The following is a 57,177-nucleotide window of genomic DNA, read 5'->3' on the forward strand; positions in this document are numbered from 1 at the left end:
GGGCCCGGATGACCGGGCCCCGCGCGGCAGGGTGGCACTCGGCCCGCATCGCGGCGCATCGGCTCGCATCGGCCGTTGTCCCGGAGACGGCAAAAAACCCGCCCACCGTGAGGTGGACGGGTTCAGTGCAAGCGAACCAGCAGTGGCCGCGCGCTAGCGGTTGTCAGCGCGTGACCTTGCCGGCCTTGATGCACGAGGTGCAAGCGTTCACGCGCTTCGGCGTCCCGCTCACCACGGTACGAACGCGCTGGATGTTGGGGTTCCAGCGGCGCGGCGTACGGCGGTGCGAGTGCGAGATGTTGTTGCCGAAGCCCGGCCCCTTGCCGCAGACATCGCAGTTGGCAGCCACGGGTCACTCCAAAGACTTCAGATGCATTTACGGTTGATCCCGGCATGCCGAGGATCAAGATCTAGGATCTGAGGGGCGGTGCCAGGGGGATGGCCCGATCGGATCGGGCAACTGGAGCAGCATACAACGACTGCGTCCGGAGAACGAAACTACCACGGCCCGCCGGTTGCCACCGCGCCCGAGGCCGGGACCCTCTACCGGCAGTAACCCCTTCTGGGACTACGCTGCCTCCCACGTCCAGCAGCTCAAGGAGGCGCGGGTGCCGCAGGTGCCGCAGACATTCGATGCTCTCGCGGTGCGCACCTGGTGCGGGCTCGCGCTGGAGGCCCTGGGCCGCGCGCGCGAGGAGATCGACGCGATCAATGTCTACCCGGTCGCAGACGGGGACACCGGGACGAACCTGTACCTGACGGTGGAGTCGGCCGCGGCGGCGGTCGAGGCGGTGTTCGCGGGCCATGAGGCGGTGGCCGCTCCGGCGCCCGGGACCGCCGAAGGCACCGGGGCGGGCGAAGAGCGTGAGGTCTCCCTCGCCGACGCCATCAGGGCCATGGCGCACGGGGCCCTGATCGGGGCCCGGGGCAACTCCGGAACCATCCTCGCGCAGCTCCTGCGGGGCATGGCCCAGGTGCTCGCGGCCGACGGTGAGACCGCTCACACCGACGGCCGGGGCCTGTGCCTCGCCCTGCGCAACGCCGCCGACTCCGCCCGTGGGGCCGTCGCGCACCCCGTCGAGGGCACAGTTCTCAGCGTCGCCTCGGCCGCCGCCGACGCCGCCTCCGGCGTCGCGGGGGACTGCGGCGAGGTCGCGGTCGCGGCCTACGCGGGCGCCGGCACCGCGCTCTCCGCGACCACCGGACAGCTCGCCGTCCTGGAGCACGCCGGTGTCGTCGACGCGGGCGGGCGAGGACTGGTGGCGGTCCTCGCGGCACTGGTGCAGACGTTCACGGGCGAGGCGCCGCGACCGTTCGCGGCCTCCGCCGCCCCGCACGAGCCGGGAGAGGGGACCGCCCCCGGCACCACGGGCGCCCCCGGCGGGGAGGAAGGTCCCGGGGCCGCGACGCGACGGCCGGACGGCCTCGGTGCCGACGCGGCGGCCGCCTGCGGGGAAGGGGGCGCGGAGATCGGTCATCCCGCCTTCGAGGTGATCTACCTCCTGGACGCGGAGGACGCCGCCGTGGACCGACTGCGGGATCGGCTCGACGGCCTCGGCGACTCCCTCGTCGTGGTCGGCGGCGACGGCCTGTGGAACGTCCATGTGCACGTGGACGACGCGGGCGCGGCCGTCGAGGCGGGCGTCGAGGCGGGGCGTCCGCACCGCATCCGGATCACCCACTTCGCGCTCGGCGACGCCCACACCGGAGCCGGGGCGGGGCGACCGCCCCGGGAGCGGACGCAGCGAGCCGTCGTGGCCGTCGTGCCCGGCGAGGGTCTCGCCGGGCTCTACACGGAGGCCGGGGCGACCACCGTGCTCGCGCGGCCGGGGGAGCCGCCCGCCAGCGGGGAGCTCGTGGAGGCCGTACGACGGGCCCACGCGCGCGAGGTGGTGCTGCTGCCCAACGACGCCGACCTGCGGCACACCGCGGCGGCGGCCGCCGAACAGGCCCGCGCCGAGGGCGTCCGGGTCGCTCTGATCCCGACCCGCTCCGCGGTCCAGGGCATCGCCGCGCTGGCCGTGCACGAACCGGAGCGCCGCTTCGACGAGGACGTCGTCGCCATGACGTCGGCCGCGGGCGCCACCCGCTACGCCGAAGTCGCCGTCGCCGAGCGGCAGTCCTGGACCATGGCCGGCATCTGCCAGGCCGGAGACGTCCTCGGTCTCATCGACGGTGACGTCGCCGTCATCGGCGCCGACGTCACCGCCACGGCGGAGACCGTCCTCGACCGCATGCTCGCAGCGGGCGGCGAGATGGTCACCCTCGTCCTCGGCGACGAGGCCCCCGAGACCATCGCCGCGCACCTGGAGTCACGGGTACGGGAGTCCTACCTCGCGGTGGACACCGTGGTGTACCGGGGCGGGCGCCAGGGCGCGCTGCTGCTGATCGGGGTCGAGTAGCGGACCCGGTGCCCGCGGTCAGGCGCTCGAGGGCACCTCGGACCGCCGGGGGACCTCCAGGGTCCCGGCCGTCCGGTGGGCGCGTTCGACGGCCTGCCCCCAGTAGGTCCCGGCGACCATGAGCAGGGCGCCGAGGGCGGTGAGGGCCGTCAGATGTTCGCCGCCCAGGACGATGCCGACCGCGACGGCCCAGACCGGCTCGGTGCCCAACAGCAGACTGACCCGGCTGGCGGAAGTGCGCTGCACCGCCCAGGTCTGGGCGAGGAAGGCGAACAGGCCGCAGAACAGGGCGAGATAGAAGAGCCGCGCCCAGCCGCCGGCGTCGACCCCGCCGAGCGTCGTCAGGGTGCCCGCGACGGGCACCGCGAACAGGACGGCGCCGACGAGCGTCTGGACGGCCGTGACGTGCAGCGGCCGCACCGGGTGACGGGCGGTGAGCCGCCCCACCAGGGCCACATGGGCCCCGCGGACCAGCGCGGCGGCGAGGATCAGCAGGTCGCCGCCACGAGGCGAGTGGAAGCCGCTGCCGGACACCAGGAGAACGACGGCCGCCAGACACAGGCCGGTCGCGGCGAAATAGCGGGGCGGCAGCCCCGCCGCGCCGGACGTACGGTCCAGCAGCGGGGTGAGCACGATGGTGAGGCTGATCAGCAGGCCCGCGTTGGCGGCGCTGGTGTGGGCGACCCCGTACGTCTCCAGGACCAGGACGGCGGCCTGGGTGACCCCCAGCACCGCCCCGGCGCGCAGCTCGTCGCGTGTGCAGCGCCTCGTCCGGCGCCGGACGCCGACGAGCGCGACACAGGCGGCGGCCGAGATGCCGTACCGCGCGAACAGGACGAGCAGGACGGGGAGCGCCGACGTGGCGGTCTTGGCGGCCAGATAACTGGAACCCCAGACGGCGGCGACAAGGAGAAGCACCGCGTCGGTGCTGCGGACTCGGGACACGCCCACACGCTGCCCCACCCCGACCCTGAAGCCCAGAGCGAAGTTCTTCAAGGTCTTTTAAGCATCACTACAATGGACGGGTGAACGAGCGGCAGTTGCGGATCCTGCGTGAACTGGGCGAGCTGGGGAGTGTCACCGCCGTGGCGGAGGCGCTGCTGATGACCCCCTCGGCGATCTCGCAGCACCTGCGCCTGCTGCAGCGCTCGATTCCGGTCCCGCTCACCGAACGCGACGGACGGCGGCTGGTGCTGACTGACGCCGGGCGGGTGCTCGCCGGTGCGGCGATCGAGGTGGAGAGCGCCCTCGCCCGGGCACGGCACTGCGTGGACGAGTTCGTGGACGAGCCGGCCGGAGTCGTGTCCGTGGCCGCCTTCCACAGCGCGGCCGCCACGTTCTACCCGGTCCTGCTGCGCGACCGGGCCGCGGCGGCGCCGAGGCTCTCGCTCGCCGACGAGGACGTGGCGCAGGACCACTTCCCCCGGCTGACCCGGGACTACGACCTCGTCGTCGCCCACCATCTCGCGCACACGCCGCCCTGGCCGCGCACCGTCACCGCGACCACGCTGCTGAGCGAACCCCTCGACGTCGCCCTGCCGGCCGACCACCCGCTGGCCCGCGAGGCGAGCCTGACGCCGGAGGATGTCGCGGGTCTGCCCTGGATCACCGTGCACGACGGTTTCCCGCTGATGGCCACCGTCGACGCCATCGCGACCGCCGCGAACCGGCGCCTCGACATCGTCCACCGCATCAACGAGTTCGCGGTGGTCGCGGAGACCGTCGCCGCGGGAGGCGGCCTCGCCCTGATGCCCCGCTGGACCACGCGCCCGCATCCCGCCCTGGTCCTCAGACCCCTGACCGGGGTCCACGCCGTACGCCGCATCGACGTGCTCCACCGTCCCGAGCGCGCGGCCCGCAAGGCCGTACGGACGGTCCTCGGCGAACTGCGCCGCGCGGCCGAGTCGATCCGCACCGGCGGCGACACGAATCCCGGCGCCGCCGGTCCTTAAGGCCTGTCCGGCACTTCCCGTCCGCCCGGCGACCCTTCGGGCGACGACGCGAGCTGTCGGACGGGCCCTAGCCGGCTCTCTCCATCAGCGTGACCAGCTTCTCGGCCTCGGCGCGCCGGGCCTCGGCGATCTCTCCGTCCAGCCGGCCGCACACGGCGAGGACCGTGTGCGCGCGGGCGGAGGCGGCCTCGTGCCGCCCCAGTTCGGCCTCCAGCCGGCCGGCCGCCAGTTCGGCACCCGTGCGGGCACCGAGCAGGGGGTCGCCGAGGGAGGCGAACACGGTGATCGCCCGGACCACGTGCCCGAGTGCCTCCTCGAACACCTCCCGCACGACGGCCTCTTCCGCGTCGTCCGCCACGGAGCGGGCCAGCAGGTCGCCGAACTGACGGTGGGTGTGCCCGAGTTCGGCGACGACACGACGCCCCGCGTCCGCCCCCTCGTCCGCGGGACCGGCACCGGGACCAGCACCCGGACCAGCACCGGCACCGGCGTCGACACCGGTTCCGGTATCGGTTCCGGCTCCCGGCTCCGCGGCCGACTCGCACTCCTGGATCGCCTGCGCCATCAGCTCCCGCGCCTCGCCGAGCCCGCCGTCCCGCCGGGCCGCGCCCCACGCGCGGGCCCGGAGCGTGCGGACGAGTCCGTCGACGTCGCCCAGCTCACGCCACAGGTCGCACGCGCGGACGTACGCCTGATCGGCCCGCGCGGTCATCCCGGCGTGCGCGAGGGCCTCGGCCGCGAGGTTCGCGAGGATCGCGTGGTCGCGCTGCTCGGGCCAGTGCCGGGCGATGTCGGCGGCACGCAGCCAGTGCTCGGCGGCCTCGCGGTGTTCGCCGAGCTCGGTGAGACAGTCGCCGAGCCACCAGCGCGTCTGCACGATCGCGCCCTCACCGTGCATCTCGGCGGTCAGATCCGGCAGCGCCGACTCCAGGATCTCGGCGGCCTCCGCCCACCGCCCGAGCCGCAGCAGGAAACCACCGAGGTGGTGGCGCGCCCAGGCCCCGAACGTGGCGGCCTCGCCCGCCTCGTCGGCCCAGTGCGCGGCCTCCAGGGCATGCTCCGAGGCGGGGCCGGGCCGCCCGGTGGCGGCGAGTGTCTCGGCGAGCCGGAGGTGAAGCTGGGCATGGCCCACCGGCTCCAGATGGGACCCTCCGTGATCCAGCGCGTCGCGCGTCGCCCGTTCCGCCGCCTCCAGGTCGCCGAGATGCGTCGCGATCCCGGCGAGCCGGGAGTCGTACTCGACGGCGAACCACGGCAGCCCCGCCGCCACGAACCCGTCGACGGCGCGCCGGAGGAATCCGGCGGCCCCTTCGGCGTCGTCGGCGCGGGCCGCGAGCTCCCCGAGCATCGCGTACGCCTCGGCGGCCCGCGACGCGAGTCCCACGTCGTCCCCGGCGTGCGGCTCCGCGAGGTCCAGCAGCTCCCGCGCGGCCTCCTCGGCGGCGACCATGACATCGGCCTCGGAGCCGGAGCCGTTGTCGGTGTCGTCGCCGGGGAGCGGCTGCCCGTTCACCGCGGCGCTCTCCAGCTCGTCCACCCGGTGCATCAGCGTCCGGGCCCGGCTCATCAGCACGGACGCCGTCTGCGGCACCTGCGTCCCGCCCTCGGCGAACAGGGCGAGCACCTGTGTGCGCAGCTCCGTGACCGCCTCCAGGGCCTGCGCCGACCCGCCCGACAGCGCCTGGACGTACGCGGCACGGGAGCGGGCCGCCAGCGCCTCACCGGGGTCGCCCGCCTCGGCGTACAGCCCGGCGGCCCGCTGGAAGAGCACGGCGCCCTGCGGCCCGAGGCCCATCGCCGCGTGATCGGCGATCTCCGCGCGGTCGCGGACCTCCAGCTCGTGGCCGTCGGCCGCGCGCGAGACCGCCGCCCACGCCTCGACCGCATCGGGGTTCCGCAGCGCCGAGAGCCGCCGGGCCTCGGCGAGCAGCGCGTCCATGCCCGGTTCGGCGGCGGCCTCCGTCACCGCCTGCCCCGAGGGCACGGGCACCGGCACCGGCGGCCGGGATCCCGCGCGTGCCGGGGCCGCGGAGCGGACGCCCAGCGGCAGCCGGCCGACGAGCACCGGCTGGTCCATGCGGGCGCGGGCCCGCTCGCCGACGTACGACGTGCCGTTGCGGTCGTCGAACCGCGCGGCCAGCGCGAGCGCCTCCCCGCGCGCGTGCACGGCGAGTTCCGCGGCCGTCCACGCCCGCCCCGCGGGCCCGGGTACCGGCTGCCCGCCGAGCCCTAGCGCGGTCAGCCGGTCCATCGTGAGCGCCACGACCGCCATGAAGTCCAGTTTGCTGCGCGGATCCCCGGAGTCCGTGAAGTAGGCCGGGCGTTCCGCGAGCAGTTCCAGGGCGCGTGCCTCGTTGCCGGTCAGCGCACAGAACTCCACATGGTCCGCGTACGCGCCGCGCATGCTCTCCATGGCCCGCACCAGCCGGAAACCCCGCAGATGATGGGCGCGTGCCTCCTCGACGCGTCCCAGGCGCAGCAGCGGCAGCAGAGAGGACGCGAGGACGGTGTGCGGCTCGTGGGCGCAGGTGTACTCGCCCTGGAGCACCGGCGCCCACAGCTCCAGCGCCTCCTCGTCCGCGCCGCGCACCGCGCGCCACCAGCCCTGCCCGTGCAGTTCGCAGGCGTGGCAGTCGGCCATCGCGTCGCGGTCCGCCGCCAGCCAGGCGCCGTACGCCCCGTCGGCGCGCCCCAGGTCGCCCAGATGGGCGGCGACACTGAACTCGGCGCTGCGCACGGCCCGTTCGGAGTGGCCGGCGAGACGGTAGCGCCGCTCCATCTCGCCGAGCCACTTCTCTATGGAGGCGAGCGGGACGTGCGGCTGGTCGAGCATGCCCGCCGACATCCACTTGAAGACCCAGTGCAGGGAGTGGATCTCGAACTCGTCGAAGTCCTCGGGGTGTTCGTCCCACATGCGCAGCAGGCGCGCGAAGGGGACGAACATCTTTCCCTTCTCGGAGCTGTAGTTGTAGACCTTGAGCTGGTGTCCGAGCGCCTCGATCACGGCGAGCGGGACGTCCAGCCCCTCGGCCTCCACGAGCAGTTGTTCCGCGCGCGCGTTGCGGCCGGGCCCCTCGGGCTGCTCGTAGTTGTCCGCCATCGCCCGGCGCAGCGTGTCGAAGTCCATGGCCGGGGTCATCGGCGGTCGTCCTTTCCGGGGTCGGTGTGGGTGGCCCATTCCAGGAGGCCGATGAAGGCGCGGTTCAGGAGCGCCGAGTCCGCGGGCCGCAGCGGGCGCTGGGCCATCAGCAGGGCCTGTCCGTACAGGGACTCCGTGGCGGTGCCGACCAGGTCCGGATCTCCGAGCGAACTGATCCTGCGGATCAGCGGGTTGAGATGGTTGAGGACCAGACGTGCGCGGGGGGCGCTGCCGCGCAGCGAGCCGAGGATGCCCGACCACAGGTCGTCGGCCTGTTCCTCGGCCTCCGCCCGGGCCTGTTCGTGGCGGGCGGCCCGGTCGTCCAGATGCAGGGCGGGCACCGACAGCGGGTGGAAGGCGCGCAGCACGACGTCGCAGTTCAGCGGGTCGAGCCGGGCCCGCGCGGCGGCGAGGAAGCCGGCCAGCGCCAGCTCCTCGGCCGGGTCGACCGTGTCCAGGTGGGCCGTCACGATGTCCGCGTCCAGCTCCGAGACGGCCGTACCCGGACGGACGGCGGGCAGGGCCTCGATCAGCTCGCTGTCGTACGTGTAGCCGCCGTTGACGACGCCGACCCCCTGCGCGGAGGCGATCGGCGCCACCTGCCGGTACTCCTCCACGGTCCGCGTGAAGTGCACCACCGGGTGCCGCTGGGCGAACTCCTCCAGGGACAGGCGTCCGTCGGTCGTCTCGAAGGGCAGCCACGGCAGCATCGTGCGCAGCATCCCGGCGTCGTGCCGCGCCAGCGACTTCACTCCCAGGTGGTGCACGGACAGGAAGGCGGCCAGCCGTTCCGGATCACCCGCCGCGAGTCCGGTCAGCCAGGACCGGATGCGCTCGCCGAGCGCCTCCCGCACGGCGGCGAGGGTCTCGTCCTCGTACAGCGACTCGCGGGACGCGGTGGGCCGCAGGCTGTCCGTGTCGAGGACGCAGCGCACGAAGAACGCCCAGTCCGGCAGGAGCTGTTCGGCCCGCTCGGTGAGCAGCATGCCCTTCAGGTGCACGCGGTGGCTCGCGCGCTGGGCGGGACTGACCGCCGTCGGCAGCACATAGGCCACACCGCGGATCCCGGCGAGCGGCACGTCCAGGTCGATCGAGTCCAGCGGAGTGAACCCGAACAGCTCCCGGCAGTGCCGGGCCAGGGCGACCCGCCGGGCGGAGGGGCTCGGGTGGGGCCGGTCCCAGGGCGCGGGCAGGTCCGCGATCGCCTCGTCGCCGACCCGTACGTCGTACGGCAGCAGTGCGCCGAAGTCGCGCGCCAGCGAATGGACCCGCTCCGGGCTCAGCCACTCGCCGGCCCCGGCCCGCGCCACCAGGTGCACGGTGGTGCCCGGCTCGGTGCGCGCCTCCTGCGGCAAAGTGCGCACGGTGTACGAGCCGTCGTCGGCCGCCGTCCACTCGACCGGCGCCGCGTCGGGTGTCCGGGCGCTGCGGCTGACCACCCGGATCCGCTCGGCCACGACGAAACACGCCAGCAGCCCGATGCCGAACTGCCCGAGGAAGTCCGAACGCGCCGACTCCAGGCCGTCGTTCCGTTTGGAGCTGCGGCCGATGGTCGCCAGCAGACTGTGCACGTCGGACTCGGTGAGCCCGACACCGGAGTCCTCGACCCGAAGGGTCCCGTCCGCGGCGTACAGCCGCACCGTGGCCGGGGCGTCCGGATCCTCGGCGCGCCGCGCGGTGATCGCGTCGACGGCGTTCTGCAGCAGCTCGCGCAGATAGACCTTGGGGCTGGAGTAGAGGTGATGGGAGAGGAGGTCGACCAGACCGCGCAGGTCGACCTGGAACGTATGAGGTGACGGGGAGGCCTGGGACGGCTGTGAGGTCTGGGAGTCCATCGTCGCTGCGCCGGTCGGTGGGGGGACGGGCGACGGCGCGGGGTCGGGCGGTCCCGGGGGAGGTGACCGCGAAGAGGGCCGGAGCGCGTCATCCTAGGCCCGGAACGAGCCGTCTGACCAGCGGATTTCCCGGACGTATACGGCAATGTCAGTGCCGTGGTGTGCAATGGATCTCGTGTCCGTGCTCGAAGAACCACTGAAGAAGGCGCTCGGTCCCGCCACCGCGAAGGTGATGGCCGAGCACCTCGGCCTGCACACCGTCGGCGATCTGCTGCACCACTACCCCCGCAGATACGAGGAGCGCGGACAGCTCACCCACCTCGCCGACCTGCCCCTGGACGAGCACGTGACGGTGGTCGCCCAGGTGGCCGACGCGCGCCTGCACACCTTCGCCTCCTCCAAGGCGCCCCGCGGCAAGGGCCAGCGACTCGAAGTCACGATCACGGACGGCAGCGGTCGCCTCCAACTGGTCTTCTTCGGACACGGCGTGCACAAACCGCACAAGGACCTCCTGCCCGGCACCCGCGCGATGTTCTCCGGCAAGGTCTCCGTCTTCAACCGCCGTCTCCAGCTCGCCCACCCGGCCTACGAACTGCTGCGCGGCGAGGGCGACGAGGCCGTGGAGAGCGTCGACAGCTGGGCGGGCGCCCTCATCCCGATCTACCCCGCCACCGCCAAGCTGGAGTCCTGGAAGATCGCCAAGTCCGTGCAGACGGTGCTGCCCAGCGCCCAGCAGGCGGTCGATCCCCTCACGGACTCGCTGCGGGACGGCCGCGGTCTGGTCACCCTCCCCGAGGCCCTCCTCAAGATCCACCGCCCGCACACGAAGGCGGACATCCACGACGCCCGCGCCCGCCTCAAGTGGGACGAGGCCTTCGTCCTCCAGGTCGCCCTGGCCCGCCGCCGGCACGCCGACGCCCAGCTTCCGGCCGTGGCCCGCGTCCCCGCGCCCGACGGCCTGCTGACCACGTTCGACGCCAGACTGCCCTTCACCCTCACCGAGGGCCAGCGGAAGGTCTCCAAGGAGATCTTCGACGGCCTGGCCACCGAACACCCGATGCACCGCCTGCTCCAGGGGGAGGTGGGCAGTGGGAAGACGATGGTCGCGCTGCGCGCCATGCTCGCCGTCGTCGACGCGGGTGGGCAGGCCGCGATGCTCGCGCCCACCGAGGTGCTCGCCCAGCAGCATCACCGGTCGGTCACCGAGATGATGGGCGAGCTGGCCGAGGGCGGCATGCTCGGCGGGGCCGAGCACGCGACGAAGGTCGTGGTCCTCACCGGCTCCATGGGGGCGGCCGGCCGTCGCCAGGCGCTGCTCGACCTGGTCACCGGCGAGGCCGGGATCGTGATCGGCACCCACGCGCTGATCGAGGACAAGGTCCAGTTCCACGATCTGGGCCTGGTCGTGGTCGACGAACAGCACCGCTTCGGTGTCGAGCAGCGCGACGCCCTGCGCGGCAAGGGCAAGCAGCCCCCGCACCTCCTGGTGATGACCGCCACGCCCATCCCGCGCACGGTCGCGATGACGGTCTTCGGCGACCTGGAGACCTCCGTGCTCGACCAGCTCCCCGCCGGGCGGTCCCCGATCGCCAGCCATGTCGTCCCGGCCGCGGACAAGCCGCACTTCCTCACCCGCGCGTGGGAGCGCGTGCGCGAGGAGGTGGAGAAGGGCCATCAGGCGTACGTCGTCTGCCCCCGCATCGGTGACGAGGAGGACGACCCCAAGAAGGGCGCCCGGAAGAAGTCCCCGGAGGACGAGGCGGAGAAGCGTCCGCCGCTGGCCGTCCTGGACGTCGCCGACCAGCTCGCCAAGGGACCCCTTCAGGGCCTGAGGGTCGAGGTCCTGCACGGCAGGATGCACCCGGACGACAAGGACGCCGTCATGCGCCGCTTCGCCGCGGGAGAGACGCACGTCCTGGTCGCCACGACCGTGATCGAGGTCGGGGTGAACGTACCGAACGCCACCGCCATGGTGATCATGGACGCCGACCGCTTCGGCGTCTCCCAGCTCCACCAGCTCCGCGGCCGGGTCGGCCGCGGCTCGGCGGCGGGGCTCTGCCTGCTGGTCTCCGAGATGCCAGAGGCGAGCCCGGCCCGCCAGCGGCTGAACGCGGTGGCCTCGACCCTGGACGGCTTCGAGCTCTCCCGCATCGACCTCGAACAGCGCCGCGAGGGCGACGTCCTCGGCCAGGCGCAGTCCGGTGCCCGCTCCTCGCTGCGCATGCTGGCCGTCATCGACGACGAGGAGATCATCGCGGAGGCCCGCGAGGAGGCCACCGCCGTGGTCGCCGCCGACCCGGACCTCACGGGCCTCCCCGGCCTGCGCGTCGCCCTGGACGCCCTGTTGGACGAGGAACGGGAGCAGTACCTGGACAAGGGCTGAGCGCTGGTGACGAGTCGGACCCGGGCCAGGGCTGAGCGGTGGCGACGGGCCGCACCTGGACAAGGGCTGAGCGGTGGCGACCCGCCGACGGCTGAGAGACTGGGAGGAACCGTCCACCCCCAGCGAAAAGGACCCTCATGACCCGCGTGATCGCCGGCCGGGCCGGCGGACGCCGTCTGGCCGTCCCGCCGGGCACCGGCACCCGCCCCACCTCCGACCGGGCGCGCGAGGGCCTCTTCTCCACCTGGCAGTCCCTGCTCGGCGGCCCGCTGGAGGGCGAGCGCGTGCTCGACCTGTACGCGGGCTCGGGCGCCGTCGGCCTGGAGGCGCTCAGCCGTGGCGCCGGCCACACCCTGCTCGTGGAGGCGGACGCCCGCGCGGCCAAGGTCATCCGCGACAACGTGAAGACGCTGGGCCTCCCCGGCGCCGAGGTCAGAGCGGGCAAAGCGGAACAGATCGTCCGGACGGCGGCGCCGCAGGAGCCGTACGACCTGGTCTTCATCGACCCTCCGTACGCCGTCGCGGACGACGATCTTCGGGAGATTCTGCTCACACTCCGCACCGGGGGCTGGCTCACGGACGATGTGCTCGTCACCGTGGAGCGCAGCACAAGGGGCGGTGAATTCGGCTGGCCCGAGGGTTTCGAGGCCGTCAGGGCCCGTCGTTACGGCGAGGGGACCTTTTGGTACGGTCGCGCCGCCTCTACGTGCGAAGACGCACGATGACCGGACCGGAGAGCGAGGGACCACTGTTGCGCCGCGCCGTCTGTCCGGGGTCATTCGACCCCATCACCAACGGACATCTCGACATCATCGCCCGCGCCTCCGCGCTGTACGACGTCGTCCACGTCGTGGTGATGATCAATCAGTCGAAGAGGGGCCTGTTCACGGTCGACGAGCGGATCGAGCTGATCCGCGAGGTCACGGCCGAGTTCGGCAACGTCCAGGTCGAGGCCTACCACGGCCTCCTCGTCGACTACTGCAAGCAGCGGGACATCCCGGCCATCGTCAAGGGCCTGCGCGCGGTCAGCGACTTCGACTACGAACTCCAGATGGCCCAGATGAACAACGGCCTCTCGGGCGTCGAGACCCTGTTCATCCCGACCAGCCCCACCTACAGCTTCCTCTCCTCGTCGCTGGTGAAGGAAGTCGCGAACTGGGGCGGCGACATCTCCCACCTGGTGCCGTCGGTGGTCCTGGAGGCGCTCACGGAGCGTCTCGGCAAGGACTGAGCGACTGACTGTCCGTCACCCGGTGTCGGGCGGTACGGGAGTGGTCGTACAGTCGTCCCGTCCGTCTCCATCACGGCTGTAGAGAGTGGCGAGCACACGGTGGACGTACAGAAGAAGCTCGATGAGATCGTCTCGGCGGTCGGCAGCGCCCGTTCCATGCCCATGTCGGCATCGTGCGTGGTCAACCGCGCCGAACTGCTCTCGATGCTGGAAGAGGTGCGCCAGGCGCTGCCCGGCTCCCTCGCCCAGGCGCAGGAGTTGATCGGCGGCCGCGAGGAGATGGTCGAGCGGGCCCGTCAGGAGGCCGAGCGGATCATCGAGACCGCGCACGCCGAGCGCGGTTCGCTGATCTCCGACACCGAGGTCGCCCGCCGCTCGCAGAACGAGGCGGACCGGATCCTGAACGAGTCGCGCAAGGAGGCCGAGGAGGTCCGCGCGGAGGCCGACGACTACGTCGACTCCCAGCTCGCCAACTTCGAGGTCGTCCTCACCAAGACCCTCGGCTCCGTCGGCCGCGGCCGCGAGAAGCTCCTCGGCACCGGCCCGGGCCTCGACGAGCAGGGGTACGAGGACGAGGACGCCCCCGAGCGCAGCTACGACCCGGAGACCCTGCGGCGCAACGCCGACGACTACGTCGACGCCAAGCTCGGCGCCTTCGAGGCCGTCCTCGCCAAGACCCTGGAGGCCGTCGGCCGCGGCCGCGAGAAGCTCCAGGGCCGGATCGCCAGCGACGACCTCGGTGAACTCGGCACCTTCGGGGACGACGGGACGCCGGGCGCGCACACCAGCGACGCCGACTACCTGGCCGGCCTCGCGGACCTGGCCGACGACCCCGAGCAGAGCGCCCGGACGCCGGAGCCGGCCGCACAGCCGTCCTACGGGCAGCAGGACGCGTACGCCTACCAGCAGCAGGCCGACCCGTACGGCTATCAGCAGCAGTACGCCCAGCAGCAGCAGGACGCCTACGGCTACCAGCAGGCCGACCCGTACGCCGCCTACCAGCAGCAGGGCTACGACCAGCAGGGCTACGACCAGAGCGGGCAGGTCTACGGCCAGCAGGCCCACGCCATGGACCAGCAGAACCACGCCCTCGACGAGGCCAGCCTCTTCGACACCAGCATGATCAGCGCGGACCAGCTCAGGGCGTACGAGCAGGGGCGTGGCGGCCACTGACCGCCCGGTCAGGAGGGGTGCGCGCCCCCGGCCCGGGGGCCGGCGCGCACCGGATTGGGCCGAGAGCGAAAGGTCCAGTATCCTGGCTCTTCGGTCGCGTGTACGTCCGCGATCAGCGCTGCCCGAGGGACACCTGGGGCGGCGTCCCCCGAGTTCGTAGATCGAAAGCAGGAATGGTTCTGAACGCCCGCCTCGACCACCGCAATCCTCTCGTGTTCGACACACGCGAGCTGGGGCGGCGTCCTGGCGCGATGCAGCGCCTGACCCGCACGATCGACGCTCCCGTGGATCTCGGGATCCAGGGTGTCATCGGAGTGCCGGAAGGCGCGCCGCTGGAGCTCGAACTCCGTCTGGAGTCGGTCATGGAAGGGGTGCTTGTCACAGGCACCGCCCGTGCATCGGTGAAGGGGGAGTGCGTAAGGTGTCTGGAGCCGCTTGAGCAGGTGCTCGAAGCGGACTTCCAGGAGATGTTCTCGTACCCTGACGCCGATGACCGGGGCCGCCCCAAGGCGGAACCGGTCGACGACGCCGAGGACGACGAGGACACTCTCTTTCTCGAGGACGGCCTGTTCGACCTCGAACCCGTGCTGCGGGATGCGGTGGTGCTCGCACTGCCGATGCAGCCGGTGTGCCAGGACGACTGCCTGGGCCTGTGCTCCGCATGCGGAGCCCGGCTGGCGGACGACCCGGACCACCACCACGATGCCGTCGACATCCGTTGGGCGGCACTGCAGGGACTCGCCGGTTCACTCGAAGATGGCGAGAAGGACGAGTTGAGCGGCGCCGAACCTGGCGTCGACGAGAAGCAGGAGAAGTAGCCGTGGCTGTTCCGAAGCGGAAGATGTCGCGCAGCAACACGCGCCACCGCCGGTCGCAGTGGAAGGCTGCGGTCCCCACCCTGGTTGCGTGCGAGCGCTGCCACGAGCCCAAGCTGCAGCACATCGCGTGCCCGGCTTGCGGCACCTACAACAAGCGCCAGGTCCTCGAGGTCTGAGCGGCTGGTGAGAGGTCTGATGTCTGACGCCAAGGCGGATTCAAACGCCAAGAAAAAGGCGGACAACACAGCCTCGTCCCACACGCTTCTGGAAGGGCGGCTCGGCTACAAGCTCGAGTCCGCCCTTCTGGTGCGTGCGCTGACCCACCGTTCCTACGCGTACGAGAACGGCGGTCTGCCGACCAACGAGCGCCTGGAGTTCCTCGGGGACTCCGTGCTGGGCCTCGTGGTCACGGACACGCTGTACCGCACCCACCCCGACCTGCCCGAGGGCCAGTTGGCCAAGCTGCGGGCCGCGGTGGTCAATTCTCGTGCACTGGCGGAGGTGGGCCGCGGCCTCGAACTCGGCTCCTTCATCCGGCTCGGCCGGGGCGAGGAAGGCACGGGAGGCCGGGACAAGGCGTCCATTCTCGCCGACACCCTTGAAGCGGTGATCGGCGCTGTCTATCTCGACCAGGGGCTGGAAGCGGCGGGCGAACTCGTTCACCGTCTCTTCGACCCGCTGATCGAGAAGTCCTCGAATCTCGGTGCCGGCCTGGACTGGAAGACCAGTCTCCAGGAGCTCACCGCGACCGAGGGGCTCGGAGTTCCCGAGTACCTGGTCACGGAGACCGGCCCGGACCACGAGAAGGTCTTCACTGCTGCCGCCCGCGTCGGAGGCGTCTCGTACGGCACCGGCACCGGCCGCAGCAAGAAGGAGGCGGAGCAGCAGGCCGCGGAATCCGCGTGGCTTGCCATCAACTCCGCCGCGGACGAACGCGCGAAGTCGGCGCAGGCCGCCGAACAGGCGGCTCGTGCCGCCCAGCAGGCGGCGCAGGACATCGAGGAGACCGCCGACACCTCCTCGACGCCCAGCACCGACACGGCCACGGCCTGAATCCTTCACCCGGGCGGGTACGCGGTGATCCGCGTCCCTGCCCGGGAACCCGCACCGCCGGACCCCGCCCCGACGCACTCGCGCCGAGGCGGGGTCCGTGCGTTACCGCTACCGCGGAGGGGACCGGGGAGACGAGCGGGGCCGACCGAGTCCTGGGCGGCGGGAGGCGGCTCGGAGTCCCCTGCGGCCGGGTGCCTGCCCCGGGGTCCTCGGCCCTGCCCGGGGTCCTCGGCCCTGCCCCGGGGTCCTCGGCCCTGCCTCGGGTCCTTGGTTCGGCCTCGGATCCTCGGTTCCGCCCGGGCCATCGGCGGCGAGGGGCCGGCTTCGAACCCGGGCGGACGCGTGCCGCAGGCCGGGTGGTGAACCGCTCCCCGGCAGTCGCCGCCCGGTGCGATGTACCCTTCCGGCATTACCGGCCCAGCCCGCCCCTCAGGAGGAGTCCCGTGCCCGAGCTGCCCGAAGTCGAAGTCGTGCGGCGGGGGTTGGAGCGCTGGGTCACCGGGCGGGTGGTGCGATCGGTGGAGGTCCGTCATCCGCGGGCCGTGCGGCGGCACCTGGCGGGCCCCGACGGCTTCGCGAAGGCGCTCGCCGGGCACCGGGTGGGCGGGGCGATGCGCCGCGGCAAGTACCTGTGGCTGCCCCTCGACGACTCGCCGTACTCCGTGCTCGCCCACCTCGGCATGAGCGGTCAGCTCCTCGTGCAGCCGGAGGACGCCGCGGAGGAGAAGCACCTCCGCATCCGCGTCCGCTTCGAGGACGAGCAGGGCACCGAGCTGCGCTTCGTCGACCAGCGCACTTTCGGCGGGCTGTCGCTGCACGAGAACACCCCGGACGGCCTCCCCGACGTCATCGCGCACATCGCCCGCGACCCGCTCGACCCCCTCTTCGACGACGCCGCGTTCCACACCGCGCTGCGCGCCCGCCGTACGACCCTCAAGCGCGCCCTGCTCGACCAGTCACTGATCAGCGGTGTCGGGAACATCTACGCCGACGAGGCGTTGTGGCGCTCCAAGCTTCACTACGAACGCCCCACGGGAACCATGACCCGGCCGCGCACCGCCGAACTCCTCGGCCACGTCCGCGAGGTCATGAACGACGCCCTCGCCGCCGGAGGCACGAGCTTCGACAGCCTGTACGTCAACGTCAACGGCGAGTCGGGCTACTTCGACCGCTCGCTCGACGCGTACGGGCGCGAAGGCGAGCCCTGCCGCCGCTGCGGGACCCCGATCCGCCGACGCGCCTGGATGAACCGCTCCAGCTACTTCTGCCCACGCTGCCAACGAGCCCCGCGCCCCACCGCCTGACGCCTGGGGGCCCCGGCCCCCTACGCTTCCTGCGCCGCCCGCAAGGTCGCGGGGGCCTCGCGGGTCTCGTCGTAACGCGCGCGGGCCTCCAGGACATCGTCCATGCGTCCTTCGACGAAGGCGATGAGGGCCAGCAGACGCTCGGCGACCTCGCGGCCCAGCGGCGTGAGGGTGTAGTCGACGCGCGGCGGGTTCGTGGGCCGCGCGTCACGGTGCACCAGACCGTCGCGCTCCAGCGCGTGCAGGGTCTGCGAGAGCATCTTCTCGCTGACGCCGTCGACCCTGCGGCGCAGCTCGTTGAACCGGAACGTGCCGTCGTACAGCGCCCCGAGCGTGAGCGAGCCCCAGCGGCCGGTGACGTGCTCCAGCGTGCCCCGGGACGGACAGCCGCGGGCGAACACGTTGTACGCGAGGTCCTTGCCGTCGGCGCACACGCCGCCCTCGCCGCTCCCGGCGCGCTCCGTGATCTCCGCGGACGATTCCATGCAGCCAGCATACTCAGCCACAGCGCCACCCAACAGGTTGCACTAACTCCTGGTTAGCTCCACGCCCACCCGGTCCGACCCCCGGAAACGCCACATGGCCGACCCCCCGAGCGGGTCGGCCATGCGTTGTGCGATCAGCTTGAGCACCCTCGGACGGCCCGGAGACGGCCCGGCGGGTGCTCAACACAATGGCGGGTGAAGACCCTCGGCACCAGAGTCCCCGTCAGAGGGATAGGTCACTCTTGTCACGCTTCTTCATTGCTCGGGCGGCCGAGGGCTGCCACCGCGCTCGCATTCGGTGTTGCAGCCGGGAAACCTGGCGGCTGAGCCGGGCCGCTGTCTTTGCCGCTGCTGCATCCTGTCGTTGCGACGGCAAGGGCTGACAGCGCCGCACAGGCGGTTCGTCGGGTGTGCATGGTCCCCCAGGGCTGGACGCTTGGCCGGCAGGTCCCCGCTGCTCCCCATGGGTGCTCGCGGCTTCGGGCACGTGGGGGATATGCCTGGAGGCTGCCGTACCTTCGGGTCTTGCTGATCGTTTCACCGGGCATGCGAAAGATCATCATGACTGCCGCGCTGACTTTGGCCGCTGCGGCGATGGCGGCTCCTGCCCATGCCGACAACCTTGGTGACGGCGTCAAGGCCGTCACGAACTGGAACTTCTCGGCGGCAGCCGTCTGCCTCCAGGAAGTAGCCGTGGTGCCCGTCCTGGGCGACTACATCGCCGATCACGTCAACAACTGCTCGAACGGCAACGTGATCGACCACTCCGCCGGCTAGCCGAACAGCTCCTCAGCCTTGAGAGAAGATTCCCTTCACGACGGCCCGGGCACGGCCCAGGAGGGCGCTCAGCCCTCCGACCTGCGGTTGGTTCAGTAGCCGAAGTCCTGCGTCCACCAAGGGCCGCCCTCGCCGAAGTGGACTCCGACGCCGAGGGTCTTGAAGTCGCAGTTCAGGATGTTGGCCTTGTGGCCGGGGCTGTTCATCCAGGCTTCCATGACGGCTGCCGCGTCGGCCTGGCCGCGGGCTATGTTCTCGCCGCCGAGGCTGGTGATCCCGGCGTTCGCCGCGCGGTCCCAGGGGCTGAGCCCACTCGGGTCGGTGTGGTCGAAGAAGGCCCGGGCCGCCATGTCCTCGCTGAAGGTCGCGGCCAGGTCCGTCAGGGCGCTGTTCGCGGCCACCGGGCTGCAACCGATCTTGGCGCGCTCGTCGTTGACGAGCTTGAGCACCTCGGTCTCGGCGGCGGACTCCGCGGACACGTTCACCGGGGTCTTGGCGACCGGCGCCTTGGTCTCCTTCTTGGAGGGCTTGGTCGTCTCGGGAGCCTTGGGCTCCTTCGTCTTCTCCTCCTTGGAGGCCCCGTTGCCCTGCTTCTTCGGCGGCTCGGTCGTGGTCGGAGCGGCCGACGGCGACGTGGAGGTCGACGGGGCGACGGTCGAAGGGGTCGACGCGCGACCGGAGCCACGGCTCGTCGACGTGCCCTCGCGGGCGTCCGCGCTGCCCGAGGTACCGCCCTGCTGGGTCTCCACGCTGGAGGGCGAGCTCGCGGCCTGGACGCTGTCGGAGTTGTTGCTGCCACCGCCGAGCGCGTAGTTGTCGGCGCCGGGCACGACACCGGCCGCGACGGCCACGGTGCCGAGGGCCACGGCCGCCGAGACGCCGAGCAGCCCCGTCTTGACCGGGCTCGGACCCTTCCGCTTGCGGTGCGAGCGGGCGGAGGCGGCGGTCGGGAGATCGGCGACGGCCGCGTAGCCGTACAGGTTCTCCGGGCCGTAGCTTTCCGTGGGGGTCCCGCTCGTATCTGTGACTCCGGTGGCGCGCCCTGTGGCGGCGCGGCCGGCGTCGGAGCGTCGGTGGCGTCCCATCTCTTGGGCCTTCCTCGATCTTGAGTCAGCGATCCTCATTTAAACCTCACCCGAAAGAGTGAGTTTCTAATGAGACTCATTGGGTCGGGACGGTACCCCATGGCGCGAGTGGAGGATGTGCTCCACGAGACATTGTCCGGTTAGCGTGCAGCCATGAACGAGGTTTCACGGCTGGTCGTCTGGGTCCGCGGACGGGTCCAAGGTGTGGGTTTCCGCTGGTTCACGCGGGCCAGGGCACTGGAGATCGGAGGGCTGAGTGGTTTTGCTCTCAATCTCGACGACGGACGCGTCCAGGTGGTCGCGGAGGGCCCCCGGGCCGGCTGTCAGAGTCTGCTCGACTGGCTCCAGGGAGACGACACGCCCGGCCGGGTGGACGGAGTCACTGAGATCTGGGACACGCCCCGGGGGATCTACGACGGCTTCGCCATCCGCTGACGACGGCGGCCCGCGGGGGCCCCGGAAGGTGGCGTGGCGTATGCCACCGGCACCCGTCAGTAGTGGAAATGGCCTGGTGGTTGCCAAGAACGGCGCAAAGTGGCAGGCTCCCGAGATAACGATGATCCCGCCGCCCTGAGGGCCCCACCGGAGTCACAGCGCCGCCGTTTCGGAAGCCGCGCGACAGTGGGTTGCCCGCCGATACAGGGCGTGATCGTGTTGACCGTCAAACTTTTTGGTGAGACGCTGAAAGCCCCGCGCACCTTAGCTGTTTGGCATGTGGAACGGCAGCAGGACATCAGCAGTGTCAAGCATTGCGGGTGCGATTCCCTCACGACCCACACCGCTTCGGTCGGTCACTCAGTGTGGAGGACCATCCATCATGGCAAAGGCGCTTCTCGGTTACGTCGGCGGTTCCGACCCGCGACTCATTGCCGAGATGCGACGGCTCCAGCAGCGCGTCCAAGACCTCGAATCCGAGCTTGTACGGATCCAGGCCGAGAACGACGCGCTCGCGGCTGCCGCTTCTCACGACTCGATTCTCGAGAGCATCGACGTACCCCAGGCGGAGCCTGCGCTCACCTGATCACTGCACCGCACCATGACAGCAGTGGTCGGGCGGCCCGAATCAACCGCTACGTTGTCAGATTTGCAAGGGACGCCGTCCGGCGTCCCTTCTTTCTTTCCCCCGAGCGGCCGTCCCCACCATCCCCCCTCTTTAACGTCTGGTGTGCCCTGCGCGTTCATGGGCGAAACCGCGCGTTCATGGAGTGAGACCGGCCCGAAAGGTAGAGTCCGGCGGCGTGCACCTCAAGGCCCTGACCCTGCGCGGGTTCAAGTCGTTCGCCTCCGCGACCACGCTGCGGTTCGAGCCGGGCATCACCTGTGTCGTGGGCCCCAACGGCTCGGGCAAGTCCAACGTCGTGGACGCCCTGAGCTGGGTCATGGGCGAACAGGGGGCCAAGTCGCTGCGCGGCGGCAAGATGGAGGACGTCATCTTCGCCGGCACCACCGGGCGCCCGCCGCTCGGCCGTGCCGAGGTCTCCCTGACCATCGACAACTCGGACGGGGCGCTGCCCATCGAGTACGCCGAGGTCACCATCACGCGGATCATGTTCCGCAACGGCGGCAGCGAGTACCAGATCAACGGCGACACCTGCCGTCTGCTCGACATCCAGGAACTGCTGTCCGACTCCGGCATCGGCCGTGAGATGCACGTCATCGTCGGACAGGGCCAGCTCGACTCCGTCCTGCACGCCGACCCGATGGGCCGCCGCGCCTTCATCGAGGAGGCGGCGGGCGTCCTCAAGCACCGCAAGCGCAAGGAGAAGGCGCTGCGGAAGCTGGACGCGATGCAGGCCAACCTCGCGCGCGTGCAGGACCTCACCGACGAACTGCGGCGCCAGCTCAAGCCGCTCGGCCGGCAGGCCGCCGTCGCCCGCCGCGCCGCCGTCATCCAGGCCGACCTGCGTGACGCCCGGCTGCGCCTCCTCGCCGACGACCTCGTACGGCTGCGGGGCGCCCTCCAGTCCGAGATCGCCGACGAGGCCGCGCTCAAGCAGCGCAAGGAGTCCGCCGAGGCCGAGCTCAGGAAGGCGCTCCAGCGGGAGGCCCTGTTGGAGGACGAGGTCCGTCGGCTCACACCGCGCCTCCAGCGCGCCCAGCAGACCTGGTACGAACTCTCCCAGCTCGCGGAGCGGGTGCGCGGCACGGTCTCGCTGGCCGACGCGCGCGTGAAGAGCGCCACCTCGGTGCCCGCCGAGGAACGGCGCGGGCGCGACCCCGAGGACATGGAGCGCGAGGCCGTCCGCGTCCGCGAGCAGGAGGCCGAGCTCGAAGCGGCCCTGGACGCGGCCGAGCGGGCCCTGGAGGACACGGTCGCGCACCGCGCAGAACTGGAGCGCGAGCTGACCGTCGAGGAGCGCCGCCTCAAGGACGTGGCCCGCGCCATCGCCGACCGCCGCGAGGGCCTCGCCCGCCTCGGCGGCCAGGTCAACGCCGCCCGGTCGCGCGCCGCCTCCGCGCAGGCCGAGATCGACCGCCTCGCCGCCGCCCGCGACGAGGCCCAGGAACGCGCGGTCACGGCACAGGAGGAGTACGAGGAGCTGAAGGCCGAGGTCGACGGGCTCGACGCGGGCGACGCCGATCTCACCGAACAGCACGAGGCGGCCAGGCGGGCCCTGTCCGACGCGGAGGCCGCGCTGAGCGCGGCCCGCGAGGCCGCCACCGCGGCCGAACGCAAGCGCGCCGCGACCCAGGCCCGGCGCGACGCCCTGGCCCTCGGCCTGCGGCGCAAGGACGGCACGGGAGCGCTGCTCGGTGCCACGGACCGGCTCACCGGGGTCCTCGGTCCCGCCGCCGGACTGCTGACGGTCACCCCCGGCTTCGAGGTCGCGCTCGCCGCCGCGTTCGGCGCGGCCGCCGACGCCGTCGCCGTCGCCACCCCCGCCTCGGCCGCCGAGGCCATCCGGCTGCTGCGCAAGCAGGACGCCGGCCGCGCGGCCCTGCTCCTCGCCGGAGCACCCGGGGAACCCGACGCCGAAGCGCACGCCCCCGCCGGACCGGCGGACGGCGCCTCCCCGCACGTACCCCGCGACGACGACACGCCGCCGTACGCCGCCGATCTCGTCCGGGGCCCGGCCGAACTGATGCCCTCCGTACGGCGGCTGCTGCGCGGGATCGTCGTCGTCGGCACCCTGGAGGAGGCCGAGGACCTGGTCTACGCACGGCCCGGACTCACCGCGGTGACCGCCGAGGGCGACCTGCTCGGGGCGCACTTCGCGCACGGCGGGTCCGCCGGGGCGCCCAGTCTGCTCGAAGTGCAGGCCTCCGTGGACGAGGCGGCGGCCGAACTGGAAGAACTGGCCGTACGCTGCGAGGAGTTGACCGAGGCGCAGCGGCTGGCGACCGAGCAGCGGGGCGAACGGGCCGAACTCGTCGAGGAGTTGGGGGAGCGGCGAAGGGCCGCCGAACGGCAGAAGTCGTCCGTCGCCCAGCAGCTCGGACGGCTGGCCGGACAGGCACGCGGCGCCGCGGGCGAGGCCGAGCGGAGCACCGCCGCGGCCGCCCGCGCGCAGGAAGCCCTCGACCGGGCCGTGGACGAGGCGGAGGAACTGGCCGAACGGCTCGCCGTGGCCGAGGAGATGCCGGTCGAGGAGGAACCCGACACCTCGGTCCGGGACCGGCTCGCCGCGGACGGCGCCAACGCGCGGCAGACGGAGATGGAGGCCCGCCTCCAGGTACGCACGCACGAGGAACGGGTCAAGGGACTCGCCGGACGGGCCGACTCGCTGGACCGCGCCGCCCGCGCCGAACGGGAGGCACGCGCGCGTGCCGAACAGCGGCGCGCCCGGCTCCGCCACGAGGCCGCCGTCGCCGCGGCCGTGGCCTCCGGCGCACGGCAGCTTCTCGCGCACGTCGAGATCTCGCTCGCCCGTGCCGAGGAGGAGCGCACCGCCGCCGACAGCGCGAAGGCCCACCGTGAGCAGGAGCTCGTGACCGCGCGGAGTCGGGGCCGCGAGCTCAAGGAGGAGCTCGACAAGCTCACCGACTCGGTGCACCGGGGCGAGGTGCTCGGTGCAGAGAAGCGGATGCGCATAGAGCAGCTCGAGGCGAAGGCGCTGGACGAACTCGGCGTCGAGCCGGCGGGACTCGTCGCGGACTACGGCCCCGACCAGCTCGTACCGCCCTCGCTGCCCGCCGAGGGCGAGGAACTGCCCGAGGACCCCGAGCACCCGCGCAACCAGCCCCGGCGGTTCCACCGCGCGGAGCAGGAGAAGCGGCTCAAGTCTGCCGAGCGGGCGTACCAGCAGCTCGGCAAGGTCAATCCGCTGGCCCTGGAGGAGTTCGCCGCGCTGGAGGAGCGCCACAAGTTCCTCAGCGAGCAGTTGGAGGACCTGAAGAAGACCCGCGCCGACCTTCTTCAGGTGGTGAAGGAGGTCGACGAGCGCGTCGAGCAGGTCTTCACCGAGGCGTACCGGGACACCGCGCGGGAGTTCGAGGGCGTCTTCAGCCGGCTGTTCCCGGGCGGGGACGGGCGGCTCATCCTGACCGACCCCGACAACATGCTCACCACCGGTGTCGACGTCGAGGCCAGGCCGCCGGGCAAGAAAGTCAAGCGGCTCAGCCTGCTCTCCGGCGGCGAACGGTCGCTGACCGCCGTCGCGCTCCTCGTGTCGATCTTCAAGGCGCGCCCCAGCCCGTTCTACGTGATGGACGAGGTCGAGGCGGCGCTGGACGACACCAACCTCCAGCGGCTGATCAGGATCATGCAGGAGCTGCAGGAGGCCTCCCAGCTCATCGTGATCACGCACCAGAAGCGCACGATGGAGGTCGCCGACGCGCTCTACGGCGTCTCCATGCAGGGCGACGGCGTCTCGAAGGTCATCAGCCAGCGCCTGCGCTGATCACCGGGGCCGCCGCTCGCGGTTGTCCGCCCCGTTCCGGTCCGCGCCGCCGCCCGCGGTTGCGCGCCCGCTTCCGGTCCGGGCCGCCGGCTACGGCCGGTCGTCCGGCGCCGGCAGGTCCTCGCCCACGCCCTCGTCGGCGAGTTCGGCGAGCACCTCGGCGTGACAGCGCTCGGGGACGCACCAGCAGCCGAGGCGGTGACCGCGCAGGGCGGGGAGCCGGGCCAGCAGTTCCGGGCGTGCCAGCAGATAGGCGCGGTACATCTCGACGACCTCGTCCCGGGTGCCGTCGTGGCCGGGGCGGAACGGGCTCGCCAGCGGGGAGCCGGTCAGGTGCCAGCCGCCCCGGTGCATGGGGCGGCCGACGTACACCACATCGGCGTACGCGGGATCGTCGCGGTGACCCTTGAGGTTCACGACCGTGGTCTGCGGCATGACCGGATCCTCCTCGCCCGGGCGGCCGGGGGCAACGCGAGCAACGGCCGGGGGCAACGCGAGCACGGCCGGGAACTGGCCCTTCGGTGGACCATTCGGGCACTTGATGTTCAAAGCTTGAACACAACAACGCCACATCGGCCGGGATAATCCGTAAAGACCCAGACGACCCCCGTGTTTGGCTTCGAAAAGTGAAGGCATAGTCTCTCTGACGTTGCTTTTACCTTCAGGTGGTGGCCCGCGTGAACCTGTGCGCCACTGGTAACCACCAGCGAAGGCTTTCGCCCCCCACCCCCGGCAGCGAGGCCGGTGGCCCGAGGAGTCTTACGTGACCAGCGCATCGCAGGCACCTGTGCCAGGAGCCAAGCCGGCTCCTCCCGAACATCTCGGGCATGTCATCTTCATCGCGGCGGCGGCCGCGATGGGCGGCTTCCTGTTCGGCTACGACAGCGCTGTGATCAACGGTGCGGTCGAGGCCATCCGCGACCGGTACGACATCGGCTCCGCGGCGCTGGCCCAGGTCATCGCCATCGCCCTGATCGGCTGTGCCATCGGCGCCGCGGCCGCCGGCCGCATGGCCGACCGCATCGGACGCATCCGCTGCATGCAGATCTCCGCGAGCCTCTTCACCGTCAGCGCCGTCGGCTCGGCCCTGCCCTTCGCGCTGTGGGACCTCGCCTTCTGGCGCATCATCGGCGGATTCGCCATCGGTATGGCCTCCGTCATCGGCCCCGCCTACATCGCCGAGGTCTCCCCGCCCGCGTACCGCGGACGGCTCGGCTCGTTCCAGCAGGCCGCGATCGTCGTCGGCATCGCCATCTCGCAGCTCGTCAACTACGCCATCCTCCAGGCCGCCGACGGCGACCAGCGGGGCACGGTGTTCGGCCTGGAAGCCTGGCAGGTCATGCTCGGCGTCATGGTCGTACCGGCCGTCCTCTACGGTCTGCTGTCCTTCGCCATCCCCGAGTCCCCGCGCTTCCTGCTCGAGGTCGGCCGCAGGGGCCAGGCCCGCGAGGTGCTCAAGGAGGTCGAGGGCGACAAGATCGACCTGGACGCCCGGGTCGTCGAGATCGAGACGGCCATGAAGCGCGAGCACAAGTCGACCTTCAAGGACCTGCTCGGCGGCAGTTTCCTCTTCCTGCCGATCGTCTGGATCGGTATCGGCCTCTCGGTCTTCCAGCAGTTCGTCGGCATCAACGTCGCGTTCTACTACTCCTCGACGCTGTGGCAGTCGGTCGGCGTCGACCCGACAGACTCGTTCTTCTACTCGTTCACCACGTCCATCATCAACATCATCGGCACCGTGATCGCCATGATCTTCGTGGACCGCGTCGGCCGTAAGCCGCTCGCCCTCATCGGCTCGGTGGGTATGGCCTTCGGTCTCGGCCTGGAGGCCTGGGCCTTCTCCTACGACCTGGTCGACGGCAAGCTGCCGGCCACCCAGGGCTGGGTCGCCCTGGTCGCCGCCCATGTCTTCGTCCTCTTCTTCGCCCTCTCCTGGGGTGTCGTGGTCTGGGTGTTCCTCGGCGAGATGTTCCCGAACCACATCCGCGCCGCCGCCCTCGGTGTCGCCGCCTCCGCGCAGTGGATCGCCAACTGGGCCATCACCGCGAGCTTCCCGTCGCTGGCCGACTGGAACCTCTCCGCGACCTACGTGATCTACACCTGCTTCGCCGTGCTCTCCATCCCCTTCGTCCTCAAGTTCGTCAAGGAGACGAAGGGCAAGGCACTGGAGGAGATGGGCTGACCGCCCGTGTCACCGGTGGCTCCCCACGGCCGCCGGTGACTCCCCTTGGCTCGAGGAGAAGGGCCAAGTCCCCGCTGCCCCTCTCCTCGTACTCGTGAAGAGGGCGTGCTGCCCCGGCTCGGACCGTCAGGTCACGCGAGCCGGGGCAGCACGCTTTCGCAGAAGAGACGCAGGCTGCGCCAGCCCTCGTCCACCGGCATCCCGCCGGACAGCGGATGCAGGACGAGGCTGTCCAGGCCCAGCCCCACGCACTGGTCGGGTGTGAGGACGCGGTAGACGCCCTCGGCGCGCAGCTCCTCGACCGTCGTGGCCGCCGACTTCACCGCCGAGCGGATCTCGCCGGACTGCCAGGAGGCGTACGTCCGTGCCTCGTGCAGGAAATGGCGGCCGTACTCGGCCCAGGCCCGGTCCGGGTCCTCGGCGATGTGCAGCAGCGGCGTCTCGGCACCGGGCATCATGGTCCAGCCCTCGGTGCCGTACTCGATGAGCCGCTCCTTGTAGTAGGCCTCCAGCTCGGGCAGATGCGCGCTGGGGAAGAACGGCAGGCCGAGCCGGGCGGCGCGCCGGGCCGCCGCCCGGGAGGAGCCGCCCACCAGCAGCAGGGGGTGCGGGTCCGAGAACGGGCGCGGGGTGACCCGTACCGTACGGCCCCGGTAGCTGAACTCCTCGCCGGTCCAGGCCTTCAGCACCGTCTCCAGAAGCTCGTCCTGGAGCTTGCCGCGCCGCTTCCAGTCGACGTCGAACTGCGCGTACTCCTCGGGCCGGTAGCCGATGCCGGCCACGGTCACCAGGCGGCCGCCGCTGAGCAGGTCCAGCACGGCGATGTCCTCGGCGAGACGCAGCGGGTCGTGCAGCGGGCCGATGACGGCCGAGACGGTGACCGCGATCTGCCGGGTGGCCCCGAAGACCGCGCCCGCGAACGCGAACGGCGAGGGCAGCCAGTTGTTGACGGCGCCGTGGTGCTCCTCCGTCTGCACCGTGGTGACCCCGCGGTCGTCGGCGTACGTGGCCATCTCGACGGCGGCCCGGTAGCGGGCGCTGAGCGAGGCGGGGGTGGCGTCGGGTTCGACGAGGTTGAAGCGCACGACCGTCACGGGCATGGGGAGCCCCCCCTTCGTGGGTGGAGGGGGACGGTAGCTGACGAAGCGTCAGGTTTCCATAGTCGTGGTACCGGTAGGGTCCGCCCGCGGGCGGTGACGTCGCGATGGTGCGAGGGAGTGCGCGTCACGGCCCACGGTATGGACCGTGACACACCCTGGGTACGCTGCGCGCACCCGTACGTACCTCGTGAAAACGGAGCAGTCGGCGTACCGCCGCACCGATACTGAGGAGGTTGTGACTCCGCCCTGAAGGGCTTCCCGCCGACGTGTGGCCGAGCGGCGGACCAGCCCGGCCCGCGGGGCACGCGGCCCCCGCAGGGACAACGGCTGGCCGGGCGGCAGGTCACGCATACTGGGCTTGTTATGGAAACCATCATCCTTGCTGTAGTCATCGCCGTGGTGGTGATCGGCGCGCTCGGTGGGCTCGTCGTCGGCAGTCGCAAGCGGAAGCAGCTGCCCCCGCCGCCCCCCGCCGCCCCCGACATCACCGCACCACCGGCCGAACCGCACGTCGGCGACGAGGCCGAGGCGCCACACGACGAGCCGCGCCGCACCGTGGACGAGGTGGATCTCCCCGACGGCTCGGCCGCCCCGTCGGTCGTCGTCGAAGAACCTCCGGTCGCCGCCCCCCAGATCGAGATCCCGGAACCGACCGCCGGGCGTCTGGTGCGCCTGCGCACCCGGCTCTCCCGCTCGCAGAACGCGCTCGGCAAGGGGCTGCTCACGCTGCTCTCGCGCGAGCACCTCGACGACGACACCTGGGAGGAGATCGAGGACACGCTGCTCGTCGCCGACGTCGGTGTGCAGCCCACCCAGGAACTGGTCGAGCGGCTGCGCGAGCGGGTGAAGGTGCTCGGCACGCGGACACCGGACGAACTGCGCGCCCTGCTGCGCGAAGAGCTGATCCAGCTTCTCGACCCGGAGTTCGACCGTGCGGTCAAGACCGACTCGAACCTCGACACCCCGGGCATCGTGATGGTCGTCGGCGTCAACGGCACCGGCAAGACCACCACCACCGGCAAGCTCGCGCGCGTGCTCGTCGCCGACGGCAAGAACGTCGTGCTCGGCGCCGCCGACACCTTCCGCGCCGCCGCCGCCGACCAGCTCCAGACCTGGGGCGAGCGCGTGGGTGCCCGTACCGTCCGCGGCCCCGAGGGCGGCGACCCCGCCTCGATCGCGTTCGACGCGGTCAAGGAGGGCATCGAGGAGGGCGCGGACGTCGTCCTCATCGACACCGCGGGCCGGCTCCACACCAAGACCGGCCTCATGGACGAGCTCGGCAAGGTCAAGCGCGTCGTGGAGAAGCACGCGCCGCTCGACGAGGTGCTGCTCGTCCTCGACGCGACCACCGGGCAGAACGGTCTCGTGCAGGCGCGCGTGTTCGCCGAGGTCGTCGAGATCACCGGCATCGTGCTGACCAAGCTCGACGGCACGGCGAAGGGCGGCATCGTCGTCGCGGTGCAGCGCGAGCTGGGCGTCCCGGTCAAGCTGGTGGGTCTCGGAGAGGGCGCGGACGACCTGGCGCCGTTCGAGCCGGAGGCGTTCGTTGACGCCCTTATCGGAGAGTGACCACCCGCGCGAACGCGTAGGTGCCCGAAGAAGCGCCCGCCCCCGCAGCACTGCGGGGACGGGCGCTTCGTCCGTTCGGCTCGCTCCGGCGGGTCAGGCCCGCGAACGGTGTGCCACGTAGGCGAGGGTGCCCAGCAGCAGCCTGGCCGGGGGCGGCTTCGGGGCGGAGTCGAGAGCGGGGGAGCGCAGCCAGCGGACCGGGCCGAGTCCCGCGCGGTCGGAGGGCGGGGCGGTGATGAACGTGCCCGGGCCGAGGCCGTGCAGGTCGAGGGAGGCGTCGTCCCAGCCCATGCGGTAGAGCAGCTCGGGAAGTTCGGCGGCGGAACCGGGGGAGACGAAGAAGTGGGCGCGGCCGTCCGGGCCGGCCGTCACGGGACCGAGCGGCAGGCCCATGCGCTCCAGCCGGACGAGCGCGCGGCGCCCGGCCGCCTCGGCGACCTCGATGACGTCGAAGGCCCGGCCGGCCGGCAGCATCACCGCGGCGCCCGGGAAGCCCGCCCAGATGCCGGTCGCCTCGTTCAGTGTGGTGCCCGCCGGGATCGTGGGGGCGAAGGCCAGGGGGTGCGCACCCGGCGCCGGGCAGTCGGCCCGGCCGCACGAACACGCCCCCGCGGCGGCTCGGGCACCCGGGACCACGTCCCATCCCCACAGTCCGGTGAACGCGGCGACGGCGCCGCCCTTCGACGAGTGGCCGCGGCGACGAGCACCGGTCCGGATGTCGCGCATCGCCCGACTACTGCCGATCGTGAAGACCATGCCCCCTCCAACGGGTCCGGTGCGCCCGTGGTTACGTCACGGAACCGGATTGTCACCCTCTGTTCCTGCCTGCCCGGTTTCACGCGATACCAGACAGCGCCTTGTCGCGCATGGGGTGGTGCGTTCGGCTCCGTGCGCCCTGGAGTGCGCTTCTCCGCCCACCCTTGGTCGTTCTGTGTCAAGTGAATCGCGAGCAGGGCGACTGGAGTTCATTCGAAGGGGTGGCGAATGGTGGCGTTTCACGGATCGCCATGGCTGGACGCGTGATCGTAGGATTACTTTGAGTGCACGAGTCCTGGGGTTTTGTTTACTCGTGAGTATGCCAAGGGCAAGCAGGGTTCCCGTTCGAAGGGTGAGAACTACCGGACGCGCGGCCGCGTTTACGGGCATTCTGATAGGGCTTGGCGCAGAGCGGCGACAAGTGGTCTCGGGGAGTGGGGGCGTTCCAGTGGGCGGCAACGGCGGAGGCGGGACGAACGCTGACAGGCGCCCCAACGAGCTGCTCGGCTCGTGGTTCGTGCGCAGTGGCTGGTCGAAGGGCGAGCTGGCGCGCCAGGTGAACCGCAGGGCCCGCCAGTTGGGGGCCAACCACATCTCGACGGACACCTCGCGGGTGCGCCGCTGGCTGGACGGGGAGAATCCGCGCGAGCCGATCCCGCGGATCCTGTCGGAGCTGTTCTCCGAGCGGTTCGGCTGTGTCGTCGCCGTGGAGGACCTCGGTCTGCGCGCCGCCCACCAGGCGCCCTCCGTGTCCGGCATCGACCTTCCGTGGACCGGCCCCCAGACCGTCGCGCTCATCAGCGAGTACTCGCGCAGCGACCTGATGCTCGCCCGGCGCGGCTTCCTCGGCAGTTCGCTGGGGCTCTCCGCGGGCCCGGCCCTCATCGAGCCCATGCAGCGCTGGCTCGTGCCCACCCCGCCGACGGCGTACGAGCCGGCCGAACCGCCGGCCTCCACGCGCCGCGGCGGCAGGCTCTCCCAACCGGAGCTGGATCTCCTGGAGTCCACCACCGTGATGTTCCGTCAGTGGGACGCGCAGTGCGGCGGCGGACTGCGCCGCAAGGCCGTCGTCGGCCAGTTGCACGAGGTGACGGACCTCCTCCAGGAGCCGCAGCCCGCCGCCACCGAGAAGCGCCTGTTCAAGGTCGCCGCCGAACTGGCCGAGCTGGCGGGCTGGATGAGCTACGACGTGGGCCTCCAGCCCACCGCGCAGAAGTACTTCGTGCTCGCCCTGCACGCCTCGAAGGAGGCGGGCGACAAGCCGCTCGGCTCGTACATCCTCTCCAGCATGAGCCGTCAGATGATTCACCTCGGGCGGCCGGACGACGCCCTGGAGCTGATCCACCTCGCCCAGTACGGCAGCCGTGACTGCGCGAGCCCGCGCACCCAGTCGATGCTGTATGCGATGGAGGCCCGCGCCTACGCCAACATCGGCCAGCCCGGAAAGTGCAAGCGGGCCGTCCGCATGGCCGAGGACACCTTCGCCGACGTGCACGAGTGGGACGAGCCGGACCCCGACTGGATCCGCTTCTTCTCCCGGGCCGAGCTGTACGGCGAGAACTCGCACTCCTACCGTGACCTCGCCTACGTCGCCGGGCGCAGCCCCACGTACGCCTCCATGGCCGAGCCCCTGATGCAGAAGGCGGTCGACCTCTTCGGCAAGGACTCCGAGCATCAGCGGTCGTACGCGCTCAACCTCATCGGCATGGCCACCGTGCACCTGCTGCAGCGCGAGCCCGAGCAGAGTGCCGTCCTGGCCAAGGAAGCCCTGAGGATCGGCAGGAAAGTGCGCTCCGAGCGCGTCAACACTCGTATCCGAAAGACGGTCGACACCGCCGTCCGTGACTTCGGGGATCTCGCTGAGGTCATCGACCTCACCGACCAGCTCGCCGTCGACCTGCCCGAGACCGCCGAGGCGGTCTGACACGGGGCCGCCGCGGCGGCCCCGCCCAGCACTCCGGCCGCGGCCGGTCGTCCTGAACTGCCCGACTCGGCTCCCCCATGCCAGGTCATCGGACGACCGGACGTGGCCGGTTCCGCTGTATGCGGCCCCCGCCGGCGCCGCCCCGGCCCGCACGCGCGGGCATGCCCCACACGGTGGTCATGTCCCCGCGCGTCCAGAGCGCCGCGAGCATCCCCCCGGAGATTGCGTCACGATAACGATCGCTTCGACCACAATCAGGCAGTTCATGAACGTGTAACACACGGAGCGCCTTCGTCACTGGTGCGAAACATCGAGGGGCGTCCACGGAAACCGCGCTGCGTCAATCTCATGGCGCATAACCGGCCCACCCCTCACGACCACTCAGGCTTCGCCCGCACGGGGCCGTACCAACGACGAGGAGACGCCGATGGCACCAGCCATCACCCTTGCCGCAGAGGCACCCAAGCTGTCTGCCGCCAACACAGGGTTCATGCTCATCTGTTCCGCCCTCGTGCTCATCATGACGCCGGGCCTCGCCTTCTTCTACGGAGGCATGGTCCGCGTCAAGAGCACGCTCAACATGCTGATGATGAGCTTCATCAGCATGGGGATCATCACCATCCTGTGGGTGCTGTACGGCTTCTCCCTCGCCTTCGGCACGGACAAGGGATCGTTCATCGGCTGGACCTCTGACTGGGTCGGCCTCAGCAACATCGGCCTGACGGAACTCTGGCCCGGATACACCATCCCGGTCTTCGTCTTCATGGTCTTCCAGCTCATGTTCGCGATCATCACCCCCGCACTGATAAGCGGTGCCCTCGCGGACCGCGTGAAGTTCACTGCGTGGTCGCTGTTCATCACGCTGTGGGCCACGCTCGTCTACTTCCCGGTCGCCCACTGGGTGTGGGGCACCGGCGGCTGGGCCTTCGACCTCGGCGTGATCGACTTCGCCGGCGGTACGGCGGTCCACATCAACGCGGGTGCCGCGGCGCTCGGCGTGATCCTGGTCATCGGCAAGCGCGTCGGCTTCAAGAAGGACCCGATGCGCCCGCACAGCCTCCCGCTGGTGATGCTCGGCTCCGGTCTGCTGTGGTTCGGCTGGTTCGGCTTCAACGCCGGCTCGTGGCTCGGCAACGACGACGGCGTCGGCGCGCTGATGTTCGTCAACACCCAGGTCGCCACCGCGGCCGCCATGCTGGCCTGGCTCCTCTACGAGAAGATCCGGCACGGCGCGTTCACCACGCTGGGCGCCGCCTCCGGCGCAGTCGCCGGTCTGGTCGCCATCACCCCGTCCGGCGGCGCGGTCTCCCCGCTCGGTGCCATCGCGGTCGGCGCCATCGCCGGTGTCCTGTGCGCCATGGCCGTCGGCCTGAAGTACAGGTTCGGCTACGACGACTCCCTGGACGTCGTCGGTGTCCACCTCGTCGGCGGTGTCATCGGCTCCCTGCTGATCGGCCTCTTCGCCAGCGGCCACGGCCAGTCCACGGTCGAGGGCCTCTTCTACGGCGGCGGCCTGACCCAGTTCTGGAAGCAGTGCGCCGGCGTCTTCGCCGTCCTCGGCTACTCCCTGGTCGTCTCCGCCATCCTCGCCTTCGTCATCGACAAGACCCTCGGCATGCGGGTCACCGAGGACGAGGAGATCGCCGGCATCGACCAGGCCGAGCACGCCGAGACCGCATACGACTTCAGCGGCGCCGGTGGTGGCGCGGCCCGGACCGCCGTGCCCGCTCCGGCCGACACGGACGCCAAGAAGGTGGACGCATGAAGCTCATCACCGCCGTCGTGAAGCCCCACCGGCTCGACGAGATCAAAGAGGCACTGCAGGCCTTCGGCGTCCACGGACTGACGGTCACCGAGGCGAGCGGCTACGGTCGGCAGCGGGGACACACCGAGGTGTACCGCGGCGCCGAGTACACGGTCGACCTCGTCCCCAAGATCCGCATCGAGGTGCTGGTCGAGGACGACGACGCCGAACAGCTCATCGACGTCGTCGTCAAGGCGGCCCGCACCGGCAAGATCGGTGACGGCAAGGTGTGGTCCGTCCCGGTCGACACGGCCGTCCGGGTCCGCACCGGCGAGCGCGGCCCCGACGCGCTCTGACGGACCGGCCCGCACGAAGAGGAAAGACAGGAGTCGCTGGGTGACGAGTACCAACACGCGAGTGGAAGCAGAGGACTCGGGACCCAGCGGCTACGCGGCGGCCCGGCTGCGCCTCCTCCAGGAGGGGGCGCGGTCCGGGCCGCCGCGCCGTACCGCCCTCGCGGAACTGACGGACGACTGGCTGACCGGCCTGTTCACCGCCGGATCCCAGGGCCTGCGCGGAGCCTCCCTCATCGCCGTCGGCGGCTACGGCCGCGGCGAGCTCTCCCCGCGCAGCGACCTCGACCTGCTCCTCCTGCACGACGGCACCGACCCCGGCGCCGTCGCCGCCCTCGCCGACCGCGTCTGGTACCCCGTCTGGGACCTGGGCCTCGATCTCGACCACTCGGTCCGCACCCCGGCCGAGGCCCGCAAGACCGCCGCCGACGACCTCAAGGTCCAGCTCGGCCTCCTCGACGCCCGCCACATCGCCGGCGACCTCGGCCTCACCGCGGGACTGCGGACCGCCGTCCTCGCCGACTGGCGCAACCAGGCGCCCAAGCGGCTGCCCCAGCTCCAGGAACTGTGCGCGGAGCGCGCCGAGCGCCAGGGTGAGCTCCAGTACCTCCTCGAACCCGACCTGAAGGAGGCCCGCGGCGGACTGCGCGACGCCACCGCGCTGCGCGCCGTCGCCGCCTCCTGGCTCGCGGACGCACCCCGCGAAGGCCTCGCGGACGCCCGCCGCCGACTCCTGGACGTCCGCGACGCGCTGCACCTCACCACCGGCCGCGCCACCGACCGCCTCGCCCTCCAGGAACAGGACCAGGTCGCCGCGGAACTCGGACTGCTGGACGCCGACACCCTCCTGCGCCAGGTGTACGAGGCCGCGCGCGTCGTGTCGTACGCCAGCGATGTCACCTGGCGCGAAGTCGGACGCGTCCTGCGTTCGCGCTCCGTGCGCCCGCGGCTGCGCGCCATGCTGGGCGGCGGCAAGCCCGTCGCCGAACGGTCCCCGCTCGCCGAGGGCGTGGTCGAACAGGACGGCGAGGTGGTGCTCGCCCGCGCCGCCCGGCCCGAGCGGGACCCCGTGCTCCCGCTGCGCGCCGCGGCCGCCGCCGCGCAGGCGGACCTCCCGCTGTCCCTGCACGCCGTACGGCGCATGGCCGCCGCCGCGCGCCCCCTCCCCACGCCCTGGCCCGCCGAGGCACGCGAACAGCTCGTCACCCTCCTCGGCTCGGGCCGCCCGACCATCGAGGTCTGGGAGGCGCTGGAGGCCGAAGGGCTCATCACCCGGCTGCTGCCCGACTGGGAGCGGGTGCGCTGCCGGCCCCAGCGCAATGCCGTCCACATCTGGACCGTCGACCGCCACCTCATCGAGACGGCCGTCCGCGCCTCCGAACTGACCCGCCGCGTCGGCCGTCCCGACCTCCTCCTCGTCGCCGCCCTCCTCCACGACATCGGCAAGGGCTGGCCCGGCGACCACTCCGTCGCCGGCGAGATCATCGCCCGGGACGTGGCCGCCCGTATCGGCTTCGACCGCGTGGACGTGACGGTGCTCGCCACCCTCGTACGCCACCATCTGCTGCTCGTCGACACCGCGACCCGGCGTGACCTGGAGGACCCGGCCACCGTCCGCTCCGTCGCCGAGGCCGTCGGATCGCAGGGCACCCTGGAACTGCTGCACGCGCTCACCGAGGCGGACGCGCTGGCCACCGGGCCCGCCGCCTGGTCCTCCTGGCGCGGCTCCCTCGTCGCCGACCTGGTCAAACGGGTCTCGGCCGTGCTGTCCGGGGATGCTCCCGAGGAGCCCGAGGCCGCCGCGCCGACCGCCGAGATGGAACGCCTCGCGATCGAGGCGTGCCGGACGGGCGGGCCCGTCCTGGCCCTGCGCGCGCAGACGGAACCCCTCGACACCGAGGCCGAACCGGCTGCCGCCCCGGCCGATCCGGAACCGCTCGGCGTGGAACTCCTCATCGCCGTCCCCGACCAGCCCGGCGTGCTCCCGTCGGTCGCCGGCGTCCTCGCCATGCACCGGCTGACCGTCCGTACCGCCGAGCTGCGCGCCCTGGACCTGCCCCACGGTGTCGACGGCACGGTGCTGCTGCTCAACTGGCGCGTCGCCGCCGAGTACGGCTCCCTGCCACAGGCCGCCCGGCTGCGCGCCGACCTCGTACGCGCCCTCGACGGCTCCCTCGACATCAGCGCCCGCCTCGCCGAACGCGATGCCGCCTACCCGCGCCGCCGGGGCGTCGTCGCGCCCCCCGCGCGCGTCACCGTCGCGTCGGCGGCGTCCCGCCTGGCCACGGTCATCGAGGTCCGCGCCCACGACGCCCCGGGCCTGCTGCACCGCATCGGGCGGGCCCTGGAGAAGGCGCGGGTCCGGGTACGGAGCATGCACGTCTCCACGCTCGGCGCGAACGCCGTGGACGCCTTCTACGTGACGGGCACGAAGGGGGAACCCCTGCCGGGGGAGGAGGCGGCCTCGGTGGCACGGGCGGTGGAGGAGGCACTGCGAGCCTGACCTGACCTGACCTCGGTCGGCCCGGCGCCGCGTCCGCGTGGACCCGGGCCCGCGCTCGTCCCGCGCGGCCGTCGGGCCCGTTCGTCCCGCGCGGAAGCGGATGTGATCTCCGCGACCCGGGGAGCCGTTCCGTCGCCCGAAGCCGGTCCGGTGGGGCCCTGGGCGGCGTCCCCGCCTGTCGAATGCGGTGTGCGGGGACGAATCGCTTGCGGGGACAGATACCCTGGAGGGCAGCCCGAAACGACCCCGACTCCGAGGACCGAAGCCACCGTGTTCGATACCCTCTCCGACCGCCTCAGCGCGACGTTCAAAAACCTCCGCGGCAAGGGGCGCCTCAGTGAGGCGGACATCGACGCCACGGCCCGCGAGATCCGCATCGCGCTCCTCGAAGCCGACGTCGCCCTGCCCGTCGTCCGCACGTTCATCAAGAACGTCAAGGAACGGGCCATGGGCAGCGATGTCTCCCGGGCCCTGAACCCCGCCCAGCAGGTCCTGAAGATCGTGAACGACGAGCTCGTCACGATCCTCGGCGGTGAGACCCGGCGTCTCCGCTTCGCCAAGAACCCGCCCACCGTGATCATGCTCGCGGGCCTTCAGGGCGCGGGAAAGACCACGCTCGCCGGAAAGCTCGGCAAGTGGCTCAAGGACCAGGGCCACTCCCCGATCCTCGTCGCCGCCGACCTCCAGCGCCCGAACGCGGTGAACCAGCTCAGCGTCGTCGCCGAGCGCGCGGGCGTCGCCGTCTACGCCCCCGAGCCGGGCAACGGCGTCGGCGACCCGGTCAAGGTCGCCAAGGACTCCATCGAGTTCGCGAAGGCCAAGGTCCACGACATCGTGATCGTGGACACCGCCGGCCGCCTCGGTATCGACCAGGAGCTGATGCAGCAGGCCGCGGACATCCGCGACGCCGTCAGCCCCGACGAGATCCTCTTCGTCGTCGACGCGATGATCGGCCAGGACGCGGTCAACACCGCCGAGTCCTTCCGTGACGGCGTCGGCTTCGACGGCGTGGTGCTCTCCAAGCTCGACGGTGACGCCCGCGGTGGTGCCGCCCTGTCGATCCGGCAGATCACCGGCAAGCCGATCATGTTCGCCTCGAACGGCGAGAAGCTCGACGACTTCGACGCGTTCCACCCTGACCGGATGGCCTCCCGCATCCTCGACATGGGTGACCTCCTCACCCTGATCGAGCAGGCGGAGAAGACGTTCAGCCAGGAAGAGGCCGAGAAGATGGCCTCCAAGCTGGCGTCCAAGAAGGGCCAGGACTTCACCCTGGACGACTTCCTGGCCCAGATGGAGCAGGTCCGGAAGATGGGCAGCATCAGCAAGCTGCTCGGCATGCTTCCGGGCATGGGCCAGATCAAGGACCAGATCAACAACCTGGACGAGCGGGACGTCGACCGCGTCGGCGCGATCATCAAGTCGATGACCCCGGGCGAGCGCCACGACCCGACGATCATCAACGGCTCGCGCCGCGCCCGTATCGCCAAGGGTTCCGGCGTCGAGGTCAGCGCGGTCAAGGGCCTGGTCGAGCGCTTCTTCGAGGCCCGCAAGATGATGTCCCGCATGGCCCAGGGCGGCGGGATGCCGGGCATGCCGGGGATGCCCGGCATGGGCGGCGGCCCCGGCCGCGCCAAGAAGAAGCCGAAGCAGGCCAAGGGCAAGCAGCGCTCCGGCAACCCGATGAAGCGCAAGCAGCAGGAGGAAGAGGAGGCCGCGCGCCGCGAGGCGGGCGCGCAGGGCGGCAACGCCTTCGGCCTCCCGCAGCAGGGCACCCAGGACGACTTCGAGCTGCCGGACGAGTTCAAGAAGTTCATGGGCTGACGCTCCTGGACCCACCTCCCGTCCCGTACGGGAGCCCCGTCGTGACGCCCGCTGGGGGCGCCTCTCACCACGAGAGGCGCCCCCAGCGGCATGACCGCGGGTGCCGGTGTCCGCCATCTGTCGTAACGTCCCTTTATGAGCAACCCTGTGCCACCGCGCAAGGCACCGGACCAGCCGTGGCGTACCGAGGGCACGCCACCCGAGCCGACTCCGCCGCCGGGCGGCCGGCGGAAGCTGCCGGGCGGCTGGTGGAGCCTGGCCCTGGCCGCGCTCATCGTGTTCCTCATCGCCAACCTGGTGCTGTCCGTCTACAACAAGGGCAACGAACCGACGATCTCGTACACGGAGTTCAGCCGGCAGGTCGACGACGGCAACGTCACCAAGATCTACGCCAAGGGCGACGCGATCCAGGGGCAGCTCAAGACCTCGCAGGAGAAGCCCGACGGCGACGGGAAGTACACCAAGTTCAAGACCCAGCGACCCGTCTTCGCCGGCGACAAGCTGTGGGACAACCTCCAGAAACACGACGTCACGGTGACCGCCTCGCCGGTGGTCCAGGAACGCAGCCTCCTGTTCAACCTGCTGATCTCGCTCGCCCCGATGATCCTGCTCGTCGTCCTGTGGATCTTCATCGCCCGGCGGATGGGCTCCGGCATGGGCGGCGCGGGCGGCATGCTCGGCCGCAAGACGCCGCCGAAACCGGTCGAGCTCGTGCCCGGCGGCAAGCGCACCACGTTCTCGGACGTGGCCGGCATCGACGAGGTGGCCGGCGAAGTCGACGACGTCGTGGACTTCCTCAAGAACCCCGACGCGTACCGCAGGATGGGCGCCAAGATGCCGCGCGGCGTGCTGCTGGCGGGCCCGCCCGGTACCGGCAAGACCCTGCTCGCCCGGGCCGTCGCGGGCGAGGCGGGCGTCCCGTTCTTCTCCGCCTCCGCCTCCGAGTTCATCGAGATGATCGTGGGCGTCGGCGCCTCGCGCGTGCGCGAACTGTTCGCCGAGGCCCGCAAGGTGGCACCCTCCATCATCTTCATCGACGAGATCGACACCATCGGACGGTCACGGTCGGGCGGCTCCGCCATGGGCGGCCACGACGAGCGCGAGCAGACGCTCAACCAGATCCTCACCGAGATGGACGGCTTCTCCGGCTCGGAGGGCGTCATCGTCATCGCCGCCACCAACCGCGCGGACATCCTGGACCCGGCGCTCACCCGGCCCGGCCGCTTCGACCGCGTCGTCAACGTCTCGCCCCCCGACCGCAGCGGCCGGAAGGCGATCCTGGAGATCCACACCCGCGAGATCCCGCTCGCCGAGGACGTGGACCTGACCCAGGTGGCCCGTACGACCCCGGGGATGACCGGCGCCGACCTCGCCAACCTCGCGAACGAGGCGGCCCTCCTCGCCGTCAAGCGCAAGCAGGCCGAGGTGACCCGGAGCGACCTCTCCGAAGCGCTCGAAAAGGTCCAGCTCGGTGCCGAACGCTCCCTCGTCATGCCCTACGAGGAACGCCGCCGCACCGCGTACCACGAGAGCGGCCACGCCCTCCTCGGGATGCTGCGGCCCGGCGCCGACCCCGTCCGCAAGATCACCATCGTTCCGCGCGGCCGCGCGCTCGGCGTCACGCTCTCGACGCCGGACGCGGACCGGTACGCGTACACCGAGGAGTATCTGCGCGGCCGGATCATCGGCGCCCTCGGCGGCATGGCCGCCGAGCACGTCGTCTACGACGTCATCACCACGGGCTCGGAGAACGACCTGGAGCAGGTCACCAACCTCGCCCGGGGCATGGTGGCCCGCTGGGGCATGAGCGAACGCGTCGGCCGGCTGTCGGCGCTGCCCAACGACGCCCAGCAGGCCTACGGCCTCGCGGCGGCCCCGGGCACCCTCGACTCGATCGACCACGAGATGCGCCGCATCGTCGACGAGTGCTACGAGGAGGCCTGCCAGAAGCTCCGCGACCACCGGGGGCAGCTCGACGCCCTGGCGGAGGCGCTTCTCGCGAACGAGACACTGGAGGAGGCCGAGGCATACCGGATCGCCGGGGTGCCCCGGACGGTCAAGGAGACCTGAACCCCCGGCCCGGACCCGGCTGGGGTCGGAGCCGGGTCGCCGCGGCGTCGTCAGACTGTGCGGGCGATCAGGTACCGGAACACGTTCGGCATCCAGACGGTGCCGTCCCGCCGCAGATGAGGGTGCAGCGCCTCCGCCACCTCCTTGTCGACCTGCGCCTGGTCGGTGGCGTCGACCGCGGCGTCGAAGAGCCCCGTGGAGAGCAGCCCGCGTACGGCACTGTCCACATCGGCGTAGCCGAACGGGCAGGCCACCCGCCCCGAGCCGTCCGGCCGCAGTCCTGCCCGCTGGGCCACCTCCTCCAGGTCGTCCCGGCGGGCGGCACGCCAGCTCGCCGCGCCGCGCAGGGGATCGGCCAGTTTCGTGGCCACCCGCAGCACGGCCGAGGTGGCGCACCGCTCCGGCGGCCCCCACCCGACGAGCACCACGGGCGTTCCCCGGCCCGCGAGCGGTGCCGCCTCCGCGAGCTGCGCACCGAGTCCCTCGGAGTCGCCGGCCACGCACCCGATCGGTTCGAACGCGGTCACCAGGTTGTACGCCGGCGCTCCCTCCACCACCGTGTCCCGGGGGGACCCGGACACGATCCGCGCCACGGCGCGCGGGCCCGCGTCCCGTTCGGACGGCAGCAGACGTTCCCGCGCGAGAGTCAGCCGTTCGGGCGACGAGGAGTCGACACCCGTGACCGCGGCGCCGCGGGAGCCGGCCATCAACAGGGCGAGCCCCGACCCGCAGCCGAGCCCGAGCAGCCGTGTCCCGCCGCCCACTTCGAGCCGCTCGTAGACGGCCTCGAAGAGCGGCACCAGCATCCGCTCCTGGATCTCGGCCCAGTCACGCGCGCGTGCACCCCGGTCGGAGCGGGGCGATGGGCCCGCATGAGGAAGGTGCTGCCGCACGAGCGTAGGTGTCATCGAAAGTGCCCCAATCCGCCGAGAGTTGCCGCCGGGCCCCCTTCCTCCGCCCCCGCGCGCGAGGCCCGCACTCCCCCCGTATGTCAGGTAACTCCGCCCTCGACGTGCCGTCCAGGGGTCTCGGGGGCCCGTTTACGGCCCGGCCGCGAAAGGCGCAAGAATTCACATACCGGCAACGTGGGCCCGTAGCATCACCCGCATGGCAAAGGCACCCGTTCTCACTCCCCAGGCGGACGATTTCCCGCGCTGGTACCAGGACTTGATCAACAAGGCCGAGCTCGCCGACAACGGACCGGTGCGCGGAACCATGGTCATCCGGCCCTACGGGTACGGGCTGTGGGAGCGGATGCAGCAGGAGCTGGACGCCCGTATCAAGGACGCGGGTGCCCAGAACGCCTACTTCCCGCTGTTCATCCCGCAGTCGTACCTGACCCGGGAGGCGGAGCACGTCGAGGGCTTCGCGCCCGAGCTCGCGGTCGTCACGCACGGCGGGGGCAAGGAGCTGGAGGAGCCGGTCGTCGTCCGCCCCACCTCCGAGACGATCGTCAACGAGTACTTCTCCAAGTGGGTGCAGAGCTACCGCGACCTGCCGCTGCTGATCAACCAGTGGGCGAACGTGGTCCGTTGGGAGATGCGCCCGAGGGTGTTCCTGCGAACGACCGAATTCCTCTGGCAGGAGGGCCACACCGCGCACGCCACGTACGAGGACGCCCGGGACTACGCCGCACACATCCACAAGCGGGTGTACGCCGACTTCATGGTGAACGTCCTCGGCATCGATGTCGTCCTTGGCCGGAAGACGGCGAGCGAGCGGTTCGCGGGCGCCGTCAACACCCTCACCCTCGAAGGGATGATGGGCGACGGCAAGGCGCTCCAACTGGGCACCAGCCACGAGCTGGGGCAGAACTTCGCGCGGGCGTTCAACACCCAGTACCTGTCCAGGGACGGGAAACAGGAGCTCGTCTGGCAGACCTCCTGGGGGGCCTCGACCCGCATGGTGGGTGGCCTGATCATGTCGCACGGTGATGACAGTGGGTTGCGGGTGCCGCCCCGGCTCGCCCCGGTACAGGTCGTCGTCCTCGCGATCAAGGGGGACGAGGCCGTTCTGGCCAAGGTCCGCGACATCGGCGAGCGGCTGGCGGCGGCGGGTGTACGGGTCCAGGTCGACGACCGTACGGACACCCCCTTCGGGCGCCGCGCCGTCGACTGGGAGCTCAAGGGCGTCCCCGTACGCATCGAGGTCGGGCCCCGTGACCTGGAGAACGGCACGGCGATGCTCGTCCGCCGCATTCCCGGAGGCAAGGAGCCGGTGGCCCTCGACGCGCTGGCCGCCCTGCTCCCCGGCGTCCTGGAGGAGGACCAGGCGCTCCTCCTGAGGCAGTCCCGCGAGCGCCGCGAGTCCCGTACGGCGGAGGTGTCGAGCATCGGCGCGGCCGTGGAGGCCGCCGTGTCCGGCGGCTGGGCGCGCATTCCCTGGGCCGACCTCGGCGAAGAGGGCGAGGCCAGGCTCGCCGAGCACGCGGTGACCGTACGGTGTCTGGTCGCCGAGGACGGGTCGGTGCCGGACGCCGACGACGCACCCGGTAACGTCGCCGTCGTCGCCCGCGCCTACTGAGCCGAACAGCAGGGCGGCCGAAACACCTCTTGCGCATCTGCCGACCACAGGTGCCTCGGCGTGCTGAAGTCGTCTACGCGCCGGGGCGTACGTGTGCCTACGTACCGCCTTGGTATGAGCTGTAACGCTTCTCCGCAGATCAGCGCACCCGACCTCGTCGGTTCACATCAGTGCCAACTGACGGGTACGTGCAAATTATTTGGGATGCCCCGTAATAGGAACACGGAGGCACTCCCGCTCGTTCTCATTACGTGAGCACGACACCACCTGTTCTCGCCGCAGAGCTGGCAGGGGCGTGGGCCGACATTCAGCGGCACCACCCCGAACTGCCCGATCTTGCCGCGCCAGAGTCCCTGATCGGAGAATCGTCGTCCGCCTGCGGACACGAACTCTCCTTCGAACGACTGCTTCACGAAGCAGTCCACGGCATCGCCGCCGCCCGCGGAGTCCGCGACACCTCGCGCGCCGGCCGCTATCACAACCGCAGATTCCTCGCGATCGCCGAGGAGCTGGGCCTGGACCATCCCGAGGAGCCGCATCCCAGCAGCGGCTTCTCGCTGGTCACGCTCAACCCCGAGGCGAAGCGCCGATACCGGCCGACCATCGAGCGGCTCCAGCGGGCGCTGAAGGCCCATACGGCCGCCACGTCCGCGGACACCGCCCGCTCGTTCCGCGGTCCGGCCGCCCGCCACGGCTCCTCCGGGGGAGGTGTCCGCGTCAAGGCCGTCTGTGACTGCGGGCGCAACGTGCGCGTGGTCCCGTCCGTCCTCGCGCAGGCGCCGATCGTGTGCGGAGGGTGCGGCAAGCCCTTCCGGATTCCGGAGGTGGTCGGGGCAGCCGCCGGCTGAGGTGCGGGCTCCACCGGCGTCTCGTGGGTGCCGGACGAGTTCGCGCGGCCCGTGAGCAGTCGTGCCTCCCCCACTGCCCTGGAGCATGTGGGGGAATTCAGGAGGCACGAGTGCGCGCGGGCGGCATCTCTCCGAGGCCCTCGGTGGCTGGTGCACGTCGCCCATGCCTGTCGGGCACCCGGAACGCCGGGTGCCCGACAGGCATGCGCTCGTCCAGGCATGTGGTGGTCCAGGCCTGCGCTCTTTCAGGCGCCGGCTCGTGCGGCGGGCGTGGGCTCGCCCACCCTCGGTCCGGGCGGAGTGCGGGATGTGGCAGAATGGCTAGCTGTACTCGACAGCCGCATAGGACCCCTCTCTCCTCCGGCTGACGCGTCCATCGGGCACTCGGGTACCGCAACCCCACGCGGCCATCTCTGCGTGCCCAACCCCGTCAAGACCAGGAGACACCACTTCCGTGGCAGTCAAGATCAAGCTGAAGCGTCTGGGCAAGATCCGTTCGCCTCACTACCGCATCGTCGTCGCCGACTCCCGTACCCGCCGTGACGGCCGGGCCATCGAGGAGATCGGTCTGTACCACCCGGTGCAGAACCCTTCGCGCATCGAGGTCGACTCGGACCGCGCGCAGTACTGGCTGGGTGTCGGCGCGCAGCCGACCGAGCCCGTGCTCGCCATCCTGAAGCTGACCGGTGACTGGCAGAAGTTCAAGGGCCTGCCGGCCCCGGCTCCGCTGCTCGTCGCCGAGCCGAAGGCCACGCGCCCGCTGTTCGACGCCCTCGGTGGCGACGACACGGGCAAGGGTGAGGCCATCACCCAGAAGAAGAAGGCTGAGAAGAAGGACGAGGCTGCGGCCGAGTCCGAGTCGACCGAGGCCTGAGCATGCTCGAGGAGGCTCTCGAGCACCTCGTGAAGGGCATCGTCGACAACCCCGACGACGTGCAGGTCGCCTCGCGTGACCTGCGCCGCGGGCGCGTTCTCGAGGTCCGGGTCCACCCGGACGACCTCGGCAAGGTGATCGGCCGCAACGGCCGCACCGCGCGCGCTCTGCGTACCGTCGTGGGTGCCATCGGCGGCCGCGGTGTCCGCGTCGACCTCGTCGACGTGGACCACGTCCGCTGACGTAACAGGCAACACCGGCTCGGGCCGGGGAGGGCTTACGAGCCGTCCCCGGCCCGTAGTCGTCTGCGAACCCGTCCGGGCGGCCGCCGGGTCCCTCCCGGAGGGGCGCCCGTCAACCTCACGGACGCCCGCGCTCCCGCGGTCGTCCGGGAAACATCGCCGTCGGCACACGACAGGAGATCAAGCACAGTGCAGCTGGTAGTCGCTCGCGTCGGCCGTGCCCACGGCATCAAGGGCGAGGTCACCGTGGAGGTCCGCACCGACGAGCCGGAGCTCCGGCTCGGCCCCGGTGCCGTCCTGCTCACCGATCCGGCCTCCACCGGACCACTGACCATCGAGACGGGCCGCGTCCACAGCGGCCGTCTCCTGCTGCGCTTCGCGGGCGTGCGGGACCGCAACGCCGCCGAGGCGCTGCGCAACACCCTGCTGATCGCCGAGGTCGACCCGGACGAGACGCCGGACGACCCGGACGAGTACTACGACCACCAGCTCATGGACCTGGACGTGGTCACCGCGGACGGCGCCGAGGTCGGGCGCATCACGGAGATCTCGCACCTGCCCTCGCAGGACCTGTTCGTGGTGGAGCGCCCGGACGGCACCGAGGTGCTGATCCCGTTCGTGGAGGAGATCGTCGTCGAGATCGACCTGGAGGAGCAGCGGGCCGTCATCGACCCGCCGCCCGGCCTGATCGACGACCAGGCGGAGATCGTCTCCACCAGGGATGCGGAGAACTCCGCGGGGGAAGCGGGGAACGGCTCCGCCAAGGACGTGGAGAACGGCTCCGCCGCGGCCGGCGAGGACGCCACGGAGGCCGACGCCTGATGCGGCTCGACGTGGTCACGATCTTCCCCGAGTACCTGGAACCGCTGAACGTCTCACTCGTCGGCAAGGCCCGCGCGCGCGGACAGCTCGACGTGCACGTGCACGACCTCCGGGACTGGACGTACGACCGGCACAACACGGTCGACGACACGCCCTACGGCGGCGGTCCCGGCATGGTCATGAAGACCGAGCCCTGGGGCGACGCCCTGGACTCCGCCCTGGCGGACGGCTACGAGACGGGCGCCCACGGCCCCGCCCTCGTGGTCCCCACGCCCAGCGGGCGCCCGTTCACCCAGCAGCTCGCCGTCGAACTCTCCGAACGCCCCTGGCTGGTCTTCACACCCGCGCGCTACGAGGGCATCGACCGCCGTGTCATCGACGAGTACGCGACCAGGATGCCCGTCTACGAGGTGTCCATCGGCGACTACGTCCTCGCCGGCGGCGAGGCGGCCGTCCTCGTCGTCACCGAGGCCGTGGCGCGGCTGCTGCCGGGCGTCCTCGGCAACGCCGAGTCCCACCGCGACGACTCGTTCGCCCCCGGAGCCATGGCCAACCTCCTGGAGGGGCCGGTGTACACCAAGCCCCCGCGGTGGCGCGGCCGCGAGATCCCCGACGTGCTGGTCAGCGGCCACCACGGGAAGATCGCCCGCTGGCGCCGCGACGAGGCACTGCGCCGTACGGCGGCGAACCGGCCCGACCTCATCGAGCGCTGCGACGCTTCCGGCTTCGACAAGAAGGATCGCGAGATGCTCTCGATCCTGGGCTGGAGCCCGGCACCCGACGGCCGATTTTGGCGCAGGCCACAGGCCGTGGAAGAATAGGCCGCTGCTCTCCGTCGTCCGGCGTGCGCCCCTGCCACAGGGGGACACGACGCCCGTCCCGACGAGACAGCATCATCTTCGAACCTCTCTCCCGTTGATGACCTGTGGCATCGGCGAAGAAAGCAGACACAATGTCTCACCTGCTCGACACCGTCGACGGCGCCTCGCTGCGCACCGACATCCCGGCCTTCCGCCCGGGTGACACCGTCAACGTCCACGTCCGCGTCATCGAGGGCAACCGCTCCCGTGTGCAGCAGTTCAAGGGCGTAGTCATCCGCCGCCAGGGCGCCGGTGTCCGCGAGACCTTCTCGGTCCGCAAGGTCTCGTTCTCCGTCGGCGTCGAGCGCACCTTCCCGGTGCACACCCCGATCGTCGAGAAGATCGAGGTCGTCACCCGCGGTGACGTGCGTCGCGCGAAGCTGTACTACCTCCGTGAGCTGCGCGGCAAGGCCGCGAAGATCAAGGAGAAGCGCGACCGCTGAGCCCGTGCCGCCGCGGTGATCCGTCGGCGACCGAGCCGGTAGGACGGTGTCTCGGGGACGCCGGATAGCATCTGGCCCCGATGGACACCGAAGCACAGCCTGTGGAGCGCGACCGCTCCTCCCGCCCTTCCGCTTCCGAGGAGATCTCGGACACAGCGGGGCCGGAGGGGCGGTCGCGTTCTGCGTTCGCGGACAAGGCCGCCGACTGGCTCCCCGGTGGCCGGATCACGCTGACCGTGCTGGCCTGTCTGGTCTTTCTGCTGCTCGTCAGCCGCTTCGTGATGCAGCCCTTCGAAATTCCCAGCGGCTCCATGGAGTCCGGATTGAGGATCGGGGACCGCGTTCTCGTAAACAAGTTGGCGTACCGTTTCGGTTCCGAGCCGCAGCGGGGCGATGTCGTCGTGTTCGACGGCACCGGTTATTTCGGGAACGCGGACTACGTCAAACGCGTCGTCGGGGTTGAGGGGGACCACGTGGTCTGCTGCGACAAGGAGGGGAGACTCGAAGTGAACGGCCGATCGGTCGACGAGTCGACATTTCTCTATCAGGGCGACAGCCCGTCCGAGGTGCCCTTCGACGTCGTCGTGCCCGAGCGGTCCCTGTTCCTCCTGGGTGATCACCGCGGCCGCTCCAGCGACTCCCGTGATCACCTGGGCTCGCCCGGCGGCGGCATGGTCCCCGTCGGCGAGGTCATCGGCAGGGCCGACTGGATCGCCTGGCCCGCGGGCCACTGGACCCGTCTGACGCGTCCCGACGCCTACGCGCGCGTGCCGGCCGCCGGGGGTGCCCGTGGGTAACCGCGGACGGGCGCGCGGGGTCTCCGCCAGCGCCGCCGACAACCTGCTCCCCACCGGGTCCCGGCGCGCCGCCGGAGGCGCCGCCCGGCCCAGCCGGGTCGAGCGCCGCAAGCTCGCGCGCAAGATCAAGCGGCGCAGGCGCCGCTCGGCGGTCAAGGAGATCCCTCTCCTCGTCGGCGTGGCCGTGCTGATAGCCCTGGTCCTCAAGACGTTCCTCGTCCAGGCCTTCGTGATCCCGTCGGGCTCCATGGAGAACACGATCCAGATCGGCGACCGCGTCCTGGTGGACAAGTTCACCCCCTGGTTCGGCTCCCAGCCCAAGCGCGGTGACGTCGTCGTCTTCAAGGACCCCGGAGGCTGGCTCACCGCCGAGGAGTCCCAGAAGAAGAACGACCCCGTGGTCGTCAAGCAGTTCAAGGAGGGGCTGACCTTCATCGGTCTGCTGCCCTCCGACAACGAGAAGGACCTGATCAAGCGGGTCGTCGGACTCGGCGGGGACACCGTCAAGTGCTGCGACACGGAGGGCCGGGTGACCGTGAACGGCACCCCCCTGAACGAGCCGTACATCTACGCCGGGGACAAACCGTCGGACTTCGCCTTCGAGGTGAAGGTGCCCGCGGGCCGGCTGTTCGTCCTCGGTGACCACCGGGGCAACTCCGCGGACTCCCGGTACCACCGCAGCGACAAGTTCAGCGGCACCGTCTCCGAGGACTCGATCGTGGGCCGGGCGATGGTCATCGGCTGGCCCATCGGCCACTGGACCCGTCTGACGGAGCCGAACACCTTCTCGACGGTGGCCGACGCGCCCGGAGGGTCGGCTTCCGCTCCAGCCCTGTCGCATAGGGTGGCCTCTGCGGATCCAGATGGATTGATCCCGCTCCCGAGCCCTGCGGAACTCCCGCTCGTTATGGGAGTGGTGGGCCTGCGCCGAATACGGCGCAGGCGGCGGCACGGAGTGAGGAGTGGATGTGGGGGATGTGGCGGTCGGCGCGCGATCTGGGCACGAAGGTCCCGAGGGACAGCCGGAGCGGCCCGAGGATGCGGCTGCCCCGGCCGTAGAGCCCGATTCGGGTTCCGGGAGCGGCTCCGAGGACGAGGAGGCCTCGACCGGGCGTTCCGGCCGGGACCCGAAGTCCACCAAGCAGCGCTCCTTCTGGAAGGAGCTGCCGATCCTGATCGGCATCGCTCTGGTGCTCGCGCTGATTATCAAGACGTTCCTGGTCCAGGCGTTCTCGATCCCGTCGGACTCGATGCAGAACACCCTCCAGCAGGGTGACCGCGTCCTGGTCGACAAGCTGACTCCGTGGTTCGGCTCCGAGCCGGAGCGCGGCGAGGTCGTCGTCTTCCACGACCCGGACAACTGGCTGGCGGGCGAGCCCACGGCCAACCCGAACGCCCTTCAGACGGTCCTGAGCTGGATCGGCCTGATGCCCTCGGCCGAGGAGAAGGACCTCATCAAGCGGGTCGTCGGCGTCGGTGGTGACACCGTCGAGTGCAAGGGCACCGGCCCGCTGAAGGTCAACGGCAAGGCGCTGAACGAGTCGTCGTACGTGTACGCGGGGAACACCCCGTGCAGCCAGGACGAGGACGGCGGCCAGTTCAAGGTCAAGGTACCCAAGGGCATGATCTGGGTGATGGGCGACCACCGCCAGAACTCGAGGGACTCGCGCTACAACCAGGCGGACAAGCACCACGGCATGGTGCCCGTGAACGACGTCGTCGGCCGTGCCATCGTCAAGGCGTGGCCCATCAACCGCTGGGGCACCCTCCCGGTCCCGGACACCTTCGACCAGCCCGGTCTGAGCGACCAGGCGGCCGCGGCGGTCACCTCGCCGGGTTCCGTGGCCCTGCTGGGCGCGGCGCCGCTCGTGCTGGTGCGACGCAGGCGCAAGGCGTCCAAGGACGACTGAGCCTTCTCACGGCCTTCGGGGCCGGCCTCCGCGGACCTGTCCGCGGAGGCCGGCCCCGCTCGTTTCCGGGCAAGGATCCGGCCCGCTCCGGCGATCGTGATCCGGCGGGGGCTGACCCCGGACCGTACCCCTGGGTAAGGTGCGGGCTTATGGGTGGCGAGAGCGCAACACGTACGGCCCCGCGCAGCGGTGGCACGGGCAAGGCCCCGGCGGGGAGCAAGACCGGACAGCGGTTGTCCGGTCTTGCCGTCGCGCTGGGCCTGCTGCTGTTCCTCGGCGGATTCGCCTGGGCGGCGGTTGACTACCGGCCGTACACCGTCCCCACGAGTTCGATGGCGCCGACGATCAACATCGGCGACCGGGTGCTGGCGCAGCGCGTCGACGGCAGCGAGGTCCGCCGCGGTGACGTCGTCGTCTTCGAGGACAAGACCTGGGTCACGGGCTCGTCGGTGGTCAAGCGCGTGGTCGCCGTCGGCGGCGACACCGTCGCCTGCTGCACCGACGGCAAGCTGACCGTCAACGGCAAGAAGATCGACGAATCGTATCTGCCCGAGGGAAGCCTCGCCGAGCTCACGGGCTTCCCGACCGTGAAGGTCCCCGAGGGACGGCTGTTCCTGCTGGGCGACGAGCGGCGCGGCTCCCTGGACTCCACCGCGCACATCACGGACGCGGCCCGCGGGACCGTGGCGCGCGGCACCGTGGAGGCCCGGGTCGACGCCGTCGCCTGGCCGATGAACGGCATGCTCGCCCGCCCCGACGGCTTCAAGGTGCTCGGCGCCCTGTCCCAGCCGGGACCGCTCCCGACGATGATCGCCCTGGTGATCGCCGGCGCCGTCCTCGTGCTCGGCGGGGCGGCGTACGGGCCGGTCGCCAAGCTGGCCGGCCGTTCCCGCGCGCGCACGGAGTCCGCCGGTGCCCGCTGAGGCGGCGGCCTCGGACGAGACCCCCGGCCGGGACGGGTTGCGCAAGGTCGCCCGGGTCGTGCTGCTCGACCCGCAGGACCGCATCCTGCTGCTCCACGGCCACGAGCCGGACGATCCCTCCGACGACTGGTGGTTCACCCCCGGCGGCGGCGTGGAGGGCGACGAGACCCGGGAGCAGGCGGCTCTGCGGGAACTCGTCGAGGAGACCGGGATCACCGAGGTCGAACTGGGCCCCGTGCTGTGGCGGCGGATCTGCTCGTTCCCGTTCGCGGGGAGGCGCTGGGACCAGGACGAGTGGTACTTCCTGGCCCGTACGGCCCAGACCGCCACGGCGGCCACGGCGCTGACGGACCTGGAGCGGCGCAGCGTCGCCGGAGCGCGCTGGTGGACGTGCCGGGAACTGACCGAGGCACATGAGACGGTGTATCCGACCAAGCTCGCCGGGCTGCTCCGCAGGGTGCTCGACGAGGGTCCCCCGGCCACGCCCGAGGTCCTCGACACGGAAATCGTCTAGGGGCTCTCGGGGCTGGCGCACAATAGGGGGACGCACGGCTGAAGGGGAACATGCCATGAGCGCCGAGGACCTCGAGAAGTACGAGACCGAGATGGAGCTGAAGCTCTATCGGGAGTACCGCGATGTCGTCGGTCTGTTCAAATATGTGATCGAGACCGAACGGCGCTTCTATCTCACCAACGACTACGAGATGCAGGTGCACTCGGTCCAGGGTGAGGTGTTTTTCGAGGTGTCCATGGCGGATGCCTGGGTGTGGGACATGTATCGCCCCGCCCGCTTCGTGAAACAGGTGCGTGTCCTGACATTCAAGGACGTGAACATCGAAGAACTGAACAAGAGTGATCTGGAGCTGCCGGGCGGCTGAGGACCGGAACCACGGTGGTGACTCGTACGGGTGACTGGGTTTTCCACAGTCACCCGCTCGTCCACCAAGATCCAAAAGTTGCGTGACCTGGCCTCAGTGTCGGTGCCGGAGGTGGTGCCGACATGAAGACATCCGAGGCACGCAAGGCGCTGGGCGCCTACGGCGAGGAACTGGCCGCACGGCGGCTGACCGGGGCCGGCATGACGGTCCTGGCACGCAACTGGCGCTGTGGCCGTACGGGCGAGATCGACATCGTGGCCCGGGACGGCGACGCGCTGGTCGTCTGTGAGGTCAAGACCCGCGGGGCGGGATCGTTCCAGCATCCGATGGAGGCCGTCGCGCCGGCCAAGGCCCGTCGGCTGCGCGGTCTGGCCGAACGCTGGCTGCAGGAACACGGCGGAGCCCCGCCGGGCGGCGTCCGCATCGACCTGGTCGGCGTCCTGATCCCCGAACGCGGCGCACCCGTGGTCGAGCACGCGCGGGGGGTGGCCTGATGGCATTCGCGCGTACGTGTTCGGTGGCGCTGGTGGGCGTGGAGGGCGTCGTCGTCGAGGTCCAGGCCGACCTGGAGCCGGGCATCGCCGCCTTCACACTGGTCGGGCTCCCCGACAAGAGTCTGACGGAGAGCCGGGACCGGGTCAGGGCCGCGGTGGTCAATTCCGGCGCGTCCTGGCCGCAGAAGAAGCTGACGGTGGGGCTGAGCCCGGCCTCGGTGCCCAAGGGCGGCTCCGGCTTCGACCTCGCCGTGGCCTCGGCCGTGCTCGGAGCCGCCGAGCGGATCGACCCACGGGTGCTCGCCGACATCGTGATGATCGGGGAGCTGGGGCTCGACGGCAGGGTGCGGCCGGTCCGCGGCATCCTTCCGGCCGTCCTCGCCGCGGCGGACGCCGGCTACGAACAGGTGGTGGTGCCGGAGTGCGCGGCGGCCGAGGCCGCACTCGTGCCGGGAATCTCGGTGCTCGGGGTCCGCAGCCTGCGCCAGCTCATCGCCGTGCTGGCGGACGAACCGGTGCCCGAGGAGGAGCCGGACGAGCGGGGCCGCCCGGACGCGCTGTCGGCCGGCCTGCGCCTGCCCGGCACGGGCGAGGCCACCGGCCTGTGCGGCATCGCCGTGCCGGACCACGACCCGGGCCACGACCTCGGCGACGTCGTCGGCCAGCTCTCGGCGCGCACCGCGATGGAGGTGGCGGCGGCCGGCGGCCATCACGTCTTCCTCCAGGGGCCACCCGGCGCGGGCAAGACGATGCTGGCCGAGCGGATGCCGCTGATCATGCCGCGCCTGACCCGGCAGGAATCCCTGGAGGTCACGGCGATCCACTCCGTCGCGGGCCTGCTGCCGCCCGGCAAACCGCTGGTGGACGTCGCGCCGTACTGCGCGCCCCATCACTCCGCGACCATGCAGGCGCTCGTCGGCGGCGGCAAGGGGCTCGCACGGCCCGGCGCGGTGTCCCTGTCGCATCGGGGCGTGCTGTTCCTGGACGAGGCGCCGGAGTTCAGCGGCTTCGCGCTGGACGCCCTGCGGCAGCCGCTGGAGGCGGGACACGTGGTGATCGCGCGCAGCGCCGGAGTCGTGAGGTTCCCCGCGAATTTCCTGATGGTGCTGGCCGCCAACCCCTGCCCCTGCGGGCGCTTCAGCACGACGAACGACTTCTGCGAGTGTCCGCCCTCGGTCATCCGCCGCTATCAGGCGAGGCTCTCCGGGCCGCTGCTCGACCGGGTCGACCTGCGGGTGGACGTCGAGCCCGTCACCCGGGCCGAACTCACCGCGCGCGGCGCCCGGGGCGAGTCGACGAAGACGGTCGCTGACCGGGTCCTCGCCGGGCGTGAGCGGGCCGCCGACCGTCTGAAGGGGACTCCCTGGCACACCAACAGCGAGGTGCCGGGACGCGAGCTGCGCGGACGCTGGCAGGCGCGCGCGGGAGCGATGGACGAGGCCGAGCGGGGCCTGGAACGCGGGGTGCTGACCGCCCGTGGGCTCGACCGGGTGCTCCGGATCGCGTGGACGGTCGCGGACCTGTCGGGACACGACCGGCCCGACGCCGGTGACGTCGCCCTGGCCCTCCAACTGCGCACCGGAGTTCCGCGCGGGGTGCCGATGGCGATCGGCTCGCCGGCATGACAGCCGGCGAGCGCCGGGCCCGCGTCACGCTGTCCCGGGTCGTCGAACCGGGCGACGAGGTCTGCGGGCGCTGGATCAGGGAGGTCGGAGCCCCGGAAGCGGTCCGGTGGCTGCACGGGGACCTGGGGCAGCCGAGGGGGATGACCGACCGGAGGTGGGCCGGGCTGCGGGCCAGGGCCACGCGGGCCGCCCCGGAACGCGACCTCGCCCTCGCCCGGGACGCCGGGGTGCGCTTCATCTGTCCCGGTGAATCCGAATGGCCCGCGCAGCTCGACGACCTCGGGGACGCCCGGCCCGTCGGACTGTGGGTGCGGGGGCGGGCCGGCCTGCGGCTGTGGGCGCTGAGATCCGTCGCCGTCGTCGGAGCCCGTGCCTGCACGGAGTACGGCGCGCACATGGCCGCCACCCTCGGCGCCGGACTCGCCGAGCGGGGCTGGGTGGTGGTGTCGGGTGGGGCCTACGGCATCGACGGCGCCGCCCACCGGGGCGCCCTCGGGGCGGGCGGTGCCACCGTCGCGGTGCTCGCCTGCGGCGTCGACCGGCCCTATCCGCGCGGACACACCGGGCTGATCAACAGGATCGCGGAACAGGGCCTCGTGGTAGGGGAGTTGCCGCCGGGCGAGCACCCGACGCCGAGCAGATTCATCCTGCGCAACCGGGTCATCGCCGCGCTCACCCGGGGCACCGTGGTCGTCGAGGCGGCGTACCGCAGCGGAGCGCTCGTCACCGCCCGTGCCGCACAGCGGCTGGGCAGGTTCACGATGGGCGTGCCGGGACCCGCCACCAGCGCGCTGTCCGCCGGGGTGCACGAACTGCTGCGCGGGGAGGCCGTCCTGGTGTCCGACGCCGCGGAAGTCTCCGAACTGGTGGGCGCCATGGGGGAGCTGGCGCCGGACAGGCGTGGTCCCGTGCTGCCCCGCGACCTGCTGCACCCGGACGCGGTCCGGGTCCTGGCCGCGCTGCCGGCGCGGGATCCGGCCGGGGCCGGGGAGATCGCCCGGCGAGCGGCGACCAGCGTGGACGACGCGGTCGGGAGACTGTACGAACTCCGAGCACTTGGATTCGTCGAACGACACGGCGACGGCTGGAAGTTGACACGCCAGACGACGGCCCCCGCCGGAGGTGATCGGGAGGGATGCTGACCGAGCGTGTTCGGCCGTCCGGGGGAACGCCGACACGCCTGGTAATCCTCGCAGTTGGCGCCCCCGTCGGTCACGCAGGGCGACCGTCGTGACTCCGGGAGACGTCCCGGGGAAAGATTTCGCGTGCGGGTGACAGCCCGCTCTTCGCGCACTGCGACAGCTCAGTCACGCTACGCTCACAAGGATCCGAAGCAGGCACGCGATCTCGGCACGACGCCGACAGGACACCCAGGTCATCCCAGTTCACGGCAGAACGGCACAAGGCGACGAATGCCCCAGCACACCTCCGGGTCCGACCGGACGGCGATCCCGCCAGCCGCCCGCGACGGCGGCAGCGTGCGCCCGCCCGCGCCCTCGACACTCGACGAGCTGTGGCGGTCGTACAAGTCGACCGGTGACGAGCGGCTGCGGGAACAGTTGATCCTGCACTACTCACCGCTGGTGAAGTACGTCGCGGGCCGCGTCAGCGTGGGTCTGCCGGCCAATGTCGAGCAGGCCGACTTCGTCTCGTCGGGAGTGTTCGGACTGATCGACGCGATCGAGAAGTTCGACATCGAACGGGAGATCAAGTTCGAGACGTACGCGATCACCCGTATCCGCGGGGCGATGATCGACGAACTGCGGGCGCTGGACTGGATCCCGCGGTCGGTGCGGCAGAAGGCGCGCAATGTCGAGCGTGCCTACGCGACGCTGGAGGCACGGCTGCGGCGCACCCCCTCGGAGGGCGAGGTCGCCGCCGAGATGGGCATCGGTGTCGAGGAACTCCACGCGGTGTTCAGCCAGTTGTCGCTGGCCAATGTGGTCGCCCTGGAGGAGCTGCTGCACGTCGGCGGGGAGGGCGGCGACCGGCTGAGCCTGATGGACACGCTGGAGGACACCGCCGCCGACAACCCGGTCGAGGTGGCCGAGGACCGGGAGCTGCGCAGGCTGCTGGCGCGGGCGATCAACACGCTGCCCGACCGGGAGAAGACCGTCGTCACGCTCTACTACTACGAAGGGCTCACGTTGGCGGAGATCGGCAACGTGCTCGGGGTGACCGAGAGCCGGGTCAGCCAGATCCACACCAAGTCGGTGCTCCAGCTCCGCGCCAAGCTGGCCAGTTTCGGACGCTGAGCGCGGTCGTGCCGTGACGGCGGGCGGTCCCGCCGTGCCGTCCGGGCGGCGGCCTCGGCGCGACGGACGCCACTCTGCCGGGCTCGCCGGAGTGGTTCCCGTCCGCGTCGCCGCGTCCGTACAGTGGTTGACGTGCCAAGGATTCGAGCGGCCTCCGTGGCCGAGCACCGGTCGATGCAGCGAGCCGCCCTGCTGGACGCGGCGCGGTCCCTGTTGTCCGAGGGCGGGACGGAGGCGCTGACCTTCCCCGCGCTCGCCGAGCGGACGGGGCTCGCGCGCTCCTCCGTGTACGAGTACTTCCGGTCCAGGGCGGCGGTCGTCGAGGAACTGTGCGAGGTCGACTTCCCCGTCTGGGCGGCCGAGGTCTCGGCCGCGATGGCCGCGGCGGACGGCCCCGAGGCCACGGTCGAGGCCTATGTGCGCAGTCAGCTCGCCCTGGTCGGGGACCGGAGACACCGGGCCGTCGTGGCCATCTCCGCCAGCGAACTCGACGCGGGTGCCCGGGAAAAGATCAGGGCCGCGCACGGCGGGCTGGTGACGATGATCGGTGAGGCGCTTGCCGAGATGGGTCACGCCGAGCCGCGGCTGGCCGCGATGCTCCTCCAGGGCGTGGTGGACGCCGCGGTGCGCCGCATCGAGCTGGGCGCCGCCGAGGATCCCTCCGCGATCACGGAGGCGGCCGTGACGATGGCCCTCCGGGGCGTCCGGGGCTGACCCCCGCCGCCGACGGCTGGACCGCCTCCCCGTCCCCCAGGTCTTCGCCGGTCAGGAGCGGGTGCCCGGGCTGGTGAGCGGCAGCAGGCGGGACGGGCCGGCGTTCAGGAGCCACGGGGGGAGCAGGGACAGCGGGTTCAGATAGGCAGGGCCTCTGAGCAGGCCCCAGTGCAGACAGGGCGTCGCTCCGCAGTGCGGGTCCGGCGCCTCCAGGGTGCCGACGGCCTGGCCCGCGAGGACCTCGTCGCCCTTGCGTACCGAGGCCCGCACGGGACCGTACGTCGTCCGCAGCGGAGGCGCCCCCGTCCCCGACAGCTCCACCGAGACGACCCCGCGCCCCGCGACCCGGCCCGCGTACGAGACCCGGCCGGGCGCGACGGCCCGCACCGGGGCGCCGGGCACGGCCGCGAGGTCGACCCCGCGATGCCCCCGGGAGTAGGCCGTCGCCGGCGGTTCCCAGCCCCGT

50 protein-coding genes and 1 pseudogene (1 of these 51 only partly in view) are annotated in these 57,177 nt (G+C 71.5%); 40 read left to right on the forward strand and 11 right to left on the reverse strand.

Translation table 11 applies throughout. From position 1 onward, the window contains the following. Positions 1-163: 163 nt before the first annotated feature. Positions 164-349 carry a 50S ribosomal protein L28 gene (rpmB, locus tag ACWEBX_RS11085; RefSeq protein ID WP_330307541.1) on the reverse strand — a complete coding sequence of 62 codons (186 nt, stop codon included), beginning with the start codon at positions 347-349 and terminating at the stop codon, positions 164-166. Positions 350-608: 259 nt separating this feature from the next. Between rpmB and ACWEBX_RS11090 the strand changes: the two genes are divergently transcribed. Next, positions 609-2,402: a DAK2 domain-containing protein gene (locus ACWEBX_RS11090; protein WP_451884593.1), complete on the forward strand. Its 1,794-nt coding sequence runs from the start codon at positions 609-611 to the stop codon at positions 2,400-2,402. Between the two features lie 18 nt (positions 2,403-2,420). On the opposite strand, the gene ACWEBX_RS11095 is transcribed toward ACWEBX_RS11090, so the two are convergent. Continuing rightward, positions 2,421-3,347, reverse strand: coding sequence for a DMT family transporter (locus tag ACWEBX_RS11095; RefSeq protein WP_451884594.1), 927 nt, complete (start codon positions 3,345-3,347; stop codon positions 2,421-2,423). 80 nt (positions 3,348-3,427) lie between these two features. Here ACWEBX_RS11095 and ACWEBX_RS11100 point away from each other — a divergent pair, with 80 nt between their 5' ends. After that, on the forward strand, positions 3,428-4,354 hold the full coding sequence (locus tag ACWEBX_RS11100) for a LysR family transcriptional regulator (protein ID WP_451884595.1): 927 nt from the start codon (positions 3,428-3,430) through the stop codon (positions 4,352-4,354). A gap of 67 nt (positions 4,355-4,421) precedes the next feature. On the opposite strand, the gene ACWEBX_RS11105 is transcribed toward ACWEBX_RS11100, so the two are convergent. Beyond that, positions 4,422-7,493, reverse strand: coding sequence for a tetratricopeptide repeat protein (locus ACWEBX_RS11105; RefSeq protein WP_451884596.1), 3,072 nt, complete (start codon positions 7,491-7,493; stop codon positions 4,422-4,424). Next, complete coding sequence (locus ACWEBX_RS11110) at positions 7,490-9,328, reverse strand: HSP90 family protein (RefSeq protein ID WP_451884597.1); 1,839 nt, start codon at positions 9,326-9,328, stop codon at positions 7,490-7,492. The genes ACWEBX_RS11105 and ACWEBX_RS11110 overlap by 4 nt, the downstream gene beginning before the upstream one ends. Positions 9,329-9,494: 166 nt before the next feature. Between ACWEBX_RS11110 and recG the strand changes: the two genes are divergently transcribed. From recG to mutM, 8 genes are all read left to right on the forward strand, one after another. Next, positions 9,495-11,711 carry an ATP-dependent DNA helicase RecG gene (gene recG, locus ACWEBX_RS11115; RefSeq protein ID WP_451884598.1) on the forward strand — a complete coding sequence of 739 codons (2,217 nt, stop codon included), beginning with the start codon at positions 9,495-9,497 and terminating at the stop codon, positions 11,709-11,711. Between the two features lie 137 nt (positions 11,712-11,848). Next, positions 11,849-12,436: a 16S rRNA (guanine(966)-N(2))-methyltransferase RsmD gene (gene rsmD / locus ACWEBX_RS11120; RefSeq protein WP_451884599.1), complete on the forward strand. Its 588-nt coding sequence runs from the start codon at positions 11,849-11,851 to the stop codon at positions 12,434-12,436. Beyond that, positions 12,433-12,942, forward strand: a complete 510-nt coding sequence (coaD, locus tag ACWEBX_RS11125; RefSeq protein WP_451884600.1) for a pantetheine-phosphate adenylyltransferase — start codon at positions 12,433-12,435, stop codon at positions 12,940-12,942. The genes rsmD and coaD overlap by 4 nt, the downstream gene beginning before the upstream one ends. Positions 12,943-13,041: 99 nt before the next feature. Continuing rightward, a complete protein-coding gene (locus ACWEBX_RS11130) occupies positions 13,042-14,115 on the forward strand; it encodes a cell division initiation protein (RefSeq protein WP_451884601.1) in 1,074 nt (357 codons plus the stop codon). A 173-nt stretch (positions 14,116-14,288) separates the two neighbouring features. Continuing rightward, entirely contained in the window at positions 14,289-14,933 is a 645-nt protein-coding gene (locus tag ACWEBX_RS11135) for a YceD family protein (RefSeq protein WP_451884602.1), read from the forward strand. Positions 14,934-14,935: 2 nt separating this feature from the next. Further along, a complete protein-coding gene (rpmF, locus tag ACWEBX_RS11140; protein WP_006139588.1) occupies positions 14,936-15,109 on the forward strand; it encodes a 50S ribosomal protein L32 in 174 nt (57 codons plus the stop codon). Between the two features lie 19 nt (positions 15,110-15,128). Next, on the forward strand, positions 15,129-15,986 hold the full coding sequence (gene rnc, locus ACWEBX_RS11145) for a ribonuclease III (RefSeq protein WP_451884603.1): 858 nt from the start codon (positions 15,129-15,131) through the stop codon (positions 15,984-15,986). A 443-nt stretch (positions 15,987-16,429) separates the two neighbouring features. Further along, positions 16,430-17,290 (forward strand): bifunctional DNA-formamidopyrimidine glycosylase/DNA-(apurinic or apyrimidinic site) lyase, encoded by an 861-nt coding sequence (mutM, locus tag ACWEBX_RS11150; RefSeq protein ID WP_451884604.1) that lies wholly within the window; start codon positions 16,430-16,432, stop codon positions 17,288-17,290. A 20-nt stretch (positions 17,291-17,310) separates the two neighbouring features. On the opposite strand, the gene ACWEBX_RS11155 is transcribed toward mutM, so the two are convergent. Further along, entirely contained in the window at positions 17,311-17,775 is a 465-nt protein-coding gene (locus ACWEBX_RS11155) for a winged helix-turn-helix transcriptional regulator (protein ID WP_451884605.1), read from the reverse strand. Between the two features lie 546 nt (positions 17,776-18,321). Here ACWEBX_RS11155 and ACWEBX_RS11160 point away from each other — a divergent pair. Next, the gene (locus ACWEBX_RS11160) at positions 18,322-18,552 is read left to right on the forward strand and encodes a hypothetical protein (RefSeq protein WP_451884651.1); all 231 of its coding nucleotides are present in this window, start codon (positions 18,322-18,324) and stop codon (positions 18,550-18,552) included. A gap of 92 nt (positions 18,553-18,644) precedes the next feature. Here ACWEBX_RS11160 and ACWEBX_RS11165 read toward each other — a convergent pair whose 3' ends face one another. Next, positions 18,645-19,637, reverse strand: a complete 993-nt coding sequence (locus tag ACWEBX_RS11165) for a CAP domain-containing protein (RefSeq protein WP_451884606.1) — start codon at positions 19,635-19,637, stop codon at positions 18,645-18,647. A 153-nt stretch (positions 19,638-19,790) separates the two neighbouring features. Here ACWEBX_RS11165 and ACWEBX_RS11170 point away from each other — a divergent pair, with 153 nt between their 5' ends. The 3 genes from ACWEBX_RS11170 to smc all read left to right on the forward strand — a co-directional run bounded on the left by ACWEBX_RS11170 (position 19,791) and on the right by smc (position 24,478). Next, on the forward strand, positions 19,791-20,072 hold the full coding sequence (locus ACWEBX_RS11170; protein WP_361683156.1) for an acylphosphatase: 282 nt from the start codon (positions 19,791-19,793) through the stop codon (positions 20,070-20,072). A gap of 382 nt (positions 20,073-20,454) precedes the next feature. Then, a complete protein-coding gene (locus tag ACWEBX_RS11175; protein ID WP_355773424.1) occupies positions 20,455-20,658 on the forward strand; it encodes a hypothetical protein in 204 nt (67 codons plus the stop codon). 217 nt (positions 20,659-20,875) lie between these two features. Then, positions 20,876-24,478: a chromosome segregation protein SMC gene (gene smc / locus ACWEBX_RS11180; protein ID WP_451884607.1), complete on the forward strand. Its 3,603-nt coding sequence runs from the start codon at positions 20,876-20,878 to the stop codon at positions 24,476-24,478. A 90-nt stretch (positions 24,479-24,568) separates the two neighbouring features. On the opposite strand, the gene ACWEBX_RS11185 is transcribed toward smc, so the two are convergent. Then, positions 24,569-24,913, reverse strand: coding sequence for a DUF4326 domain-containing protein (locus ACWEBX_RS11185; RefSeq protein WP_451884608.1), 345 nt, complete (start codon positions 24,911-24,913; stop codon positions 24,569-24,571). Positions 24,914-25,241: 328 nt separating this feature from the next. Between ACWEBX_RS11185 and ACWEBX_RS11190 the strand changes: the two genes are divergently transcribed. Further along, positions 25,242-26,660 carry a sugar porter family MFS transporter gene (locus ACWEBX_RS11190; protein ID WP_451884609.1) on the forward strand — a complete coding sequence of 473 codons (1,419 nt, stop codon included), beginning with the start codon at positions 25,242-25,244 and terminating at the stop codon, positions 26,658-26,660. A 131-nt stretch (positions 26,661-26,791) separates the two neighbouring features. Here ACWEBX_RS11190 and ACWEBX_RS11195 read toward each other — a convergent pair whose 3' ends face one another. Beyond that, complete coding sequence (locus tag ACWEBX_RS11195) at positions 26,792-27,760, reverse strand: LLM class flavin-dependent oxidoreductase (protein WP_451884610.1); 969 nt, start codon at positions 27,758-27,760, stop codon at positions 26,792-26,794. A gap of 363 nt (positions 27,761-28,123) precedes the next feature. On the opposite strand from ACWEBX_RS11195, the gene ftsY reads away from it, so the two are divergent. Then, complete coding sequence (ftsY, locus tag ACWEBX_RS11200) at positions 28,124-29,329, forward strand: signal recognition particle-docking protein FtsY (protein WP_451884611.1); 1,206 nt, start codon at positions 28,124-28,126, stop codon at positions 29,327-29,329. Between the two features lie 93 nt (positions 29,330-29,422). On the opposite strand, the gene ACWEBX_RS11205 is transcribed toward ftsY, so the two are convergent. Continuing rightward, positions 29,423-30,085: a bifunctional DNA primase/polymerase gene (locus ACWEBX_RS11205; protein ID WP_451884612.1), complete on the reverse strand. Its 663-nt coding sequence runs from the start codon at positions 30,083-30,085 to the stop codon at positions 29,423-29,425. A 448-nt stretch (positions 30,086-30,533) separates the two neighbouring features. Between ACWEBX_RS11205 and nsdA the strand changes: the two genes are divergently transcribed. The 6 genes from nsdA (at position 30,534) to ftsH (ending at position 40,503) form a co-directional block, all read left to right on the forward strand. Continuing rightward, entirely contained in the window at positions 30,534-32,009 is a 1,476-nt protein-coding gene (nsdA, locus tag ACWEBX_RS11210) for a transcriptional repressor NsdA (RefSeq protein WP_451884613.1), read from the forward strand. A gap of 427 nt (positions 32,010-32,436) precedes the next feature. Continuing rightward, positions 32,437-33,774, forward strand: coding sequence for an ammonium transporter (locus ACWEBX_RS11215; RefSeq protein WP_451884614.1), 1,338 nt, complete (start codon positions 32,437-32,439; stop codon positions 33,772-33,774). Continuing rightward, the gene (locus tag ACWEBX_RS11220; RefSeq protein ID WP_142192909.1) at positions 33,771-34,109 is read left to right on the forward strand and encodes a P-II family nitrogen regulator; all 339 of its coding nucleotides are present in this window, start codon (positions 33,771-33,773) and stop codon (positions 34,107-34,109) included. Before ACWEBX_RS11215 ends, ACWEBX_RS11220 begins: the two co-directional genes overlap by 4 nt. A gap of 40 nt (positions 34,110-34,149) precedes the next feature. Beyond that, positions 34,150-36,609: a [protein-PII] uridylyltransferase gene (locus ACWEBX_RS11225; RefSeq protein WP_451884615.1), complete on the forward strand. Its 2,460-nt coding sequence runs from the start codon at positions 34,150-34,152 to the stop codon at positions 36,607-36,609. A 270-nt stretch (positions 36,610-36,879) separates the two neighbouring features. After that, on the forward strand, positions 36,880-38,433 hold the full coding sequence (ffh, locus tag ACWEBX_RS11230; protein ID WP_355769579.1) for a signal recognition particle protein: 1,554 nt from the start codon (positions 36,880-36,882) through the stop codon (positions 38,431-38,433). 135 nt (positions 38,434-38,568) lie between these two features. Continuing rightward, the gene (gene ftsH, locus ACWEBX_RS11235) at positions 38,569-40,503 is read left to right on the forward strand and encodes an ATP-dependent zinc metalloprotease FtsH (RefSeq protein ID WP_451884616.1); all 1,935 of its coding nucleotides are present in this window, start codon (positions 38,569-38,571) and stop codon (positions 40,501-40,503) included. Positions 40,504-40,553: 50 nt separating this feature from the next. On the opposite strand, the gene ACWEBX_RS11240 is transcribed toward ftsH, so the two are convergent. Further along, positions 40,554-41,411 carry an SAM-dependent methyltransferase gene (locus tag ACWEBX_RS11240; protein WP_451884617.1) on the reverse strand — a complete coding sequence of 286 codons (858 nt, stop codon included), beginning with the start codon at positions 41,409-41,411 and terminating at the stop codon, positions 40,554-40,556. Positions 41,412-41,610: 199 nt separating this feature from the next. Between ACWEBX_RS11240 and proS the strand changes: the two genes are divergently transcribed. From proS to ACWEBX_RS11330, 18 genes and pseudogenes are all read left to right on the forward strand, one after another. Next, the gene (proS, locus tag ACWEBX_RS11245) at positions 41,611-43,026 is read left to right on the forward strand and encodes a proline--tRNA ligase (protein WP_451884618.1); all 1,416 of its coding nucleotides are present in this window, start codon (positions 41,611-41,613) and stop codon (positions 43,024-43,026) included. 251 nt (positions 43,027-43,277) lie between these two features. Then, positions 43,278-43,874: a hypothetical protein gene (locus tag ACWEBX_RS11250; protein WP_037625093.1), complete on the forward strand. Its 597-nt coding sequence runs from the start codon at positions 43,278-43,280 to the stop codon at positions 43,872-43,874. Positions 43,875-44,328: 454 nt separating this feature from the next. Beyond that, positions 44,329-44,748, forward strand: coding sequence for a 30S ribosomal protein S16 (gene rpsP, locus ACWEBX_RS11255; protein WP_451884619.1), 420 nt, complete (start codon positions 44,329-44,331; stop codon positions 44,746-44,748). A 2-nt stretch (positions 44,749-44,750) separates the two neighbouring features. Continuing rightward, on the forward strand, positions 44,751-44,990 hold the full coding sequence (locus tag ACWEBX_RS11260; protein WP_005479813.1) for an RNA-binding protein: 240 nt from the start codon (positions 44,751-44,753) through the stop codon (positions 44,988-44,990). Positions 44,991-45,179: 189 nt separating this feature from the next. Then, on the forward strand, positions 45,180-45,812 hold the full coding sequence (gene rimM, locus ACWEBX_RS11265) for a ribosome maturation factor RimM (RefSeq protein WP_451884620.1): 633 nt from the start codon (positions 45,180-45,182) through the stop codon (positions 45,810-45,812). Then, positions 45,812-46,633 carry a tRNA (guanosine(37)-N1)-methyltransferase TrmD gene (gene trmD / locus ACWEBX_RS11270; RefSeq protein WP_451884621.1) on the forward strand — a complete coding sequence of 274 codons (822 nt, stop codon included), beginning with the start codon at positions 45,812-45,814 and terminating at the stop codon, positions 46,631-46,633. Before rimM ends, trmD begins: the two co-directional genes overlap by 1 nt. Before the next feature lie 131 nt (positions 46,634-46,764). Continuing rightward, a complete protein-coding gene (gene rplS / locus ACWEBX_RS11275) occupies positions 46,765-47,115 on the forward strand; it encodes a 50S ribosomal protein L19 (protein WP_451884622.1) in 351 nt (116 codons plus the stop codon). A gap of 80 nt (positions 47,116-47,195) precedes the next feature. Then, positions 47,196-47,912 carry a signal peptidase I gene (lepB, locus tag ACWEBX_RS11280; RefSeq protein WP_451884623.1) on the forward strand — a complete coding sequence of 239 codons (717 nt, stop codon included), beginning with the start codon at positions 47,196-47,198 and terminating at the stop codon, positions 47,910-47,912. Continuing rightward, positions 47,905-48,993: pseudogene (gene lepB / locus ACWEBX_RS11285) on the forward strand (signal peptidase I); the annotation flags it as partial. The gene lepB (ACWEBX_RS11280) and the pseudogene lepB (ACWEBX_RS11285), both read left to right, overlap by 8 nt. Further along, a complete protein-coding gene (gene lepB, locus ACWEBX_RS11290) occupies positions 48,881-49,822 on the forward strand; it encodes a signal peptidase I (RefSeq protein WP_451884624.1) in 942 nt (313 codons plus the stop codon). The pseudogene lepB (ACWEBX_RS11285) and the gene lepB (ACWEBX_RS11290), both read left to right, overlap by 113 nt. A 149-nt stretch (positions 49,823-49,971) precedes the next feature. Beyond that, entirely contained in the window at positions 49,972-50,745 is a 774-nt protein-coding gene (gene lepB / locus ACWEBX_RS11295) for a signal peptidase I (RefSeq protein WP_451884625.1), read from the forward strand. Continuing rightward, on the forward strand, positions 50,735-51,259 hold the full coding sequence (locus ACWEBX_RS11300; protein WP_451884626.1) for an NUDIX hydrolase: 525 nt from the start codon (positions 50,735-50,737) through the stop codon (positions 51,257-51,259). Before lepB (ACWEBX_RS11295) ends, ACWEBX_RS11300 begins: the two co-directional genes overlap by 11 nt. A 55-nt stretch (positions 51,260-51,314) precedes the next feature. After that, positions 51,315-51,623 carry a DUF2469 domain-containing protein gene (locus ACWEBX_RS11305; RefSeq protein ID WP_003965949.1) on the forward strand — a complete coding sequence of 103 codons (309 nt, stop codon included), beginning with the start codon at positions 51,315-51,317 and terminating at the stop codon, positions 51,621-51,623. Positions 51,624-51,745: 122 nt separating this feature from the next. Continuing rightward, positions 51,746-52,117 (forward strand): YraN family protein, encoded by a 372-nt coding sequence (locus ACWEBX_RS11310; protein WP_451884627.1) that lies wholly within the window; start codon positions 51,746-51,748, stop codon positions 52,115-52,117. Further along, positions 52,117-53,742, forward strand: coding sequence for a YifB family Mg chelatase-like AAA ATPase (locus tag ACWEBX_RS11315; RefSeq protein ID WP_451884628.1), 1,626 nt, complete (start codon positions 52,117-52,119; stop codon positions 53,740-53,742). Before ACWEBX_RS11310 ends, ACWEBX_RS11315 begins: the two co-directional genes overlap by 1 nt. Continuing rightward, positions 53,739-54,884, forward strand: coding sequence for a DNA-processing protein DprA (dprA, locus tag ACWEBX_RS11320; RefSeq protein WP_451884629.1), 1,146 nt, complete (start codon positions 53,739-53,741; stop codon positions 54,882-54,884). The genes ACWEBX_RS11315 and dprA overlap by 4 nt, the downstream gene beginning before the upstream one ends. Before the next feature lie 270 nt (positions 54,885-55,154). Next, a complete protein-coding gene (gene whiG / locus ACWEBX_RS11325) occupies positions 55,155-55,997 on the forward strand; it encodes an RNA polymerase sigma factor WhiG (RefSeq protein WP_261708294.1) in 843 nt (280 codons plus the stop codon). Positions 55,998-56,153: 156 nt separating this feature from the next. After that, the gene (locus tag ACWEBX_RS11330; protein WP_388781114.1) at positions 56,154-56,711 is read left to right on the forward strand and encodes a TetR/AcrR family transcriptional regulator; all 558 of its coding nucleotides are present in this window, start codon (positions 56,154-56,156) and stop codon (positions 56,709-56,711) included. 51 nt (positions 56,712-56,762) lie between these two features. Here the strand turns inward: ACWEBX_RS11330 and ACWEBX_RS11335 are convergent, their stop codons facing one another. Next, positions 56,763-57,177, reverse strand: partial view of a murein hydrolase activator EnvC family protein gene (locus ACWEBX_RS11335; protein ID WP_451884630.1) — the 3' portion only. 170 nt of this gene lie beyond the right edge of the window; 415 of the gene's 585 nt are visible here — the last part of the coding sequence; its start codon lies off the right edge, out of view; it ends in the stop codon at positions 56,763-56,765.

The organism is Streptomyces sp. NPDC005070 (assembly GCF_053600395.1).

Excerpts from the sequence above, each read along its gene's own strand:
- rnc (WP_451884603.1), top strand. The coding sequence starts at position 15,129 with ATGTCTGACGCCAAGGCGGATTCAAACGCCAAGAAAAAGGCGGACAAC.
- ACWEBX_RS11185 (WP_451884608.1), bottom strand. The coding sequence starts at position 24,913 with ATGCCGCAGACCACGGTCGTGAACCTCAAGGGTCACCGCGACGATCCC.
- ACWEBX_RS11195 (WP_451884610.1), bottom strand. The coding sequence starts at position 27,760 with ATGCCCGTGACGGTCGTGCGCTTCAACCTCGTCGAACCCGACGCCACC.
- rplS (WP_451884622.1), top strand. The coding sequence starts at position 46,765 with ATGTCTCACCTGCTCGACACCGTCGACGGCGCCTCGCTGCGCACCGAC.
- ACWEBX_RS11305 (WP_003965949.1), top strand. The coding sequence starts at position 51,315 with ATGAGCGCCGAGGACCTCGAGAAGTACGAGACCGAGATGGAGCTGAAG.
- lepB (WP_451884625.1), top strand. The coding sequence starts at position 49,972 with ATGGGTGGCGAGAGCGCAACACGTACGGCCCCGCGCAGCGGTGGCACG.
- ACWEBX_RS11205 (WP_451884612.1), bottom strand. The coding sequence starts at position 30,085 with ATGGTCTTCACGATCGGCAGTAGTCGGGCGATGCGCGACATCCGGACC.
- ACWEBX_RS11315 (WP_451884628.1), top strand. The coding sequence starts at position 52,117 with ATGGCATTCGCGCGTACGTGTTCGGTGGCGCTGGTGGGCGTGGAGGGC.
- ACWEBX_RS11260 (WP_005479813.1), top strand. The coding sequence starts at position 44,751 with ATGCTCGAGGAGGCTCTCGAGCACCTCGTGAAGGGCATCGTCGACAAC.
- dprA (WP_451884629.1), top strand. The coding sequence starts at position 53,739 with ATGACAGCCGGCGAGCGCCGGGCCCGCGTCACGCTGTCCCGGGTCGTC.
- ACWEBX_RS11220 (WP_142192909.1), top strand. The coding sequence starts at position 33,771 with ATGAAGCTCATCACCGCCGTCGTGAAGCCCCACCGGCTCGACGAGATC.
- recG (WP_451884598.1), top strand. The coding sequence starts at position 9,495 with ATGGATCTCGTGTCCGTGCTCGAAGAACCACTGAAGAAGGCGCTCGGT.
- ftsH (WP_451884616.1), top strand. The coding sequence starts at position 38,569 with ATGAGCAACCCTGTGCCACCGCGCAAGGCACCGGACCAGCCGTGGCGT.
- coaD (WP_451884600.1), top strand. The coding sequence starts at position 12,433 with ATGACCGGACCGGAGAGCGAGGGACCACTGTTGCGCCGCGCCGTCTGT.
- ACWEBX_RS11110 (WP_451884597.1), bottom strand. The coding sequence starts at position 9,328 with ATGGACTCCCAGACCTCACAGCCGTCCCAGGCCTCCCCGTCACCTCAT.
- trmD (WP_451884621.1), top strand. The coding sequence starts at position 45,812 with ATGCGGCTCGACGTGGTCACGATCTTCCCCGAGTACCTGGAACCGCTG.
- ACWEBX_RS11160 (WP_451884651.1), top strand. The coding sequence starts at position 18,322 with ATGCGAAAGATCATCATGACTGCCGCGCTGACTTTGGCCGCTGCGGCG.
- ACWEBX_RS11170 (WP_361683156.1), top strand. The coding sequence starts at position 19,791 with ATGAACGAGGTTTCACGGCTGGTCGTCTGGGTCCGCGGACGGGTCCAA.
- ACWEBX_RS11135 (WP_451884602.1), top strand. The coding sequence starts at position 14,289 with ATGGTTCTGAACGCCCGCCTCGACCACCGCAATCCTCTCGTGTTCGAC.
- ACWEBX_RS11310 (WP_451884627.1), top strand. The coding sequence starts at position 51,746 with ATGAAGACATCCGAGGCACGCAAGGCGCTGGGCGCCTACGGCGAGGAA.
- ACWEBX_RS11175 (WP_355773424.1), top strand. The coding sequence starts at position 20,455 with ATGGCAAAGGCGCTTCTCGGTTACGTCGGCGGTTCCGACCCGCGACTC.
- ACWEBX_RS11155 (WP_451884605.1), bottom strand. The coding sequence starts at position 17,775 with ATGGAATCGTCCGCGGAGATCACGGAGCGCGCCGGGAGCGGCGAGGGC.
- ACWEBX_RS11215 (WP_451884614.1), top strand. The coding sequence starts at position 32,437 with ATGGCACCAGCCATCACCCTTGCCGCAGAGGCACCCAAGCTGTCTGCC.
- ACWEBX_RS11240 (WP_451884617.1), bottom strand. The coding sequence starts at position 41,411 with ATGACACCTACGCTCGTGCGGCAGCACCTTCCTCATGCGGGCCCATCG.
- whiG (WP_261708294.1), top strand. The coding sequence starts at position 55,155 with ATGCCCCAGCACACCTCCGGGTCCGACCGGACGGCGATCCCGCCAGCC.
- lepB (WP_451884623.1), top strand. The coding sequence starts at position 47,196 with ATGGACACCGAAGCACAGCCTGTGGAGCGCGACCGCTCCTCCCGCCCT.
- rsmD (WP_451884599.1), top strand. The coding sequence starts at position 11,849 with ATGACCCGCGTGATCGCCGGCCGGGCCGGCGGACGCCGTCTGGCCGTC.
- ACWEBX_RS11165 (WP_451884606.1), bottom strand. The coding sequence starts at position 19,637 with ATGGGACGCCACCGACGCTCCGACGCCGGCCGCGCCGCCACAGGGCGC.
- ftsY (WP_451884611.1), top strand. The coding sequence starts at position 28,124 with ATGGAAACCATCATCCTTGCTGTAGTCATCGCCGTGGTGGTGATCGGC.
- proS (WP_451884618.1), top strand. The coding sequence starts at position 41,611 with ATGGCAAAGGCACCCGTTCTCACTCCCCAGGCGGACGATTTCCCGCGC.
- ACWEBX_RS11105 (WP_451884596.1), bottom strand. The coding sequence starts at position 7,493 with ATGACCCCGGCCATGGACTTCGACACGCTGCGCCGGGCGATGGCGGAC.